Genomic DNA, 57,671 nt, shown 5'->3' on the forward strand with positions numbered 1-57,671 from the left:
CGTGTGGGAGACCCCCGGGGTGTTGTCCACGAAATTCGTGATCAACCAGTTCAGATTGCGCGCCGCCTGGCTCATCGGACTCAACTAACGCTCCTGCCGGTACGTGGGGCCGGAGCCCCGGTTGGTGCTGTCCGAGGCTCCACCGGCCTGACGGCCCTGCTGGATGCCACGACGGAGGTTGGTCAGCCGGCCGCGCACGTCGTCGGGCGAGCGGGAGACCTGCGGCCCGGACCGGGCGTCGCCCTGCTGCTGCGCGGTGCCCTCGACCAGGTTGGCCCGAGGCACCCGGCGGGGCAGGCCGGAGGTGGTGATGCCACCGGCGGAGGGCTCGCGCAGCTGCTCCGCGCGCCGCCACCGTTCGTCGTTGGGCGAGGACTGCCAGGCGGCCTCGGGGGGCGCCCCGGCGGCGGTGTGCCCGTTGACGTGACCCTGCGGCCCGGGGGCCGTCCGCGCGGGACGCGGTCCGCCGCCGACGGCGGGTGCGGGCTGCGGCTCCGACCGCTCCTCACGACCCGGGGCCCGGGAGGAGAACCAGTTGGTCTCCATCTCCTCGAAGATCGGCGTCCGGATGTCGGCGGACGCCGTCGGGGCGACGGGCAGGTCCAACTCGGTGGTGTCGTCACGCCGCTCGGGCGGGGCGACGCCGGACCGGTCGGCGGGGGCGGGGGGCAGGGGGTGGCCGCCGGTGGCCTCGGGATCGTCGTGGCCGCGCGGCACGTCCTGGCCGTCAGGCACGCCGGGTATGCGATCGGCGTCCTCCCGGGCCCAGCTCGGACGCTGGCCGCCCGGCCGGTCCGTGGGCGCCGAGGGGGCGGGACGGCCGTCTCGCGGCGGCAGTTCCGCGACGGGACGGGGCGCCGGGGGGCCGGCGGGGGTGCCGGGGGCGCCGTGCGGGGCGGCGGGACGGTGGTCGGCGCCCCGCCCGGCGGGGCCGCGGCCGGCCGGACCGGGGGGGCCGCCGGGGCGCTGGCCGGAGGCCGGTCCGCCGGCCGGACGCGGGCCCGGAACACCGGGAGCGGGCCGACCGCCGGAGGGGCCCGGTCCGGGACGGCCGCCGGGGCCGCCGGCCGGGAAGCCGCCCGTGCCCGGGCCGCCCTGACCGGGGTGGCCGCTGTGGCCGGGTTGCCCGGGGCCACCCCTGCCGCCCTGGCCGGCGCCGGGTCCGGCCGCGTTCGCGTTGGCCGGGAGCGCGGGACGGGGGCCGCCGGAGACCTGGCCCCGGGTGTGGAGGGCGCCGAGCTTGCTGCCCGGGACGGAGGGACCGGAGGGACCGGAGCCGCCGGAGGGCTCGCGCTGGAGGGTCGCGGCGGCCATGCCGCCACCGGCCCCGGGACCGCCGGGGCCGCCCGGACCGCCGGGTGCGGGCGTCTTGGGCTTGGCGCCGTGGCTGACCTCGACGGGCAGCATGACGAGCGCGGTCGTGCCGCCGGAGTCGGAGGGGCGGAGCTGGATGCGGATGCCGTGCCGCAGCGACAGGCGGCCGACCACGAACAGGCCCATGCGGCGGGAGACGGAGACGTCCACCGTCGGCGGGTTGGCCAGCCGGTCGTTGATCGCCGCCAGGTCCTCCGGGGACAGCCCGATGCCGGTGTCGTGGATCTCCACCAGCACCCGGCCGTCCGGCAGGGCGTGGCCGGTGACCTTGACCTTGGTCTGCGGCGAGGAGAACGACGTCGCGTTCTCCAGCAGCTCGGCGAGCAGGTGGACGAGGTCGTTGACGACGCGTCCGGCCACCTGGGTGCTCGGCACGGAGCTCAGCTCGATGCGCTCGTACTGCTCCACCTCGGAGGCGGCGGCGCGCAGGACGTCGACCAGCGGCACCGGTCGCGTCCACCGGCGGCCGGGCTCCTCACCGGCGAGGACGAGGAGGTTCTCACCGTTACGGCGCATGCGGGTGGCGAGGTGGTCGAGCTTGAACAGCGAGGAGAGCTGGTCCGGGTCGGCCTCGCGGGACTCCAGTTCGGAGATGAGCGAGAGCTGGCGCTGGATCAGGCCCTGGCTGCGGCGCGAGAGGTTGGTGAACATCGCGTTGACGTTGCCCCGCAGCATGGCCTGGTCACCGGCGAGTCGGACGGCCTCGCGGTGGACGTCGTCGAACGCCGCGGCGACCTGGCCGATCTCGTCCCGGCTGTGCACGCCGACGGACTCGACGGTCGTGTCGACGTCCTGCGGGTCGGCCTCGGAGAGCTGCTTGACGAGCTCGGGCAGCCGCTGGCGGGCCACCTCCTGCGCGGTGTCCTGGAGGCGGCGCAGCGAGCGCACCATGGAGCGGGCGACGACGAACGCGCCGGCGAGCGAGATGCCGAGCACGAGCAGGATGACGGCACCGTTGATGAGGGCGTCCTGCTGCGCCTCGGAACGCAGCTCGCGGGCCTGGTCGTCCATCTCGTCGAGCAGGGTCTGCTCGATGCGCTTCATCGCGTCGATCTTGGTGCGGTCCTGGTCGTACCAGTCCATGTAGGAGCGGGCCTCGGCCTTGATGCCGTGGGGCCGCTTGAAGACGCGGTCGGCGTACTCGTTGGCCGAGGTGATGTTGACGTCGCCGCCGCTGAGGGGCTCGGTCAGCTCGGCGGACTTCTCGGTGCCGTAGATGACGCTGAAACGGTTGAGGTACGCGGTCTCGTTCTCGTTGGCCGTGCGACCGTAACGGCGGTCGTTGTCCGAGAGCTGCGGCCCCTTGGGGTGGGCGAGGCCGGCGCTGATGACGGCCCGCTGGATGGAGGCGTACTCCTTGGCCGTGGAGAAGGCCGCCAGCGCGCGGGTGCTCTGGATCATCTCCGGGTTGCTGGTGGCCTGGGCCATGTCCTGCGAGAGGGCGAGCAGCGACTCGATCAGGGAGTTGTACTCGCTGACGGTGTCGGCGACGGCCTTGGGGTCGTCGTAGGCGCGTTCCCGGATGTTCTTGATCGTGTTCAGCTGACGGCCGATGTCGATGATCGTCGCCTGGACACCGGTGAGCTGGTGGTCGCCCTCGACGGTCAGGGCGTTGCTGGCCTCGTTGAACGCCTTGCGGGCCCGGTCGGTCGTCTCGCGCGGCCCGACGACGGTGTCGTCCTTGGCGTTGCCGTGCGCGGTGAGCGGGCCGGCGGAGCGGTCGCGCTCCTCCTGCAGGGCGATGGCGAGCTGGGTGGCCTGCTCGGTCATCTCGGTCAGCAGCCGCATGTTCTCCAACTGCTCGACCTCGCTGGTGGCGTCCGCGATGCGGATGCCACCGAGCACCGTGGCCGCGGCGACGGGCAGCGCCAGCAGCGAGACCAGGCGGGTGCTGATGCGCCAGTTGCGCAGGGCGAGCCGCGAGCCGGTGCTGCTCGGCTCACGGGTGCCGTCGGCCGCCGCGCCCTCGCCGTCCGTGCCGACCGGTTCGGCCGGCGACACCGACGACACCGAGGACCCCGACGACGACGTCATCGGCCCGCGGCCGTCCTTGCCGTCCGGGGCGCCGACGTCGGGTCCGCCGTCCTGCGCGCGCTGAGGGGCGGAGCCGCGGTCGCCTGTTCCGCGCAACTCCGGCTTCCCGGCAGCGCTGCCATCCCTCTTGAAACGTCCCTGCACTAGCGTCGCAACCTCTGGACCAGGCGTCCCCCCGAGACGGGGAGACGGTATTGAGTCGGCGGGCCGGGGCCCGACCGACGGTCGTGAGTGACCGGCGCGGGCCGTCAACCCGCCGCGCGGCGCTGCTGTGCGCCCCTTGCGCGCCGGCTGAAGTCCTGCGGCGGTCCGTGAGATTCCAGCACAGTGCCCGATCTCCCAACAAGGGCCACGATCCAGCCTGTGACCGACGTGACGCTACGCGCGCGAAAGATCACGTGTGGCGAGAAGCGGAAGCCCAGAGTTCGGACATTTGCCCACCAGACGGCCAGACGCACCCACTGCCCTGCTCGTAATACACCGGAGTGGAACGTCCAGGTAAGCGGCATTCGCGCCGTTTTCGCTCCACGGCACACGCGGAGCTTTGTCGCTTATGTCCAGTACCGGGTGAGCAAACTCACAAGGTTTGAAGTGACTGTAACGACCATGTGATGGGCAGATCGTTTTACTCTCGTGATTTGCTTCCGTCCATACACATGTCACACACGTCCGTCACAGACAAGAGGCCCAGTCACCGTGAAGACGACACTGAGCACGCGTAGCGTCGCCAACCCCCAGCGCACCACGTTGGCCCACCTCACGGACGCGGACGAGCTGCTGCCAGAGGGCCACGACCACGGCACCGAGCTCCCCGTCGAGACGGCCAACCCGCGCCGCACCACGTTGATCGACGTACCGCAGCACTGAGGGCACCACCGCGAGGGGCCCGCACCGATCCGATGATCGGTGCGGGCCCCTCGCGGTGTGCGGCGGGACGTGCCACGACCGGGGTGTCGACCCCCGGCCGGGGGCGTCAGAGCTGCCAGCTGTGCGGGGCGCGGAAGCCCGGCGTGCGCTCCAGCCGACGCCAGCGGGCCGGCGTGCGGGACGCCCGGTGCGCGTCACCGGGGTGCGAGGCGCCGTGACCGGCCGCGCGGGCCAGCAGGAGGGCGGTGACGGCGGCCAGCTCCTCATCGCTGGCGCGGCCCTTCTCGACGCGGACCAGGCTGTGGGCTTCGGTCGTGCTCACGGAGGGGTTCCCTTCGTCCGTCTCACTGGGGCGGGGTCGGTGCGGCGGGGTCACTGCGGGGGGTTGCCGTGCTTGCGCGACGGCAGGTCGGCGTGCTTGGTGCGGAGCATGGCCAGCGAGCGGATCAGTACCTCGCGGGTCTCGGCCGGGTCGATGACGTCGTCCACCAGGCCGCGCTCGGCGGCGTAGTAGGGGTGCATCAGCTCGGTCTTGTACTCCTTGACCATGTGGGCGCGCATGGCCTCGGGGTCGTCGGCCTCGGCGATCTGGCGACGGAAGATCACCCCGGCCGCTCCCTCCGCGCCCATCACCGCGATCTCGTTGGTCGGCCAGGCATAGGTCAGGTCGGCACCGATGGACTGGCTGTCCATGACGATGTACGCGCCGCCGTACGCCTTGCGCAGCACGACCGAGACCCGCGGCACCGTGGCGTTGCAGTACGCGTACAGCAGCTTCGCCCCGTGCCGGATGATGCCGCCGTGCTCCTGGTCCACACCGGGCAGGAAGCCCGGCACGTCGAGCAGGGTCACGATCGGAATGTTGAAAGCATCGCACATCTGGACAAAGCGGGCGGCCTTCTCCGAGGAGTGGATGTCCAGCACACCCGCCAGCGACTGCGGCTGGTTGGCCACGATGCCGACGACCTGGCCGTCCATGCGGGTGAGGGCGCAGATGATGTTCTCCGCCCAGCGCTCGTGGACCTCCAGGAACTCGCCGTCGTCGACGAGCTCCTCGATCACCTTGCGCATGTCGTAGGGCCGGTTGCCGTCCGCGGGGACGAGGTCGAGCAGCGAGTCGCCGCGCCGGTCCGCCGGGTCCTCCGTGACGACGGTGGGCGGGTTCTCCCGGTTGTTCTGCGGCAGCAGCGAGAGCAGGTAGCGGACCTCCTCCAGGCACGTCTCCTCGTCGTCGTAGGCGAAGTGGGATACGCCGGAGGTCCCCGCGTGCACGTCCGCGCCGCCGAGGCCGTTCTGGGTGATGTCCTCACCGGTGACGGCCTTCACGACGTCCGGTCCGGTGATGAACATCTGCGAGGTGTCGCGGACCATGAACACGAAGTCCGTCAGCGCCGGGGAGTAGGCGGCACCGCCGGCGCAGGGGCCGAGCATAACGGAGATCTGCGGGATGACGCCCGAGGCCCGCGTGTTGCGCTGGAAGATGCCGCCGTACCCGGCCAGCGCCGAGACCCCCTCCTGGATGCGGGCCCCCGCCCCGTCGTTGAGGGACACCAGTGGCGCGCCCGCCGCGATGGCCATGTCCATGATCTTGTGGATCTTGGTGGCGTGCGCCTCGCCGAGGGCCCCGCCGAAGATGCGGAAGTCGTGGGCGTAGACGAAGACCGTCCGGCCGTGGACGGTCCCCCAGCCGGTGACCACGCCGTCGGTGTGGGGCCGCTTGGCCTCCAGGCCGAAACCCGTCGCCCGGTGCCGGCGCAACGGCTCGACCTCGCGGAACGTGCCTTCGTCCAGCAGCAGGGCGATCCGCTCCCGGGCGGTCAGCTTGCCCTTGGCGTGCTGTGCCTCGGTGGCCCGCTCGCTCGGGCCCCGCCGGGCCTGCTCGCGGATGGCGTGCAGTTCGGCCGTACGGCCGCGTGCGTCCGTCGCGGCCACGGGGGCGGCCTCCGGGGCCGGGGAGAGATCGGTCATGTATAGACCCTACGAAACGAGACGCGCGAACCCCGTCGTTGGATTCGCACAGTCTCCGCCCGATATTCATGGCTGCGCTGGACAGAACCACCCTGCGACGAGCACCCACCGATCGCGATGCCACAGGAACGCGTGGCGGGGTGCTGTAGAGGTTCTACAGCACCCCGCCACGCGGCGTTGACCTGCGGTTCGCCCGGCCGTTCCGTCGGTACGGGCCGTGCGGAGCGGGCCGGTCGACGGCGCGGCGCCGCTCGCCCCCGTGCGCGGACCCCCCCGACCCCTGAGCGGTGCGTGCGGGAACACTGTTAGAGCGTTACTCTAAACGAGGCGGCGCGACCAAGGCGCTTCCGCAGGTCTACCGCCTCGCAGCTTGTTGAGCATGGTCGATCACATTGGAGTAGCGCTCTATATGGTGGAGCCCATCCGCGTCCGACGGCGACGAGAGGACCGCGTCATGCCCACGCGTCAGGAGGTGCCGGGTGCGACTGACCCCGACGGAACGTGACCGGCTGCTGCTGTTCGGCGCGGCCGAACTGGCCCGGGCCCGACGGGCCAGGGGCCTGCGGCTCAACGTCCCCGAAGCGACGGCCCTCGTCGCCGACGCCGTGTGCGAGGCCGCGCGCGACGGCCGACGCCTGGCCGAGGCCATCGCCGCCGCACAGGCCGTGCTCGGTCCCGAGGACGTGCTGCCCGGCGTGCCGGAGGTGCTCACCGAGGTCCACGTCGAGGCGGTGTTCGAGGACGGTTCACGGCTCGCCGTGGTGCCCGAGCCGGTCGGCGCAGCGATCGCGGACGGACCGGGAGCGGTCCTGCCGGGGCCCGCGCACGCGGAGCCCCGGCCGCAGCTGACGCTGGCGGTGCGCAACACCGCGTCCGTACCCGTCAGCGTCACCTCGCACTTCCACTTCTTCGAGGCCAACCCCCGGCTGGAGTTCGACCGGGCCGCCGCCTACGGGATGCGGCTCGCCGTGCCGGCCGGCTCCTCACTGCGTTTCGGCCCCGGCGAGAGCGTCGACGCGCCGCTGGTGGCCATCGGCGGCGACCGGATCGCCATCGGCTTCGCCGGCCTGGTGGACGGACCGCTGGACGCGCCCGGCGCCAGGGCGGAGGCGCTGCGCCGCGCGGCCGCCTGCGGCTACCTCGGCGCCGCGCCGGTGTCCGCGCCCCCTTCCGCGTCGGCGTCCGAGGAGCCTCCGCGACCCGGCGATGTCCATGACACACCCTCCGAGGGGAGCGCGGGATGACCGTCGACCCACGCGAGTACGCCTCCGTGCACGGCCCCCGGGCCGGCGACCGGGTCCGCCTCGGCGACTCCGGCCTCGTCGTGCGCGTCGAGTCCGACGCGCAGAAACCCGGCGAGGAGTTCCTCGCCGGGTTCGGCAAGACGGCGCGGGACGGGCTCCACCTCAAGGCCGCCGCCGTCCGCGAGACCTGCGACGTCGTCATCAGCAACGTGCTGGTCGTCGACGCCGTGCAGGGCGTCCGCAAGGTGTCGGTCGGCATCCGCGAGGGCCGCATCCACGCCATCGGCCGCGCGGGCAACCCCGACACCCTGGAGGGCGTGGACGTCGTCGTCGGCACCGGCACGACCATCGTCTCCGGCGAGGGGATGATCGCCACCGCAGGCGCCGTGGACACCCATGTGCACCTGCTCGCGCCGCGCGTGATGGAGGCGTCCCTGGCCTCCGGCGTCACCACGATCATCGGCCAGGAGTTCGGCCCCGTCTGGGGCGTGGGCGTCAACTCCCCGTGGGCGCTCGGGCACGCCTTCAGCGCCTTCGACGCCTGGCCGGTCAACATCGGATTCCTCGGCCGCGGCTCCTCGTCCCACCCGGCGCCCCTCGTGGAGGCCCTCGCGCAGGGCGGTGCCTGCGGGTTCAAGGTGCACGAGGACATGGGCGCCCACCGGCGGGCCCTGGACACCGCGCTGCGGGTCGCCGAGGAGCACGACGTGCAGGTCGCGCTGCACAGCGACGGACTCAACGAGTGCCTGGCCGTCGAGGACACCCTGGCCGTGCTCGACGGGCGCACCGTCCACGCCTTCCACATCGAGGGCTGCGGCGGCGGACACGTCCCCAACGTCCTGAAGATGGCGGGCGTGCGGAACGTCATCGGCTCGTCCACCAACCCCACACTGCCCTTCGGCCGGGACGCCGTGGCCGAGCACTACGGCATGATCGTCTCCGTCCACGACCTGAAGACGGACCTCCCCGGGGACGCCGCGATGGCGCGCGACCGCATCCGCGCGGGCACCATGGGCGCGGAGGACGTCCTGCACGACCTCGGTGCCATCGGCATCACCTCCTCCGACGCGCTCGGCATGGGCCGGGCCGGCGAGACGATCCGCCGCACCTTCCAGCTGGCCGCCAAGCTCAAGCACGAGACGGGGCCGATGGAGGGCGACGGCGAGGCCGACGACAACGCCCGCGTCCTGCGCTACATCGCCAAACTCACCCTCAACCCCGCGATCGCCCACGGCCTCTCCCACGAGATCGGCTCCATCGAGGTGGGGAAGATGGCCGACATCGTGCTGTGGCACCCCGCCTACTTCGGCGCGAAGCCCCAGCTCGTGCTCAAGTCCGGGTTCCCCGCCTACGGCGTCACCGGCGATCCGAACGCCGCCACCGACACCTGTGAGCCCCTCGTGCTGGGGCCGCAGTTCGGTGCCCACGGCGCCGCCCCGGCGGAGATCTCCGTGGCCTTCGTGGCCCGGGCCGCTCTGGAGGAGGGCCACGACACCCTGCCGACCCGTCGCCGTCGCGTCGCGGTGCGCGGCACCCGGGGCATCGGCCCGGCCGACCTCGTCCACAACGCCCGCATCGGACACGTGGACGTCGACGACCGCACGGGCCTGGTCACCCTGGACGGCGATCCGCTGCACTCGGAGCCCGCCCGGAGCGTGCCGCTCAACCGCCTCTACTTCCTCTGACGCCTCCCGCCCGCCTGACTCCCGCACCACGGGACGACAGGACCACAGCACCACAGCGAAGGACAGCGCCCATGCCGACTCCCGCCGCGCACGGCTTCCGCATGCCGCCCGAGTGGGCACCGCACGACCGCACCTGGATGGCCTGGCCGGGACCGAACCCGACCTTCGACTCCGAGGAGTCGCTCGACGCCGCCCGAACGGCCTGGGCCGACGTCGCCCGCGCCGTCAGCCGCTTCGAGCCCGTCACCGTCGTCGCCTCCCCGGACCAGGCCGCCGCGGCACGGCGCCGACTCGGGCCGGCCGTCACCGTCGTCGAGCAGCGACTGGACGACGCCTGGATGCGCGACATCGGCCCGACGTTCGTCACCGACGGCCGACGGCTCACCGCCGTCGACTGGGTCTTCAACGGCTGGGGCGCGCAGCCCTGGGCGCGCTGGGAGCACGACGCCCGGGCCGCCGCCTTCGTCGCGGACCGGGCGGGGGCGCGGCGCTCCGCGTCCCCGCTGGTCAACGAGGGCGGCGGGCTGCACGTCGACGGCGAGGGCACGGTGCTGCTGACCGAGACCGTGCAGCTCGATCCGGGCCGCAACCCCGGCTGGACCCCCGAGCGCGTCGAGCGCGAGATCCACCAGCGGCTGGGCACCACCCGGGCCATCTGGCTGCCGCGCGGCCTGACCGCCGACTACGGACCGTTCGGCACCCGCGGCCACGTCGACCTGGTGGCCGCGTTCGTCGCGCCCGGCATCGTCGTCGCCCACGTCCAGCGCGACCGTTTTCACCCCGACCACGCGCTGTGCCAGGAGACGGTGAAGCTGCTGCGCGCCGCCACGGACGCCCGGGGTCGCCCGCTGGAGGTCGTCGAGCTGCCCGCGCCCACCGTCACCGAGGTGGACGGCGAGCCGGTCGACTACTCCTACGTCAACCACTACCTGTGCAACGGCGGCGTCGTGCTCTGCGGGTTCGACGACCCGATGGACGAGCACAACGCGCGGATCTTCCGCCGTCTCTTCCCCGACCGTACGGTGACGCTCGTCGACGCACGTACGATCTTCGCGGCGGGCGGCGGCATCCACTGCATCACCCAGCAGCAGCCGCGCGTCACGTCACCGGCGTAGACGGCCGCCGCCCCGGGCGGCGCACGGTCCCAGGGGAGTTCAGCGTGGCAGGTCGGGCGGCAGCCGGAACAGCAGCGGCGCGGGCGAGCCGTACCCGGCGCCCGGCCCAGCCGCGCGAACGGCTCCTGGCGACGGCCATGGAGATCATCGCCGAGCGCGGTCTGGAACGCCTCACCATGGCCGGGCTCGGCTGCCGGGTCGGTATGAGCAGCGGCCACCTCCTGTACTACTTCAAGACCAAGGACGAGCTGCTGCTCCAGACCCTGCAATGGAGCGAGGAGCGGCTCGGCGCCGAGCGCCGCGCCGCCCTCGCCCGTCAGGTCCCCGCGCGTGAACGCCTGGACCGGCTGGTCGACCTCTACCTCCCCGACGGGCCGCGCGATCCCGCGTGGGCACTGTGGCTGGAGGTGTGGAACCGGTCCCAGAACGCCGACGACGAGGTCCGCACCCGGCAGCTCGAACTGGAGCTGGCGTGGCACCGCGACCTCGTGGCGCTCCTGGTGGAAGGCATCGACCGGGGCGAGTTCCGTCCCGTGGACGCCGACCGCTTCGCCACCCGGACCCGCGCCCTGCTCGACGGGCTGGCCGTCCACCTCGTGGTGGGCCTGCCGGGGACGGACCGGGAGACGGTGCTCGGCCACGTCCGCGACCACGTCGACCAGTCGCTCGCGGCCACCCCACCGTCCCCCGTCACGTGACCGCCGGGCGGGAGGGCGCTACTCGGTCGGCGACACGCCGGCCCGCAGCAGCCCGTAGGTGTACGCGTCGTCCAGGGCCTGCCAGGACGCCGCGATGACGTTGTCCGCAACGCCGACGGTGGACCACTCCCCCGCGCCGTCCGACGTCGAGATCAGGACCCGGGTCGTGGACTCGGTGCCGTGGGTGCCGGCCAGGATGCGCACCTTGTAGTCCACCAGCTCCAGCCGTGCCAGCTCCGGATAGATGCGCTCCAGCGCCACCCGCAGCGCCCGGTCCAGGGCGTTGACCGGGCCGTTGCCCTCGCCCGTCGCCACCGCCCGCTCGCCCTTCGCCCACAGCCGGACGGTGGCCTCGTTCGCGTGCGTGCCGTCCGGCCGGTCCTCGACGATGGCCCGCCACGACTCCACCCGGAAGAACCGGGGCGCGCCCCCCTCACCCCCCTCGCCGCTCGCCGCGCGGTGGACCTCGTCGCGCAGCAGCAGCTCGAAGCTCGCGTCGGCCGCCTCGTAGGTGTAGCCGCGCAGCTCCTGCTCCTTGACGCGCTCCACCACGCGACCGACCAGCTCGCGGTCGCCGGCCAGGTCGTACCCCAGCTCCTTGCCCTTGAGCTCGACCGAGGCGCGTCCGGCCATGTCGGAGACCAGCATGCGCATCGAGTTGCCGACGGCGTCCGGATCGATGTGCTGGTACAGGTCCGGGTCGACCTTGATCGCGGACGCGTGGAGCCCGGCCTTGTGCGCGAACGCCGAGACGCCGACGTAGGGCTCGTGGGTCGAGGGCGTCAGGTTGACCACCTCGGCGATGGCGTGCGAGATGCGGGTCATCTCCGGCAGCGCGGCCGGCGGCACGACCGTGCGCCCGTACTTCAGCTGCAGGGCCGCCACCACCGGGAACAGGTTCGCGTTGCCGACCCGTTCCCCGTAGCCGTTGGCGGTGCACTGCACGTGCGTGGCGCCGCCGTCGACCGCCGCGAGGGTGTTGGCGACGGCGCACCCGGTGTCGTCCTGCGCGTGGATGCCCAGACGGGCCCCCGTGTCGGCGGCGACCGTCCGCACCACGGCCTGCACCTGCGCGGGCAGCATCCCGCCGTTGGTGTCGCACAGCACGACGACGGCCGCCCCGGCCTCGTGCGCCCGCCGCGCGACGCGCTTCGCGTACTCCGCGTTCGCCTGGTAGCCGTCGAAGAAGTGCTCGCAGTCCACGAACACCCGGCAGCCGCGTTCCCGCAGGTAGGCCACGGTGTCCGCGACCATCTCCAGGTTCTCCTCCAGCGTCGTGCGCAGGGCCAGCTCCACGTGGCGGTCGTGCGACTTGGCCACGACGGTCACCACCGGCGCGCCCGAGTCGGCCAGCGCCCGCACCTGCGGGTCGTCGGCCGCCCGCACCCCCGCCCGGCGCGTCGCACCGAACGCGACGAGCTGCGCGTGCCGCAGGTCCAGCTCGGTACGGGCCCGCTCGAAGAACTCGGTGTCGCGCGGGTTCGCTCCCGGCCAGCCGCCCTCGATGAAACCCACGCCGAAGTCGTCCAGGTGGCGCGCGATGGTCAGCTTGTCGGCGACGCTGAGGTTGATGCCCTCACGCTGAGCGCCGTCGCGCAGCGTCGTGTCGAAGACGTGGAACGAATCGTCGGGGGCTGCCGTGGTCATGCTGTCTCGACTCCTACGTGAAATGTGCGGGACCGGTAGTTCTGCTCACACAGCTCCACTTGTCCCCATCATCCCGCGCACCTCCGACCTCCGGAGCGGGTGGACCGGAAGGGGCCGGATAACGAAAAAACCCCTCGCGGGTGCGAGAGGTCGGCGCGCGGGTCTGGGACACGGTGTCCACTGCCGCCATCGGTCAAGCGGGTTCAGTGGTCACTGCGGACCGGCGCGCTGTCACCAATAATCATGGCGAACGAGAGCACGGGGGAAGTCAACCACACCCCGACCCGTCACCCGCACATGTCTCACCATCCGGAAACCCCCGTCCCCACCACCCCGGCCCACCCCTGCCTGAGTACGCGTACTCAGGCAGCGAACGCTCAGCGTGTGCACAATGCTTCGAAAAGTGACGCACCCGCCGAGGGTGATGACCGCGGCCGCCGCGCGGCCGCGGCAGGAGGGGACGACACGTGGTGGACGCGCGGGTTTCGGGCATCCGAGCCCTGATCGACGAGAACGCGGGCGGGAACACGGACGCGGCGACGGCGACCCCGGCGGCATCGCCGTGGGACGAGGGCGGCAGGAGCGACCTCAACTCCGACACGAGACTGTGGAACACCGCGTCCTCGGGGGTGGACTCCCTGAGAGACACACTGAAGCCCGCCGTCACGAAGCTCGACGACGGTCGGCGCGGCCTCGGCCCCGGTGACACGGCGGTGACGGGCCTCCTGACGGGAGCCGCCCAGACCGACGTCCACGACACCTGGGCACGGTACCTGGACCTCCTCGCGCGCGAGTCCGCCGAGCTCTCCGACAAGCTGACCAAGGCCGGAAGCGACCACTACGCGAACGAGGAAGCCGTCGCCGCCGCCTTCCGGCAGCAGCTGACGAAACCCGAGGAGCCCACCTCGGTGCTGGGCCTGCCCCCGTTCGGCGTCCACGCCTTCCCGAGCTGGTGACGGCGCGGTGGTGACCCTGAGCACGCTCCGCGCCGTCAACCCGGACGACTTCGAGCAGGCGGCCGACGGCTACCACGCGGTGAGCAGCGCCGCCGGCGCCGCCAAGGACCGCCTGGCGAACGAGATCATCGCCAGGTCCATGCCCGTCCACGGCCGGGACGACGCCGTCGCGGGCCTCGTCGGGCAGGCGGCGGACGCCGCCCGCAAGCGCCTGCAACGACTGGCGGACAACTACCACTACACGCAGGTCGAGTGCGGCCTCGTGCGCGCCGTCCTCAACGGCTTCGCCGCCGACCTGCACGCGGCGAAGCAGAAGCTCGACGCGGCGCTCGACGACGCCACCGCCTCCGGGTTCACCGTGACGTCCGACGGTTCCGTCACCTTCCCGTCCGCGGGTGAAAGGGTCGACGGAAGGACCCCGGAGGGCGGTACGGCCGTCTCCTACGGCGACCCGGCGGCGAACGGACTGGCCGACCAGGCCGCCCACCTCGACCCCAACCCGCACCACGCCCGGGCCAAGGACTGCGCGGACCGCATCGCCGAGGCGCTGCGGGAGGCCGAGGAGGCCGACGAGACCTGGGCACCGAAGCTGAGGGCACTCAAAGCCCAGAACGACCTGACCGTCAGCCACGCCGACTGGGCCGACGTCCACAGCGACCAGGAGGCCGTCCAGCAGGGCGCCGACCGCTACCTCGCCCAGGGCGACATTCCCGATGGCAGGCCCCCGCGAGAGAACGCGGCATGGTGGAACGACCTCACCGATGAGCAACGCGCCGACTACACGGCTCTCTACCCCTCCTCCATCGGCGCACTGGACGGCATCCCCTCCGACGTCCGCGACGAGGCGAACCGCGCCGTGCTGGCCCAGACACGCGGCCACTACGAGACCCAACTCGCGGCCCTGCCTGCCAAGCCCGCCTTCGACCCGTACAACCAGCCTGGGCTCTCCGAGGACGTCACCTGGCGCGACCGTCAGGCGCGCGTCCTCGACTGGGAGGAGAAGTACGGCGCGGAGCATGACCGCCTCACCAAAGCCCTCACCGGCATGGAGGCCATCGACCGCCGCATCGACAACACCGGAAGGAACGGCCTGCCGGAGGCGTACGTGCTGGGCTTCGACGCTGAAGGCAACGGCCGCGCGATCATCGCCAACGGCAACCCCGACACAGCCGACCACACCGCCGTCTTCGTACCCGGCACCGGTTCGAATCTGGCCAAGGCGGAGAACGACATCGAACGCATGGGTCTTCTGTGGCGGGCCTCATCCGCAAACCCTGGCGCCGGAGACGTAGCCACGATCACATGGATTGGCTATGACGCACCCCAGGAGATTCCGCTGGCCGCCTCGGCAAGCTATGCAGACAAGGGCGCAGAATCCCTCAGCTCCTTCATGGAAGGGCTCGAAGCCTCTCAACCGAGAGAAGGTGGAAGCCATTACACCACCATCGGGCATTCCTACGGGAGCACGCTCATCGGGTACTCAGACGCACGGGGCGACCTGCGGACAGACGATGTCATCGTGGCCGGTAGCCCGGGACTCGGGCCGTGGGCAACTCATGCCTCGGACATGCACGTTCCTGATGGCCACGTGTGGAGCGCAGAAGCAGACGAAGACTACGTACCGGATGGCGGCCGCTTTTTCCACGGGGCCGCAGATCAACCAACGCTCGACCGAGAAAGGATCGTGCCGAGCGACAAAGAATTTGGCGCCCACCGCATTTCCACCGGCGACCCAGGTGCCCCCGGCTACGTGACAGGACACAGCGATTACTGGAGGGAGGAATCCGTCAGCCTGAGAAATCAGGCAAAAATCGTGACGGGCGACTATGACCAAGTCACCACTGTCGATGACTAGAAAGGCGACCACCTGGCCATGCACATTGGCACTGCTGACACTCGCAGGTTGCACAATGATGCCTGACGGCAAAGCACAGCACGAGGAGACTGTCGAGACGAGCAGCGTCGCGCGTGTAGATGCACAGACCAAGGAGGTGTCGAGTCAACTCCTCGACATTATTGACGTATCTGGAAGAGTATCCGAGCCGGGACCCGGCGTCACTCAGTGCGACCAGAGTAGGAGCCGCGAGCGGTACTTCAGAATGAATCACTCCTGGAGTGTATCGAGTCAGGACACGGACCAACTGGGCAAAGCCATGCGACGCCTGCTCGACAAACTCCCGAAGCAGGGATGGGAAGTAGTCAGCTATGGCCCGAACAACAGCACCTCCAAGACTCTGACCCTCATCGCCGACCATCCAGCTAAGCGATTCGGCACGAACATCGAGTTCTGGGAAAGGCGCCCAGAGGGAAAGACACCCGGTCTCTTGGTAACAGTTGTCTCAGGGTGTTATGCAGTCCCGGAGGGGGAGCACGTAGAGCACTACTGAAATTCATCACACGGACATCGGGCGAAGAAACTCGCCACCGAGTAATACGGACGAAAACGACCTGTACTGCCGCGTTTCCGCGTTGACGGATGGCGGATTTTCGGCCCGGGAGGGGCTGTGCGGGGCTCGGCACGGAGGGTGCGAGCCCCGCAGCGCAGCGGCGGGTCAGGCGAGGCGGTGCATCCAGCCGTGGGGGTCGGGGGCCTGGCCGGTCTGGACGGCGAGGAGGCTCTCGCGGAGCTTCATCGTCAGCTCACCGGGCTCCCCGTCACCGACCGTCCAGTTGCCGCGGGCGGACTTCACCGAGCCGACCGGGGTGATGACGGCGGCGGTGCCGCAGGCGAAGACCTCGGTGATCGTGCCGTCCGCGTTGCCCTCACGCCACTCGTCGGTGGAGATGCGGCGCTCCTCCGTGCCGTAGCCCATGTCGGCGGCGATGGAGAGGAGGGAGTCGCGGGTGATGCCGGGCAGGAGCGTGCCGGTGAGTTCGGGGGTCACGACCTTGGCGTCGGCGCCGCTGCCCATCACGAAGTAGAGGTTCATGCCGCCCATCTCCTCGATGTAGCGGCGCTCGGTGGCGTCCAGCCAGACGACCTGGTCGCAGCCGTGGCCGGCGGCCTCGGCTTGGGCGACGAGGGAGGCGGCGTAGTTGCCGCCGGTCTTGGCCTCGCCCATGCCGCCGGGGGCGGCGCGCACGTACTCCTCGGAGAGCCACACCGAGACGGGCTTGACGCCGCGCGGGAAGTACGGTCCGGCGGGGGAGGCGATCACGACGAACAGGTACTCGTCGGCGGGCCGGACGCCGAGGCCGACCTCGGTGGCGAACATGAAGGGACGCAGGTAGAGGGATTCCTCACCGGCCCCGGGGACCCAGGCGACGTCCTGCTGGACGAGGAGGTCGCACGCCTCGATGAACGTCTCGATGGGCAGTTCGGGCATCGCGAGGCGGCGGGCCGAGCGCTGGAAGCGCAGCGCGTTGGCCTCGGGGCGGAACGTGGCGACCGAGCCGTCGGCCTGACGGTACGCCTTCAGCCCCTCGAAGATCGTCTGCGCGTAGTGCAGCGTCATGTTGGCCGGGTCGATCTGGAACGGCGCGTAGGGCTCCAGCTGGGCGTCGTGCCAGCCCCGCCCCTCCGTCCAGCGGATCGTGACCATGTGGTCGGTGAAGCGCCGACCGAAGCCGGGGGCCGCCAGCACCGCTTCGCGCTCCTTCTCGGGCAGCGGCTGGGTGGAGGGCTTGAGGCCGAATTCGATGCGGGGCGTCGTCATGAGCGCGTCCTTCACTGTGGTGGTGTGGCGGACCGCGCGCGGTACGTGGACGTCCTAGCTTCTCCTCACACGGCGGCCCCACGTCCGATTATCGCGCGTGGGGCACCGGGTCAAGGACTCGGGTGCGGCGGCCCAGGGAACAGATGGTCGCACCCCGGCCGCCGCGGGGCACAGCGGCCGGGCGCGGAGCCCGGCGCTGTGGGAGGCGGCGGACTCAGCCGGCTACTCGTGCGGCGATCGCGTCACCGATGGCGTCGGTGGAGCGCGGGGCCGCGCCGTCACGGGCGGAGAGGTCCGCGGTGACGGCTTCCTCGACGCGGGTGGCCTCGGCGTCGAGGCCGAGGTGGCGCAGGAGCAGGGCGACGGAGAGGATCGTCGCCGTGGGGTCGGCCTTTCCGCTGCCCGCGATGTCCGGGGCGGAACCGTGCACCGGCTCGAACATCGAGGGGAAGGCGCCCGTCGGGTTGACGTTGCCCGACGCGGCCAGGCCGATGCCGCCGGTGACGGCGGCGGCCAGGTCGGTGATGATGTCGCCGAAGAGGTTGTCGGTCACGATGACGTCGAACCGCGCGGGGTCGTTGACCAGGAAGATCGTGGCGGCGTCGACGTGCAGGTAGTCCGTGGTGACGTCCGGGTACTCCTGGCCGACGCGCTCGAAGACGCGGGTCCACAGGGAGCCGGCGTGCACCAGGACGTTGTTCTTGTGCACCAGGGTGAGCTTCTTGCGCGGTCGCGCCTGGGCCCGCTCGTACGCGTCCCGGACGACGCGCTCGACGCCGTAGGCGGTGTTGACGCTGACCTCGGTGGCGACCTCGGCGGGCGTCCCCGTGCGCAGGCTGCCGCCGTTGCCGGTGTAGGGGCCTTCGGTGCCCTCGCGGACGACGACGAAGTCGATGTCCGGCCGGCCGGCGAGCGGCGTGGCGGTGTTCGGGAACAGCTTGGAGGGCCGCAGGTTCACGAAGTGGTCGAAGGCGAAGCGCAGCTTGAGCAGCAGCCCCCGCTCCAGGACGCCGGAGGGAACGCTCGGGTCGCCGACGGCACCGAGCAGGATCGCGTCGTGCTGCCGCAACTGCTCCAGTTCCTCGTCGGGGAGCGTCTCGCCGGTGGCGTGCCAGCGGCCCGCACCGAAGTCGTACTCCTTGCTCTCCAGCTTGACGTCCTGCGGGAGCACGGCGGTGAGGACCTTCAGGCCCTGCGAGACGACCTCCGGGCCGATGCCGTCGCCGGGGATCACTGCGAGATCAATGCTTCGCGCCATGCGTCGGACCCTACTCCTGTCCCATTTCTCGACCGGGATTCGTCCACCATGCGGACGTGGTGGACGAACCCCGGCCCCGGTCTGCCGCGTTCGGTCGAGGTGGTCGCGTTGGTCGCGTTCGCGGCGTCAGTGTCCGGTGGCGCCGCCGTTGTCCCGGCGGTCCAGGGCCCGCTGGAGGGCGGCGGCGGCGTTCTTGCGGGCCGCGTCGGCGGTGTGGTCGGCGCGGCGGGTACGGCGGCGGGCGGTGACGTCCATGGTCAAGCTCCTTCAGGCAGGGGGACCCCGAGAAGAGACAACAGAAGCGCCGGTGAGGGGCGGGGGCGTTCCGCGCGGCAGGGGTGGCCTGCATCGGGCACGGGGCCTCATCCGCCGTTCGCTGATGGAGCGAGACGTTCGGCTGCTACCACGGTACGAGCAGACGGCTGTGATGTCTCGCCAAATAGTTGGCCTTCCTACTATCTGAGACGAAGACCACCCCGCAGCGGGAGCACAGCACGTCAGTGGGGCTGCCGGGGCTCGTGCGAAAGCAGCGTGCGCAGTGCCTGCTGTAGTTCGTGGAGGCCCTTGATGCACAGGACCCCTTCCGGGGCGTCCTGCCCGCGCCGGTCCAGCCAGACGCCGGCGAGTCCGGCGGCCACGGCGCCCTGTGCGTCCGTCGTCAACTGGTCACCGACGTAGACCACTTCATGGGGCGGGAGGTCCATCGCCGCGCATGCGGCGAGGAACGCCTCGGGGGCCGGTTTGGCGCAGCCGAGCTCGTCGGCGCACAGGAGGACCTCGAATCGGTCCCGGATGCCGAGCCTGCGCAGCTTGCGTTCCTGGTTGTGGGCGGAGGAGTTCGACAGGACACCGTGCCGGTAGCCGTCACGCAGCGCGTCCAGCGCGGGCAGGACGTCGGGGAACAGGCACCAGGCGGCCTCGTAGTGGGCGATGTACCGGTTGAACCAGGCATCGGCCTCGGCGTCGCTCATCTCGATGCCGAGGAATCCGCGTGCCCGGCCCCGGCGGTGGTCGTGAAAGCCGAGCTCACCGGCGAGGAACAGCGCGAACTGCTCCTCCATGACGGCCTGCCACCGCTCCAGGACCGGGGCGGGTGACGCGTCGCCGTCCAGCAGGCCCTCCTCGGCGAGATGCCGGAGCACACCGGTGCGGTCGGCCCCCGTGTAGTCGAACAGCGTGTCGTCGACGTCCCACAGAATCGCCCGAATCGCCATGCGGCCACCCTAAGCGCCGGGCGGCGGGTTACGCCGTCTGCACGCGCGCCGACGTGCGGCGCGGGGGGCCGCCTGTCTACGTTGGGTGGCGCAGTGGTGACGCCGGGCGACCGGCCGTGCGGACGGTGGACACGCCGCCGCCCGGCCCGCCGGGCGCACCACCGATCACCGTGCACCAGAGGGGTGAGACGTGTCGACCGACGAACCGAGCGGTACCGCCACCGCGCCACCGGACCACGCGGCAGCGCCGCATCCCGGGGAGGGCCGGCTCAAGCGCGTCGTGTTCCTCGGGTCGTCCCTGCTGATCCTCGCCGTCTCGATCTGGGCGATGATCACCCCGGAGGGGGCCGAGGACACCATCGGGGTGATGGTGGAGTGGATCTCCGACGGCTTCGGCTGGTACTACTTCCTCGCCGCCACGCTCTACCTGCTGTTCGTGGTCTACGTCGCCGTCTCCCGGTACGGCAACATCAAGCTCGGCCCCAAGCACTCACGGCCCGACTACGGCCTGTTCGCCTGGGCGGCCATGCTCTTCGCCGCCGGCATCGGCATCGACCTGATGTTCTTCTCCGTCAGCGGCCCGGTCAGCCACTACCTCGCGCCGCCGGAGGGGGACGCGCAGACGGTCGAGGCCGCGCGCCAGGCCGTGGTGTGGACCCTGTTCCACTACGGCATCACCGGCTGGGCCATGTACGCGCTCATGGGCATGGCCCTCGGCTACTTCGCGTTCCGCTACCGCCTGCCGCTGGCCATCCGCTCGGCGCTGTACCCGATCATCGGCCGCCGCATCTACGGACGGATCGGTGACACCGTCGACCTCGCGGCGATCATCGGGACGGTCTTCGGCATCTCCGTGTCGCTCGGTATCGGCGTCGTCCAGCTGAACTACGGGCTGAACTACCTGTTCGACGTGCCGGAGGGGACGGCCGCCCAGGTCGCTCTGATCGCCGTCGCCGTACTCATGGCGACGGTCTCCGCCGTGGCGGGTGTCGACCGCGGCATCCGCCGCCTCTCCCAGCTCAACGTGCTGCTGGCCATCCTGCTGATGGGTTACATCCTGTTCGCCAGCAGCCCGATCCGGCTGCTGAACAGCCTCATCCTCAACATCGGCGACTACGTCAGCCGCTTCCCGTCGATGACGCTGAACACCTTCGCCTACGACCAGCCCACCGAGTGGCTCAACAGCTGGACCCTGTTCTTCTGGGCCTGGTGGGTGGCCTGGGCGCCGTTCGTCGGCATGTTCCTGGCCCGGATCTCCAAGGGCCGCACGATCCGGCAGTTCGTGGCGGCCACACTGATCATCCCGTTCCTGTTCACGCTGACCTTCCTGTCGGTGTTCGGCAACAGTGCGCTGTTCCTCGTCCGGGACGGTGACGAGGCGTTCGGCGAGACCGCGATGAACCTGCCCGAGCAGGGCTTCTACGGGCTGCTCGACCAGTATCCGGGGGCGCTGTTCAGCGCTGGGCTGGCCACGATCGTCGGTCTGCTGCTCTACGTCACCTCGGCCGACTCCGGCGCGCTGGTGATCGGCAACCTCAGTTCGCACCTGCGCACGCCCCTCACGGACGCCGTGCCGTGGCTGCGCATCTTCTGGGCGGCGGCCACCGGCCTGCTCACCCTGGCGATGCTCCTCGTCGGCGGGGTCGACGCGCTCACCAACGCGACGATCATCATGGGGCTACCGTTCTCGTTCGTGATGTTCCTCATCATCGCCGGGCTCTACAAGGCCCTCCGGCTGGAACGCATGCGCGAGGAGGCTCTCCTGACGAGTCTGCCCTCCTCCCTCTCCGGCCGGATGACGCACCGCACCGCCCCCGAGTGGACGTGGCGGCAGCGACTCGCCCGGACCATGTCGTACCCCGGCAAGCACAGCGCCGCGCGCTTCGTGGACGAGGTGTGCAGGCCGGCGTTCCAGGAGGTCGCCGGGGAGTTGCGCCGCAGGGACGTCGAGGCGACGGTCACCGAGGAGATGGACGAGGAGCTGAACCTCCCCCACGTCGGCCTTCAGGTGCCCATCGGTGAGCGGGAGGAGTTCGTCTACCGTGTGTGGCCCATCGAGACGGCCACCCCCGCGTTCGCCACCCGCTCGGTCACGGCCCACGACACCTACGTGCGCTTCGAGGTGCAGCTCGCCGAGGGCAGCCAGGGCTACGACGTGATGGGGTACAGCAAGGAACAGCTCATCGCCAACATCCTCGACCAGTACGAGCGGCACCTGGAGTTCCTGCGCATGCACCGCGAGGCCGCCGCCCGCTCGGCCCTGCCCGACCACCGCCCCGACATCGCCGAGGTCCACCTGCCCGAGGACGAGCGCTGAGCCGTCCGCTCTTGCGTCCGCGCCGCCCCGCCTGCCCGACGCGTCCGGCAGGCGGGGCGCGTCTTCCGGATTCCGAGGTGCGCCGGACGCGGAATCGTGGTCGGATGCCGGGTTGTGGAATCCATCGACTACGGGCTCACCGACCGGCGGGGGCGCGCCGTCGCCCTGCATGAGGTGGGCGACGACAACTGGCGGGCGGTCGCCGACATCGCCCCGAAGGACGAGCAGCGGGCGTTCGTCGCGGCGCTCGGCGCCCGCTACCTGCTGCTGTCCCAGCGCGAGGACGAGTGGCACTCGCTCGCCGTCTGCGCGGACGGCGTCGTCGTCGGGCACGTGATGTGGGGCTTCGACCCGGCGGACGGCGCGCACTGGATCGGCGGTGTCCTCGTGGACGCCGACCACCAGGGCCAGGGCATCGGCCGCGCCGCCGTCCGCACGCTGACGCGGTGGCTCGGGGAGCAGCCGGAGTGCCGGGAGCTGCGGCTCTCCTACCACCCCGCCAACCAGGCCTCCGCCCGCCTCTTCGAGTCCCTGGGCTTCACTCCCACGGGTGACCAGGAGGACGAGGAGATCGTCGCCGCGCTGCCGGTCCGCCCCTGAGTGACGGGCCGAGCGGGTCTCGGCTGGCGCGTGTCCGGTGACGATGCCGCTCCCTTCGGGGAGCGGTGTGCTTCCGGACCGGCGCTCGTGCGGGCCGCAGCGCCCCTACGCCGCGCGCACCGGAACCCGGCAGCGCACCTGCTTGCCGATCGCCGAGTTGCGCACGTGCCAGCCCGGAGCGAGCAGGTCCAGAAGGCCGAGACCCCGTCCCCCTTCGGCGACCGCGCTGTCCAGCGGCGTCGCCGCGCGCTCGGGCAGCAGACCGGGGTCCGGGTCGTGCACGTTCACCGCGAGGCCGAAGGAGGTGGCGTACACCTCGACGACGAGCGGCACCCGGTCCCCACAGGCCCGGACCGCGTTCCCGACCAGTTCCGACACCACGAGCTGCGCGCTCTCCACGGCCTCCGCACCGACGTCGCGGCCGGCCAGGGCGTCGCGGGTGAGGCGACGCAGGCTGCGCAACGTCTCGGGGGACGCGCAGAAGTGCGCCACGAACCCGTCGACCCGCCGCCGCACATAACAGCCGGGAGCGTGGAGGGCCCCGGCGTCGGGGGGCGGGAGGGGAATGCCGCTTCGATCGGAAAGCATCGCGTCTCCTCATGAGGGGGCGGGCGCTGGCCGGGTCCGGTCGGCGCGAGCCGGTCAGCTGAGCTGTCGGCGGTGAGAGCATCACTCACAGGCAGATGTTTTCTCCATCGGGTAGAAAGTTTTCTACCCGATGGAGTGAACGGACCTCCGCGTAGCCATCGGGGCTGCTTCTGGCTGACACACTCCCCGCATGCCCAACTCACCCGTCGTTCCGACCATCAGGCGCAGGCGCCTCGGCGCCACCCTCCGACGGCTGCGCCACGAAGCCGGTCTGACGCTCGAAGCGGCCGCCGCCGCGATGGGATGGAAGGCACCGAAGCTTTCGAAGATCGAGAGCGCCCATCAGTCCATCCGGGCGAACGACGTGACAGCTCTCCTGGCCGTGTACGGCGTTGCCGACGCGGCTGTTGAGGCCGCCCTGGAGAACCTGGCCCGGGATGCCGGAAAGAAGGGGTGGTGGCAGACCTACAGCGGCCTCGCCTCGCCCGCCTACGCCGACCACATCGCGCTGGAGACCGACGCGGAGGCCATCCACGCCTGGTCACCGCTGCTTGTGCCCGGTCTGTTGCAGACGGCCGCCTACGCACGGGAAACCATCACCGGGGCGACCACCACGCGCAGTACCGAGGAGGTGACGGGCCTGGTCGAGGTCAGGATGGCGCGTCAGGCCGTGCTGTCACGGCCCGGACGAGTACCCGAGTTCTGGGCAGTAATCCACGAAGCGGCACTTCACCAGCGCTTCGCCGTCCGCCCCACCACGATGCGCGACCAACTGCGGCGTCTGCGGGAAGTCTGCGAGATGCCCAACGTCACGGTGCAGTTGATGGCGCTGGACTCCACGCCCCACCCGGGACTCGTCGGCGGATACACCCTCACGCACTTTCCCCACCCCATGCCGCCCATCGCCCTCTTGGAAAACCTGAGCGGTGCCACTTACGTTGAGGGAGACGACGCGGCACCCTTCACCAAGGCTTTGGAGCGCATCCGGGCTGCGGCCCTGCCGGTGGAGGACTCGCTCGCACGGATCATGGAGATGGAAGAGAGCCACAGGACGTGACGGACGTGAAGGCGCGGCTGTACACGCACGATCTCACCGGCGCGATATGGCGAAAGGCTTCTGCCAGCGGCCCGGAACACGACTGCGTGGAGGTGGCGGAGCTGCCGGAGGGGGCGCGGGCGGTGCGGGACTCCAAGAACCCCGAGCGGGAGCCGCTGCGGTTCACCGCCTCCGAGTGGGCCGCGTTCCGGCAGGGAGTCATAGCCGGAGAACTGTGACCCGCTACGACCAGGCCGGACGGGAGGCTAACCACCGGTCGACGGCGGCGTCCATGGCCTCTTGGCCGAAGTCCGCCGCCGCGCTCGAGAAGTCCTGCTCGAAGCCCTGCGGCAGGCGAGGCCCGGCGCCGCCGTGGGGCGCGGGGCCGGGCCTCGTCGGTGCCGGGGGCCGGGGTCAGCCCATGTGCGGGTAGCGGTAGTCGGTCGGGGCGACCTGCGTCTCCTTGATGGCGCGCGGCGACATCCAGCGGAGCAGGTTGAACTTCGAACCGGCCTTGTCGTTCGTGCCGGACGCCCGGGCGCCGCCGAACGGCTGCTGGCCCACGATGGAGCCGGTCGGCCGGTCGTTGAGGTAGAAGTTGCCCGCCGCGAAGCGGAGCTTCTCCGACGCCTTGGCCAGCACGGCCCGGTCCTTGGCGAGCACGGCGCCGGTCAGCGCGTAGGCGGAGGCGGACTCCATCTGGTCCAGCATCGCGTCCCACCGCTCGTCCTCGTAGACGTGGACGGCGATGATCGGCCCGAAGTACTCGGTCTTGAAGACGTCGTTCTCCGGGTCGGAGCAGACGATGACCGTCGGGCGGACGAAGTAGCCCACGGAGTCGTCGTAGGTGCCACCGGCGACGATCTCGCAGGTCGGGTCCGCCTTGGCGGCGTCGATGGCGCCCTTGTTCTTGGCGAAGGCCCGGTCGTCGATGACGGCGCCGATGAAGTTGGTCAGGTCGGTGACGTCGCCCATGGCCAGGCCCTCGGTCTCCGCGACCAGGTCCTCACGCAGGCCGCCCTCCCACAGGGAGCGCGGGATGTAGGCGCGGGAGGCCGCCGAGCACTTCTGGCCCTGGTACTCGAAGGCGCCCCGGGTGATGGCGGTCTTGAGGATCGCCGGGTCGGCGGTGGGGTGGGCGACGATGAAGTCCTTGCCGCCCGTCTCGCCGACGATGCGCGGGTAGGAGCGGTAGCCGGAGATGTTGGTGCCGACCTCGCGCCACAGGTGCTGGAAGGTGGCGGTGGAGCCGGTGAAGTGGATTCCGGCCAGCTCCGGGTGGGGCAGGGCGACCTCGGAGACGTCCTTGCCGTCGCCCGTGACGAGGTTGATGACGCCCGGCGGCATGCCGGCCTCCTCCAGCAGCTCCATGAGCAGCACGGCGGAGTGGGTCTGGGTGGGCGACGGCTTCCAGACGACGACGTTGCCCATCAGCGCCGGGGCGGTCGGCAGGTTCCCGGCGATGGCGGTGAAGTTGAACGGCGTGATCGCGTAGACGAAGCCCTCCAGCGGGCGGTGGTCCAGACGGTTCCACACGCCCTTGGGCTGGATGGGCGGCTGCTCGGTCAGCAGCTCGCGGGCGAAGTGCACGTTGAAGCGCCAGAAGTCGACGAGCTCGCAGGGCGCGTCGATCTCGGCCTGCTGGGCCGTCTTGGACTGGCCGAGCATGGTGGAGGCCGCGATCGTCTCGCGCCACGGGCCGGCGAGCAGCTCGGCGGCCTTCAGGATGATGGCGGCGCGGTCGTCGAAGGACAGGGCGCGCCAGGCCGGGGCGGCGGCGAGGGCGGCGTCGACGGCGTCCTGCGCGTCCTGGCGCGTCGCGTTGGCGTAGGTGCCGAGCCGCTTGGCGTGGTGGTGCGGCTGGACGACGTCGAAGCGCTCGCCGCCGCCCATGCGCTTCTCCCCGTTGATCGTCATGGGGAGGTCGATCGGGTTCTCGGCCAGCTCCTTCAGCTTGCGCTCCAGCCGGGCCCGCTCGGGGCTGCCGGGGGCGTAGCCGTGCACCGGCTCGTTGTACGGGGCGGGGACCTGGGTCACAGCGTCCATGGCTGGCATGTCTCCTTCGTGGGGTCGGGGAGGAGGGTCGCGGCGGGGGTGACGGGCTGCCGGGCCACCGGGAGGCGGCCCGCCCGCGCTCAGCCTCGGGTGGCGAGCGAGCGCAGGAAGAACGCGAGGTTGGCCGGGCGCTCGGCGAGGCGGCGCATGAAGTAGCCGTACCAGTCGGTGCCGTACGGCACGTACACGCGCATCCGGTTTCCGGTGGCGACCAGGCGCTCCTGCTCGGCCTCGCGGATGCCGTAGAGCATCTGGAACTCGTACTCGTCCGGCTTGCGGCCGAAGCGGTGGGCGAGCTCCTGGGTGATCGCCACCATCCGCGGGTCGTGCGAGCCGATCATGGGATATCCCTGACCGGCCATGAGGATCTTCAAGCAGCGTACATACGCCCGGTCGACCTCGCGCTTGTCCTGATGGGCGACCTCGGCGGGCTCCTTGTACGCGCCCTTCACCAGGCGCACCCGGGAGCCTTCCCCGGCCAGCGCCCGGCAGTCCTCCTCGGTGCGGAAGAGGTAGGACTGCACCACCGCGCCGGTCTGCGGGAAGTCCCCGCGCAGCTCGGCGAGGATCGCGAGGGTGGAGTCCACCGTGGTGTGGTCCTCCATGTCCAGGGTCACGGTCGTCCCGGCGGCGGCGGCCGCCTCCACGACGGGCCGGACGTTCGCGAGGGCGATGTCGTGGCCGCCGGGCAGGGCCTGGCCGAACGCGGACAGTTTGACCGACATCTCGGCACGCTCGCCGAAGCCCCCCTGGCTGAGGACCTCGGCGAGCGCGAGGTAGGCGTCACGGGTGCGCAACGCCTCGCTCGGGTCGGTGACGTCCTCGCCCAGGTGGTCGAGGGTCACCTCCAGGCCGCGACCGGTCAGGTCGCGTACCGTACGGGCCGCCTGGTCGAGGTGCTCCCCGGCCACGAAGCGGTCCACCACGGGACGGGTGACCGGGGCCGCCGACACGAGCCGGCGGATGCCGTCACTGCGGGCGGCGGCGAGAAGCACAGGACCCAGCAACGGGCACCTCCAACAAGACATCTTTCTTACGGCAGGGTGAGCCACCGCAAAATCTAAGGATCACCCCGGTGACGTGCTATCGACAGCTGTCACGCTTGCGTGGCACGAATCTCAGACAGCTGTATGAGAATGGAGGGGCGGTGCCGCAGAAGGACGCCGGACGGCGAGGGGAAGGTGGACGGCGGGGATGCGCGAGGACTACCAGACGCTGATCGACGAGGTGTCGGCGCTGCTCGGCGCCCCCGCCACGCTGGAGGACCGCGACTTCGGCCTCATCGCCTTCGGTGCGCACGGCGGCGACGGCGACGACGGCGACCTCGTGATGGACCCCGTGCGGACCCGCTCGATCATGCAGCGACGGTCCTCGGCCGCCGTGCGGGCCTGGTTCGAGCGCTTCGGCATCACCCGGGCGCAGGCGCCCGTCCGCATCCCGCCCGACCCGGCGGCCGGGGTCGTCAAGGGCCGGATCTGCCTGCCGGTCCGGCACGGCGGCATCGTCCACGGGTACGTGTGGCTGCTGGACGACGGGACGCTCGACCTGGCCGACCCCCGCCTCGCCGAGGCACTCGCCACCGCGCGGCGCATCGGGGCGCTCCTGGCGGCGGAGGCCCGCGCCGGGGCGCGGCTCGGGGAGTTGCTGCACACCGCGCTGGCCGGCCCGGTGGCCGACCGCGCCGGGGCGACGGACGAGCTGCGGGAGACGCTCGGCCCGGCCGCCGCCGGACCGCTCGCCGTGGTGGCCGTCACGCCGTGGCACACGTACGGGGCGGGGCCGGGCGACACCGGCGAGCCCGCCACCCGGCTCCCCCAGGTGCCGGTCAGCTGCCCGGTGCCGGCCGGCGACGCGGGCAGCCCGGCGGGCGGGGCGCTGGCAGCGCTCGTGCGGCTCCGTGTGCCGGACGCCCTCGCCCCCGCCCGGGGCGCCGGTGAACGCCTTCTGCGCTCGCCCCGGACCGGCCTCCCCCCGGACGGCCGAGGCGCCGGGGCGGGGGCGGGCTCCCGTCCCGGCTCCTCCTCCGCGCCCGGCGAGCCCGGCTCCACGGCGGGCGTGAGCGCCGGGCTCCCCGGGCTCACCGGCCTGGCGTCCGCCTGGCGGCAGGCGCTCGCCGCAGCCCGCGCCGCCCGGGCCGAGCCCGGCATGGGGCCCGTCGCCGTGTGGCCCTCGCTCGGCCCCTACCGCCTGCTCACCGCACTGCCGGAGGCCGCGCAGGTCGACCCGGCGGTGCGGCGCCTGCTGGAACCGGCGCACCGCGAGATGGCCCGCACCGCCGAGGTCTACCTGGACTGCGCGGGGCAGGCGGGGCGGACGGCGGCGGCCCTCGGCATCCACCGTCAGACGCTCTACTACCGGCTCTCCCGCGTGGAGCAGCTGACCGGCCTCGACCTCGGCGACGGCGCCTCCCGCCTCCTGCTCCACATGGCCCTCAAGACCGCCCGGCTGTGAGGCGCGGCCTCACAGCTCAGCGCAGAGGCGGCGGGCCTCGTCGAGGTGGTCCATGGCCTCGCCGCTCAGCTCGAACTCTCGGTGGAAGGCATCCCGCGCCTTCAGCAGTCGCTCGGCCAGCGGCCGGTACCGCGCGTCCGCCTCTGCGGCACCCTGCGCGAGCGTCATGGCGCTCGACCAACGGTAGTTGTGCGTGAGGCCGTCCGGGCCCTCGTCGAGGAGGAGGTCCGGGTCGAAGCGGTCGAGCGCGCCGCAGGCGGCCTCGGCGTCGGCGCGGGCGTCGGACGGCGTGTCGTTCGCGACGACCGCCCAGACGGTACCCACCGCGCCCGCGCCGAGCACGAGCCCGGCGGCGAGGGCGGCCAGGACGAGGCCGGTCCGCTTGCGCGGTGGCGCGGGCGGGTACGGCACCGGGGCTATGGGCGGGTGCTGGGGCTGCTGAGGGTACATGTGCGGCAGGCTATCGCCGCGTCCCGCTCCCCGGCCCGCCGCAGCCGTCCACAACGCTTCGGGTGACGGCCTGTTGACGTGGCCTGGGCCCGGTCCGGACGCGCCGACGGCGGGCCACGCGAGGACACCCCGCGTGGCCCGCCGTCGGGCGGTGGTCCGGCTGGATCAGGCGTCGGTGAGGTTCACCGCGCGGGCGGAGGTGGCGCCGATCTCCTCGGCGATCTCCGCGAGGACGGCCGGCGGGATCGTGTCGTCCACCGTCAGCGCGACGAGGGCCTCGCCGCCCTCCTCGGCGCGCGAGACCTGCATCCCGGCGATGTTGATGCCGGCCTCGCCCAGGATGCGGCCCACCGTGCCGACGACGCCCGGACGGTCGCCGTAGCGCAGGAAGGCCATGTGCTCGGCGAGCGACAGCTCGATCTCGTGGTCCCCGACGCCGACGATCTTCTGCACGTGCTTGGGGCCGGCCAGCGTGCCGGAGACGGCGATCTCCTCGCCGTCGCCCAGCGTGCCGCGCACCGTCACGAGGTTGCGGTGGTCGGGGGAGTCGCTGGAGGTGGTGAGGCGGACCTCGACACCGCGCTCCTGGGCGAACAGCGGGGCGTTGACGTACGACACGGTGTCGTCGACGACGTCCTCGAAGACGCCCTTGAGCGCGGAGAGCTCCAGCACCTTGACGTCGTGCTGGGTGATCTCGCCGTAGACCTCGACGTCGAGCCGGACCGCGACCTCGCCCGCGAGGGCGGTGAAGATCCGGCCGAGGCGCTCGGCCAGCGGCAGGCCGGGCCGGACGTCCTCGGCGATGACGCCGCCCTGCACGTTGACGGCGTCCGGGACGAGCTCGCCCGCGAGCGCCAGCCGCACCGAGCGGGCGACGGCCACGCCCGCCTTCTCCTGGGCCTCGCCGGTGGAGGCGCCGAGGTGGGGGGTGCACACGACCTGGTCGAAGGCGAACAGCGGGGAGTCGGTGCACGGCTCGGACGCGTACACGTCCAGGCCGGCCCCGGCGACGCGGCCCTCCTTGAGCGCCGCGTACAGGGCGTCCTCGTCGACGATGCCGCCGCGCGCGGCGTTGACGATCCGCACGCTCGGCTTGACCTTGTGGAGCGCCTCGTCACCGATCAGACCCAGCGTCTCGGGCGTCTTCGGCAGGTGGACGGTGATGAAGTCGGAGACCTCCAGCAGCTCGTCGAGGGTGAGCAGCTTGACGCCCATCTGGGCGGCGCGGGCGGGCTGCACGTAGGGGTCGTAGGCGACGACCTTCATGCCGAAGGCGGACATCCGCTGGGCGACGAGCACGCCGATGCGGCCGAGGCCGACGACGCCGAGCGTCTTCTCCGACAGCTCGACGCCCGTGTACTTGCTGCGCTTCCACTCCCCCTGCTTGAGCGCCGTGTTCGCCTGCGGGATGTTGCGGGCGGTGGCGACGAGCAGGCCGCAGGCCAGTTCGGCGGCGGTGACGATGTTGGACGTCGGCGCGTTGACGACCATGACGCCGGCCTTCGTCGCGGCGGAGACGTCCACGTTGTCCAGGCCCACACCCGCGCGGGCGACGACCTTGAGCCGGCGGGCGGCGGCGATCGCCTCGGCGTCGACCTTGGTGGCGCTGCGGACCAGGACGGCGTCGACGTCCGCGATCGCCGGGAGCAGCTCGCCCCGGTCGGCCCCGTTGCAGTGCCGGATCTCGAAGTCCGGGCCGAGCGCGTCGATGGTGGCCGGGGAGAGTTCCTCGGCGATGAGTACTACGGGCTTGCTCACTTCGTCTCAGTCCTCACTAGTCCTGGGAGTACCACCCGCGGCCCGCCGGGCCGGGGGGAGGACGGCCGCGTCCCGACGGCCGAAGGCGGTGGAGATGGGCAGCCGCGTGGAGACGCACGACGCTGTGAGCCTGTGACGCGTTTCTGCTGGGCAGTCTAATCGCGATGGCGGGCTCGTTCGGCGCGTTCGCCGATCATCCCCCGATCGGGGGCCGCGCCCCGCCCGCCGGCCCGCGCGCAGGGGTGAGGCGCGGGCGCCGCGGCGGACGGGTCCGCCGCGGCGCCCGTGGGCTCACGCCTCGTCGTCGACCCAGCTCATGAGCTTGCGCAGCTCCTTGCCGGTGGTCTCCAGCGTGTGGTCGGCGTCGGCCTTCTTGTACTCGTTGTACTTCGGCAGCCCGGCCTTGTACTCGGCCATCCAGTTCTTGGCGAACGTGCCGTCCTGGATCTCGCCGAGGACCTTCTTCATCTCCGCCTTGGTCTGGTCGGTGATGACGCGCGGCCCGGTGACGTAGTCGCCCCACTCGGCGGTCTCGGAGACCGACCAGCGCATCTTGCTCAGGCCGCCCTCGTACATCAGGTCGACGATGAGCTTCAGCTCGTGCAGGCACTCGAAGTAGGCGATCTCCGGCTGGTAGCCCGCCTCCACCAGGGTCTCGAAACCGGCCTTCACCAGCGCCGAGGCGCCGCCGCACAGGACGGCCTGCTCGCCGAAGAGGTCGGTCTCGGTCTCCTCGGTGAAGGTCGTCTTGATGACGCCGGCGCGGGTGCCGCCGATGCCCTTGGCGTAGGAGAGGGCCAGCTCGAAGGCCTTGCCCGTGGCGTCCTGCTCGACGGCCGCGATGCAGGGGACGCCGCGTCCCTCCTCGAACTGGCGGCGCACGAGGTGGCCGGGGCCCTTCGGCGCGACCATGCAGACGTCGACGTTGGCCGGCGGCTGGATGAAGCCGAAGCGGATGTTGAAGCCGTGCCCGAAGAACAGGGCGTCGCCGTCCTTCAGGTTGTCCTTGACGGACTGCTCGTACACCTCCGCCTGGATCGGGTCCGGCACCAGGATCATGATGACGTCGGCCTCGGCCGCCGCCTCGGCGGGGGTGACGACCCGCAGGCCCTGCTCCTCGGCCTTCGCCTTGGAGGAGGAGCCCTCGTGCAGACCGACGCGCACGTCGACGCCCGAGTCGCGCAGGGAGAGCGCGTGGGCGTGGCCCTGGCTGCCGTAGCCGAGCACGGCCACCTTGCGGCCCTGGATGATGGACAGGTCGGCGTCGTCGTCGTAGAACAGCTCGGCCACTTCGGACATCTCCTTGTTGTGTTGCTGTGCGGGCCCGGCACGGGAGTCCCGCGTCGGGTCCAACGTTATGGGGATCCGGGGGTGCGCACCGCCGGGTCTCGCGATGCGGTCCGCGGCGGCGCCCGGTCACCGCCGGTGCGGACGGGCGGCGTTACGCGCTGCGCTCCAGCGCGCGCAGCGAGCGGTCGGTGATGGAGCGTGCGCCCCGGCCGACGGCGATCGTGCCGGACTGCACGAGCTCCTTGATGCCGTACTGCTCCAGCATCTTCAGCATCGCCTCCAGCTTGTCGCTGCTGCCGGTGGCCTCGATGGTCACGGCCTCCGGGGAGACGTCGACGGTCTTGGCGCGGAACAGCTGGACGATCTCCACGATCTGGGAACGGGTCTCGCCGTCGGCGCGCACCTTCACCAGAACGAGTTCACGCTGCACGGCGGCGCCCGGTTCCAGCTCGACGATCTTCAGCACGTTGACGAGCTTGTTGAGCTGCTTCGTCACCTGCTCCAGCGGCAGGTCCTCGACGTTCACCACGATGGTGATGCGGGAGATGTCCGGGTGCTCGGTGGTGCCGACCGCCAGGGAGTCGATGTTGAAGCCGCGCCGGGAGAACAGTGCGGTGATCCGGGCCAGGACGCCCGGCTTGTTCTCCACCAGGACGGAGAGGGTGTGCTTGGACATGGGTTCGGGTCTCTCTCGCTACTCGCGCCGGTGGTCTCAGTCGTCGCTGTCGCCGAAGTCCGGCCGGACGCCGCGCGCCGCCATGACCTCGTCGTTGGAGGTGCCGGCCGCGACCATCGGCCAGACCATGGCGTCCTCGTGGACGATGAAGTCCACGACCACGGGCCGGTCGTTGATGGCGTTGGCCTTCTCGATCACGGCGTCCAGGTCGGCCGGGTCCTCGCAGCGCAGGCCGACACAGCCCATGGCCTCGGCGAGCTTGACGAAGTCCGGGCAGCGGGTGCCCAGGTTGGGCTGTTTGACCTCGCCCTGCGCGCCGTCGGCGCCCTCGGCGGCCTGAGCGCCCTGCGAGCCGGGGCCGGAGTGCAGGACGGTGTTGGAGTAGCGCTGGTTGTAGAACAGCGTCTGCCACTGGCGCACCATGCCCAGGGCGCCGTTGTTGATGACGGCGACCTTGATCGGGATGTTGTTGAGCGCGGCGGTGACCAGCTCCTGGTTGGTCATCTGGAAGCAGCCGTCGCCGTCGATCGCCCACACCGGACGGTCGGGGGCACCGGCCTTGGCCCCCAGCGCGGCCGGGACGGCGTAGCCCATCGTGCCGAGGCCGCCGGAGTTGAGCCAGGTGGCGGGGCGCTCGTAGTCGATGAAGTGGGCGGCCCACATCTGGTGCTGCCCGACGCCGGCCGCGTAGATGGTGTCGGCGGGCGCGAGGCGGCCGATGCGCTCGATGACCTGCTGCGGCGAGAGCGAACCGTCGTCCGGCAGGTCGTAGCCCAGCGGGTAGGTGTCCCGCCAGCGGTCGAGCATCTGCCACCAGCCGCTGTAGTCGGCCTTCGTGCCGCTCTCCTGCTCGGTCTGGACGGCGACCACCAGGTCGGCGATGACCTCGCGGGCGTCCCCGACGATCGGCACGTCGGCGGTGCGGTTCTTGCCGATCTCCGCCGGGTCGATGTCGGCGTGCACGACCTTGGCGTACGGGGCGAAGGAGTCGAGCTTCCCGGTGACGCGGTCGTCGAAGCGGGCGCCCAGCGCCACGATGAGGTCGGCCTTCTGCAGGGCGGTGACCGCCGCGACCGAACCGTGCATCCCGGGCATGCCGAGGTGCTGCGGGTGGCTGTCGGGGAAGGCGCCGAGGGCCATCAGGGTCGTGACGACCGGAGCGCCGGTCAGCTCCGCCAGCACCTTCAGCTCGGCGGTGGCGCCGGCCTTCAGGACACCGCCGCCGACGTAGAGCACCGGGCGCCGGGACTCGCCGACGAGCTTGGCGGCCTCGCGGATCTGCTTGGCGTGCGGCTTGGTGACCGGGCGGTAGCCGGGCAGGTCGTGCGTGGGGGGCCACGAGAAGACCGTCTGGGCCTGGAGCGCGTCCTTGGCGATGTCCACCAGCACCGGTCCGGGGCGGCCGGTGCTCGCGATGTGGAACGCCTCGGCGATGGTGCGCGGGATGTCGGCCGGGTCGGTGACCAGGAAGTTGTGCTTGGTGATCGGCATGGTGATGCCGCAGATGTCGGCTTCCTGGAAGGCGTCGGTGCCGATGGCCTTGGACGCGACCTGGCCGGTGATCGCCACGAGCGGGACGGAGTCCATGTGCGCGTCGGCGATCGGCGTCACGAGGTTGGTGGCGCCCGGCCCCGAAGTGGCCATGCAGACGCCGACCTTGCCGGTGGCCTGCGCGTACCCGGTGGCCGCGTGCCCGGCCCCCTGCTCGTGACGGACGAGGATGTGGCGCACCCGGCCGGAGTCCATCATCGGGTCGTAGGCGGGCAGGATCGCACCGCCGGGAATGCCGAAGACGGTGTCGGCGCCCACCTCCTCCAGCGCACGGACGAGGGACTGCGCGCCCGTGACGTGCTCGACGGTGGCGGGCTGCTGTGCACCGCCGGTACGGGCCCGCGGCTGCGGTCGGGGGGCTCCGGAGGCCTGCTCGGTCATCGGCTTTCTCTTCTCGGCGAGGTGAGGGTGGTGCCGCCCGTGGAGCGTGGTGCTGGAGGGGTGGGCGGTTCTGGTGGTGGCGCTGGGGTGTGACGTCCGGTGTCGGATGTCACGTTTGGGCGGGAGTTGTCAGGGGTGCTGGTGCAACAAAAAACCCCTCGTGCCGAGGTGGCAAGCGAGGGGAGCGCGTCGCTGGGGATCGCGGGGTGGTGAGGGCCCCGGGTCAGCCGACGCGCTGTCCAAGTACGAGAATTCGGGTGCGCATGACGTTGACCTTCCTCCGGTGGCACACACAGTGTCAAGTAGGTGGGACGGACGTCTCACTATGTGAGCGCAATGGCGGATGCGTGACGGGATCGGGCCCGGCGGCTCCTCCCCTGCGCACCGGAAGGGCCCGACCCGCCCTGCTCGCCGGACGCCCGGCGGCCGCCCGCGCGGGCGGCACCGTGGCCGGGTGCTCGGGGACGGGGAAGCGACGGCGGCGCAGGGCTCGGCGCAGCCGGTGCTCGTCCAGCGGGCCGCAGAACGCCGCACCCTGCCCGTGGGTGCAGCCGAGCCGGCGCAGGACGGTGACCTGCTCCACCGTGTCGACGCTCTCCGCGAGCGAGCCCAGGCCGAGGTCGCCCGCGATGCGCAGCAGCCCGGCGGTGATGGTGTGCAGCCGCGGGGACGCCACGACGTCCCCCACCAGGGGGCCACCGAGCCGCAGCAGATCGGCGGGGAGCCCGTGCAGGGCCGTCAGACTGCCGGAACCGCCGCTGAAGCCGTCCACCACCACCGTCACACCGAGGCCGCGCAGGACCGCGAGCCGCTCGGCCAGCGCGTCCATGGTGCGGGCGTCGACCGGGCGGCCCGGGACGGCGGCGGGCTCCAGCACCAGGCCGTCGGGGGGCAGGCCGAAGCGCTCCAGGAGCGCTTCGACGCCGCCGTCCCGCCCGGCCTGCGCGCACAGCTCCGTCGCGCCGATGCGCACCGCGACGGGCGTGGTGAGGCCCGCGCGGTGCCGCGCGGCGGCCTGCTGGACGGCCTCGCGCAGGAGCAGCGGCCCGTGCGGGCCGTCGGCGTCCACCAGGCCCTGGGCGGCGCCGCGGCGCGCGAGCGCCGCGACGGCGGCGATCTCGCCGGTGGCCAGCTCGACGACGGGCTGGTGCAGCAGGAGCAGCGGCCCGTCCGGACGGGAGCCGGCCGCGGAGAGGTCGTCGGCGCCGCCCCGGCGGCGGGCGGCCCCGGCCCCGCGCCCCGCCGGGGGCCGCCGGGACGCCGGCGCGCCCTCCCGGGACACGGGCAGCAGCGGCGGTGGGGGCTGGGACTGGGCGAGCAGTTCGGGAACGTACAGCTCGACGCGGCCCTTCCCCAGCCGTTTGGCCCGGTACATCGCGAGGTCGGCGTTGCGCATGAGCGCGGCGGGGGCGATGCCCGGTTCGGCGAAGGCGACGCCGATGGAGGCGGCGACCCGGACCTCACCGCCCGTCGTCGGCCCGTCGAGCGGATAGGGCTCCGAGAGCCGTTCGCGCAGCCGGTCGGCGATCTCCAGGACGCGGACCTCGCGTTCGGCCCGGCCGCCGGAGCCGTCGCCCAGGATGAGGGCGGCGAACTCGTCGCCGCCGAGCCGGGCGGCGGTGTCCCCCGCGCGGACGGAGTCCAGCAGGCGGCGCCCGGCGTGCACGAGGAGTTCGTCCCCGGCCTGATGGCCGAGGCCGTCGTTGACCGCCTTGAACCCGTCGAGGTCGATGAAGAGGACGGCCGCGTCCCGGTCCGGGTCGTCGCCCTCCCGGCGCCCGCCGAGTGCCTGGCGCACCCGGTCGGTGAACAGAGCGCGGTTGGGCAGGTCGGTGAGCGGGTCGTGGGAGGCGTTGTGCTGCAACTGCGCCTGCAGACGGACCCGTTCGGTCACGTCCCGGCTGTTGAAGATCAGCCCGCCCTGGTAGCGGTTGACCGTGGACTCGACGTTGAGCCAGTCACCGCACGCGTGCCGGAACCGGCACTCGACGCGCGTCGCCGGCTCGTCCTCGGCCGGAGCGGCGAGGTAGCGGCGCAGCTCGCGGTGGAGTCGGCCGAGGTCGTCGGGGTGCACCAGGCGGTCCAGGTCGGTACCGACGAGGGCGTCCGCCTCCCGGCCGAAGACGCCGGCCGCCGCCGGGCTGGCGTACCGCAGCACACCGGCGGGGGAGGTGATCATGATGACGTCGCTGGAGCCCTGGACCAGGGACCGGAAGTGGTTCTCCTTGTGGGCCAGTTCGCGGGTGAGCCGGATGTTGTCCAGCAGCATGATCCCCTGCCGCACCACGAGGGCCAGGACGACGGCGCACGCCGTGCAGAGCACGACGCGGTCGACGGCGCTGCCGTCGCGGACGTCGTAGAGCACCCCCAGCATGCAGACGGCGCCGGCCAGGTACGGGGTGAGGGCGGCCAGCGAGCCGGTGACGGGGCGCCCGGCGCCCGGCACCGGCGCCTCGTCCCGCTGCGGGTGGGCGCCGTTGGCCCAGGGCGCGTAGGCGAGCAGGAGGGAACCGGCGAACCACCCGGCGTCCAGGAGCTGCCCGGAGTGGTAGTGGGCCTGGAGCAGGGGTGAGGTGAACAGGGCGTCGCACAGGACGGTGAGGGCCAGGGCCCCCACAGCCGTGTTGATCGCCGAGCGTTGGGCGGAACCGCGCCGCAGGTGCAGCACGAGCACCATGCTCACCAGCACGATGTCCAGGAGGGGATAGGCGAGTTGCATCGCGGCCTGGGCGACCGTGCCGTGGTCCCAGCCCTCGGTGTGGGTGAGGGCCAGGCTCCAGGACAGGGTGAGCAGCGAGCCGCCGATCAGCCACGCGTCCAGCCCGAGGCAGATCCAACCGGCCCGCGTGACGGGCCGCTTGGCCAGGACGAGGAGCCCGACGACGGCGGGCGGGGCGAAGAGGAGGAAGGCGAAGTCGGCCAGGGAGACGGCGGGCACCGGACGGCCGAGGACGACCTCGTACCACCCCCACACCGCGTTGCCAAGACCGGCCATGGCGGACGAGAGGGCGAACAGGTACCAGGCGGGGCGGAAGGTGCCGGGGTGGGTGCGGGCGTACCAGTAGCAGGAACCGGCCGCCAGGAACGCCGCCGCGCTGAGCCCGAAGTCCCCCATGAAGAGGGCGACTCCACGCGAGCCCCAGCCGAGCGCGGCACCCGCCGCGTAGCTCAGGCAGGCGGCCACCAGGACGAGCTGCGGGACCACGGAGGGGCGCGGGGGGCCGGGTGGCCCGCCCCCGGCCGGCCGGGCCGGGCCGTCGGGCAGGCCGGTGGGCGGGCGGGACGGCGGCCTCGCAGCGGCCGGCCCGGACGCCGCCGCGGCCCGGCGCGGACCGATGTCCGTCATGGTCGTTCCGTCAGCGGTCATGGCGCCACCTCTCACCCGGCGCGCATCCCGGCCGACGGGGCCGGGTGAGCGTGCCGACGCTCCGGTAGCCGTCCACGATCAGGCAGTTCGTCCTTTGGCCATGCATTCGCCCGTCGCCCCCCTGGGTGTCCTGGTATCTCCCCGTCCGGACGATACACCAGTTCCGTCACACACGGGTATAGGGTCTCTACAGACGGTGACGACCTAGGGGTTTGTCAACACGGAGAGCGATCGCGTGCCTGCGATGCGTGGCGCAGGGGGCTGCCGGGGCGTCGGGTTCCGCTCGCCGGACCGGCCGCGCGGGCCTCCCGGACGGCCCCGGGGCGGCTTCGGGGCGGCTTTTCGGGGCGGCCTCGCGCGCCCACGCGCCCTCAGCCGGCGCGGTGCACGACGTGCTCCAGGGGCCCGCCCTCGGCCAGTCGCCCGAGTTGGGCCCCCACGAGCCGCCGGGCACGCGGCCAGAACGCGGACGTCGGGCCGCCCACGTGCGGGGTGATGAGGGCCCCGGGCGCCCGCCACAACGGGTGCCCCGCGGGCAGGGGTTCGGGGTCCGTCACGTCCAGGGCCGCCCGCAGCCGCCCGGACTTCAGTTCCGCCAGCAGCGCGTCGGTGTCCACGACGCCGCCGCGTGCGACGTTGACCAGCAGGGCACCGTCGCGCATCGCGGCGAGGAAACGGGCGTCCGCCAGGCGCCGGGTCTCCTCGGTGAGCGGCACGGCCAGCACGACGACGTCCGCCTCCGGCAGCAGGCGCGGCAGGTCCGCCAGCGCGTGCACCGGGCCGCGCGGACCCTGGCGGGCGGTCCGCGCGACGCGGTCGACGCCGGCCACCTCGAAGGGGATCAGGCGCTCCTCGACGGCCCGCCCGATGCCGCCCTGGCCGACGACGAGCACCCGCCGGTCCGCGAGGGCGGGGCGGAAGCCACCGCTCCAGCGGTCCGCGTCCTGCTGGCGGACGAAGTCGGGCAGCCCGCGCAGCGAGGCGAGGATGAGGGTCAGGGCCAGTTCGGCGGTGCTCGCGTCGTGCACCCCGCCGGCGTTGCACAGGACCGCGCCCGGGGCGAGCGCGCCCAGGCCGGGGGTCATGTGCTCGACCCCGGCCGTGAGCGTCTGCACCAGCCGTACGGACGGCATCCGTTCCAGCGGACGCAGCACGTCGGCGGGCGGCTTGAGGTAGGGGACGACATAGCCGACGCACCGGGCGGGGTCGGCCGGGTAGGGCTCCTCCGCGTTCCAGTAGCGGTAGGTGAAGGTGTCCGGCAGGCCTTCCACGTCGTCGGCCGGCAGGGGAAGCCACACGTCGCTCGCGTTCATGACGCCCCAGGCTAGGGGCCTCGGAGCCGGGCCGGACGCGCGGTGCGCGACCGCGGACCGAACGGGCGGGACCGACCGGTTAGTTTGGGGGTTTCGACGGTGGAAGGGGGAACGGAGCCGGTGGAGGGCAGGACACTCGGCGCCGCGGCACTGCGCGTCGGGGCGATCGGTCTCGGCTGCATGCCGATGAGTTGGGCCTACACGACGTCCGAGCAGGTCGGCGAGGAGGCCGTGCGGGCGCTGCACGCCGCGCTCGACGAGGGGACGACGCTGCTGGACACCGCCGACATGTACGGCCCGTTCACCAACGAACTCCTCGTGGGCCGGGTGCTCAGGCGGCGCCGCGCGGAGGCGTTCGTCTCCACCAAGGCCGGGCTGCTCGTGGGCGACCAGCACATCGTGGCCAACGGCCGGCCCTCCTACATCCGGCGGGCCTGCGACGCCTCGCTGCGCCGGCTCCAGACCGACGTCATCGACCTCTACCAGCTGCACCGCCCCGACCCCGAGGTGCCGGTGGAGGAGACGTGGGGGGCGATGGCGGAGCTCGTGACGGCGGGCAAGGTCCGGGCGCTGGGATGGTGCGCGGTCGACGCGCGGACCCGCAGGCGCCTCCCCGGCACGGACCTGTACGAGGGGACGCTGACGCAGTTGCGGCGCGTGCAGCAGGTCTTCCCGGTGGGCGCGGTGCAGGCGGAGCTGTCGGTGTGGTCCCGGGAGGCGCTGGGCAGGCTGCTGCCCTGGTGCGCGGAGCGCGGCGTGGGGCTGCTGGCGGCGATGCCGCTGGGCCACGGGTTCCTGAGCGGCACGCTCACGCCGGGCAGCGGCTTCGAGCCCGACGACGTCCGGGCCCGGCACCCGCGCTTCACCGCCGAGATGATGGCGGCCAACCAGCCGGTGGTCGCCGGGCTGCGGCGGGTGGCCGCCCGGCACGGGGACGCCACCCCGGCGCAGGTGGCCCTGGCCTGGCTGCTGGCCCAGGGGCCGCACGTCGTGCCGGTCCCCGGCACCAAGAAGGCCCGCTGGGCCGTGGAGAACGCGCGGGCCGGGCGGCTGCGCCTGACGGACGCGGAGGTGGCCGAGATCGGCGCGCTGCCGCCCGCGCTCGGTTCGTGGGACTGAGGGCCGGACACGCGGTCGGTCTCCTGACGGCGCTGAAAGCGCCGACGGCATACCGCGTACCGCCGATCCCTCCGCACGCCGCCGCGCCATGTGGTGTCCTGAAGACAACAGGCCGAAGGAAGGAACCCGCCGTGCGACGCCCCGCCTCAACCGCCGTGCTGGCCACCGCGCTGCTGCTCACCGCCGCCTGTGCGGGGGGTCCGGCGGACGACGGCCGGCCGGAGGAGTCCCCCGCGCCGCGTCCCACCGACGCCCCGACCGCCCCGCCGGCGGCCTCCCCCGACGCGGCCGGTCCCTCCGGCCCGGCCGCGTCCCCGGCTCCGGCCCGGGGTTCGGTCGACGTCGACGGGACGGTGGCGACGGGTCTGGAGTCCCCGTGGGGTCTGGCCCCGCTGCCCGGCGGTGACCTGCTCGTCTCCTCCCGGGACGACGGCACGATCCAGCGGGTGGCGGCGGAGGACGGCGCCGTCACGGAGGTCGGCGCCGTGCCCGGCGTCGATCCGGGGGGCGAGGGGGGCCTGCTGGGCATCACGCTCGGGGCCGGTGACGCCGAGGGCTACCTGTACGCCTACTTCACCAGCGCGTCGGACAACCGCGTGGTGCGGATGGCCTACGACGCGGACGACCCGGAGGCCGGGCTCGGCGCGCCGGACACCGTGGTGCGGGGCGTGCCGAAGGCGTCGATCCACAACGGCGGCCGCATGGCCTTCGGCCCCGACGGCATGCTCTACATCGGCACCGGGGACGCGAACCGGGGCGACGCCGCGCAGGACGAGGACTCGCTGGCGGGGAAGATCCTGCGGGTCCGGCCCGACGGCGGAGCGCCGCAGGAGGGCAATCTGAAGCCGGGCTCGCCGGTGTTCTCCCTGGGCCACCGCAACGTGCAGGGGCTGGCCTTCGACGGGGCGGGCCGGCTGTGGGCCTCGGAGTTCGGCCAGAACACGTGGGACGAGCTCAACCTCGTCGAGGCGGGGAGGAACTACGGCTGGCCGGTGGTCGAGGGGGCCGCCGACGAGGAGGGCTTTGTCGACCCCGTCGCCCAGTGGCGGCCCGAGGAGGCGTCGCCGTCCGGCCTGGCCTGGTCCCAGGGCTCGCTGTGGCTGGCGGGGCTGCGCGGGGAGCGGCTGTGGCGCATCCCGCTTAACGGGCGGGAACTCGCGGCGGAGCCGGAGGCGTTCCTGGAGGGCGAGTACGGACGGCTGCGAACCGTCGTCGCGGACGGCGGCGGCGAGCTGTGGCTGATGAACAGCAACACCGACGGCCGGGGCAGCCCGGACGGCGAGGACGACCGCGTCCTGAAGCTGACGGTCGACTGACCGCGGGCGGCGGAGCGGCCGCCATGAGGCCCGCCCGCGCGGGGTGGGGTTGAGGAGTGCGCCATGTTCGGTCCGGCGGAGGAGCTGTTCACGCCCGGTGTGCAGCACGCCGAGGAGGAACGTCAGCGGCTGGAGCACACCCGGGTCGAGGAGGGCGACCACGGACCCGGCCGCGGCCCGGTCGACCTGGACTCGGGGCACGTGCTGATCGCGCTGCCGTTCGCCGCGGCGGTCCTGCCGCCTCGTCCCCGCCTGGAGGAGGGCGGGGACGAGGAGGGCGAGCCCGAGGGGCTGGCCGTCTGACCGCAGGCCCTGCGGCCGGTTCGCGTCACGCCCGCTGACGACCCGACCCCTAATGCGCATCCCAGATGCGTATTAGCTAGAGTGCTCCTCGTGCGACTGACCAAGTTCACCGACCTGGCCCTGCGCTGCGTGATGCGCCTGGCCGTCTGCTCCGAGGACGACGTGCCCACCACCGGCGACGTGGCCGCCGCGATGGAGGTGCGGCACACGCACGCGGCCAAGGCGATCACGCGCCTGCGCCACCTGGGCGTGGTCGAGACCCGCCGCGGCCGGGGCGGCGGACTGGCCCTGACCGAGCTGGGGCGGCACGCCTCACTGGGCTGGCTGGTGCGCGAACTCGAGGGCGAGGGCGAAGTCGTCACCTGCGACGATCCCCCCTGCCCGCTGCGCGGGGCCTGCCGGCTGCGACGGGCGCTCGGCGGAGCGCAGGAGGCGTTCTACGCCGCCCTCGACCCCCTCACCGTCGCCGACCTGGTCACCTCCCCCACCGGCCCGGTCCTCCTCTCCCTGACCGGCCCCCCGAACCGGTAGTCCGACCCGCCAGCCCGGCGGCGTCCCCGACACCCCGGGCCACCCCAACCACCTCACACCCTTAAACACGCATCTCACATACCTATTCAGGAGGCGAACGTGCTGTCCGCTCAGGCCGTACCCGTCGTCAGGGCCACCCTCCCCGCCGTCAGCGCCGCGATCGAGGAGATCGCCCGGACGTTCTACCGCAGGATGTTCGACGCCCACCCCGAGCTGCTGCGGAACCTGTTCAACCGTGGCAACCAGGCGAACGGGCAACAGCAGCAGGCCCTGGCCGGCTCCGTCGTCGCGTTCGCCGGCCTGCTGCTGGAGCGGCCGGACGCGCGTCCCGACGCCATGCTCGCCCGCATCGCGCACAAGCACGTCTCGCTCGGGGTCACCTCGGACCAGTACAAGATCGTCCACCGGCACCTCCTCGCGGCCGTCGCCGAGGTGCTCGGCGACGCGGTCACCGACGCCGTCGCCGCCGCCTGGGACGAGGTCTACTGGCTCATGGCCAACGCGCTGACGGCGATCGAGGCCGGGCTCTACCGCGACGCCGCCGTCGCGGAGGGCGACGTCTGGCGGCCGATGGAGATCACCGAGCGGCGCCGTGAGACCCCCGACGTGGTCTCCCTCCGCCTCCGCCCCACCGACGGACGCCCGGCCGGAACGTTCCGGCCCGGACAGTACGTGAGTGTCCAGGCCGAGCTTCCCGACGGCGCCCGGCAGATCCGCCAGTACAGCCTGTCCTCCGCACCGGAGGAGGGCGACTGGCGCATCGGCGTCAAGCGTGTCCGCCCCACCCGGGGGCGGGGACCGGAGGGCGAGGTCTCGACCTGGCTGCACGAGCACGCACGCCCCGGCACGGTCCTCGCCGTCTCCGCCCCGTTCGGCGACCTCGTGCTGCCGGACGAGGCCACCGAGCGGGGCGGACCACTGCTGCTCGCCTCCGCCGGCATCGGCATCACGCCGATGCTGGGGATCCTCGCCCACCTCGCCCGGGTCGGTTCCGCGCGGCGGGTCGTCGTCGTCCACGCCGACCGCTCCCCCGCCGACCACGCCCACCGCGCGGAACAGCGCCAGCTGGTCCGTGCGCTGCCCGGCGCCCGGCTCCACCTCTGGTACGAGGCGCCCGGGCCCGGGCCGTCGGAGGCGTCGACCGGCCTGGCCGACGTGCGCGGCCTGGACCTGCCGGACGGCCTGACCGCCTACCTGTGCGGGCCGCCGCCGTTCCTGCGGACCGTCCGCGGCCACCTGCTGGAACGCGGGGTCCGCCCCGAGGACGTCCACTACGAGGTGTTCGGCCCCGACCTCGGGCCGGGCCACCCCGGCCGAGCTAACCCGCGGTGACGGGCAGGGCGGGGACGAGACCCAGGCGGTGGGCCAGGGCGGCGGCCTGACCCCGGTTGCCGACGTCCAGCTTGGCCAGGATGTTGGAGACGTGCACGCTGGCCGTCTTCGGCGAGATGTACAGCTCGTCGGCGATCTGCCGGTTGCTGTGCCCGGCCGCCACCAGCGCCAGCACGTCCCGTTCGCGCGGGGTGAGGCCGAAGGACTCGCCTGGGGGCGTCGGCTCCGCCCGCCGGGCGGGCTCGGCCGCCGCCTCGGCGTGCAGGGCGATGCGCGCCCGGGCGCACAGCAGCTGGACGCCGTCCCGCAGCGGGACGGCGTCCAGCTGCTGTGCCACCGCGTGCGCGGGGCGCAGCAGGCGCTCCGCCTCGACGCGGGACGCCGGGCCGGGTCGCGCCTCCAGCAGCGACTCGGCCAGCCGGTAGCGGGCGAAGGCCAGCAGGTACGGCATGTCGAGCGCGTCGAGCCCGGCGATGGCCTCCTCCCAGCGGACCGGGTCGCTGCGGCCCTCGGCCCGCAGCAGCTCCGCGTCGGCCAGCAGCCCGTACACGGTGGGCGCGGGGTACAGGCGCGGCAGCCGTCGCGCGGTGCGGCGGACGGCGGCCAGGACCTCGGCCCGTCCGGCGTCCGCCGAGGGCAGCCCGCGCGACTCGGACTCGGCGATGGCGGCGGAGAGCAGCAGCGGCCAGGCGTACCGCTCGGTTCCCATCGGGAAGCCCACTTCGACGGCCTTCATCAGCACCTGGCGGGCCTCCGCCAGCCGCCCCCGGGACGCCTCGATGTCCAGTTCCAGGGTGATGAGCGGGATCATGTGCTGGGGCTGCGGGTCGTGCGTGCCGCACAGGCGGCGGGCCTCCGCGAGGGCTTCGGCCGCCTGGCCCGAGCGGCCGCGCAGGACGGCGAGCTGCCCGGTGACCAGCGAGGACGTGATCAGCGACCACGGGGTGTCGGCGTTCTGCCGGGCGTCCTCAAGCGAACGCTCGGCCTCGTCCCACCGACCGAGTGCGAAGAGGCTCTCCGCCCGGTTCCCGTAGAGCCAGCCCTTGCGGCCCGGCTGGCCGAAGCGCTTGAGCAGCGCCAACCCCTCGTCCAGCACCTCCAGCGCCTCGGCGAACCGGCCGAGGCCGTGCAGGACGTCACCGAGGTTGGTGTACGCCCGGCCGACGATGGCGACCATGCCGTGCTCGCCACTGCGCCGCGCCGCCGCGCGCATCTCGGCCACGCCCGCGTCCGCGTCGCCGGACTCGACGAGGAGGTAGCCGAGGGTGGTGCGGGCGTGCAGCTCGATGGCCTCGGCGCCGACGACCCCGGCCAGGTCGACGGCGCGCTGGGCGGTGGTGAGGATGTCCGGGTCGTGCGGGTGCAGAGCGCCGTACGCGGCGACGTTCGCGAGGGCCTCGGCGTGGACGGGCGAGGGCGGCAGGCCGCGCACCAGCTCCTGCGCCTTGGCCAGCTCGTCCCAGCCGTCGCCCTGCCGGTTCAGGCCGCGCAGCTTGCTCTTCTGCGTCCAGAACCACGCGGCGCGCAGCGGGTCGCCGGTGTGCTCGCCCTCGCCGTCCTCCAGGAGCCGCAGCGCCTTCTTGATGGCGGTCAGGGCGCGCTTGCGCTCCCCCGCCAGGAGCGCGGTGGAGACGGTCTCGGCGAGGAGGTCGAGGTAGCGCACGGCGTCGTCGTCGCAGCCGCAGGCCGGGTAGGCGTCGGCGTGGTCGAAGGGCCGCAGCCGGCGTCGCGTCTCGACCGACGCGCTCTCCCACAGCTCCAGCGCCCGGTCCAGCAGGCGCAGCTGCTCGGAGTACGCGTAGCGGCGACGCGCCTGGACGGCCGCGTCGAGAACGGCGGGCAGGGCCTTGGCGACGTCGTGGGCGCGGTACCAGTAGCTCGCCAGCCGGGCGGCGTGGTGCTCCGCCCGCACCAGCGACGGGTCGGCCTCGACGGCCTCGGCGTAGCGGCGGCTCAGGGCCGTGCGCTCACCGGGCAGCAGGTCGTCGCTGACGGCCTCCCGGACGAGGGCGTGCCGGAAGCGGTAGCCGTCGCCGTCCTCCGTCGGGGCCAGCACGTGCGCGCCCACGGCGGCGCGGAGGGCGGCGAGCAGCTCGTCCTGCGGGCCGCCGACCACGGCGGCGAGCAGGCCGAACTCGACGGTCGTCCCGCCCCCGGCGGCGATCTGCACCACGCGCTGGGCGGCGTCCGGCAGGGCCTCGACCCGGACGAGCAGCACGTCGCGCAGCGAGTCGCTGAGGTCGCACGTCGCGCAGTGCGTGGTCAGCTCCTCGACGAAGAAAGGATTTCCCTCGGAGCGCTCGAAGACCTCGTCCACCAGGGCGCGGGCCGGTTCCCGGACGCCCTGGATGCCGGCGATCTGGTCCCGTACCTCGACGCGCCCGAGCCGGGGCAGCTCCACGCGCTGGACGGTGCGCAACCGGTCCAGCTCGGCGAGGAAGGGGCGCAGCGGGTGGCGCCGGTGGATGTCGTCGGAGCGGTAGCTGGCCATCAGCACCACGCGGGCGTGGTGCAGGGAGCGGATGAGGTAGGCCAGCAGCTCGCGGGTGGAGCGGTCGGCCCAGTGCAGGTCCTCCACGGCCAGCACGAGGGTGCGCTCCTGGGAGAGGGACTCCAGCAGGCGGGCCGTGAGCTCGAACAGCCGGGCCCGGCCGACCTCGTCGTCGAACTGCTGCGTGGGCTCCCCCAGCTCGGGCAGCAGCCGGGCCAGCTCACCCTCCTGCCCGGCCACGGCGGCGGACATCTCGCCCTCCAGCTGCCGGTACAGGGACCGCAGCACCGTGGAGACGGGGGCGAAGGGCAGGCCGTCGGCGCCGATCTCTATGCACCCGCCGACGGAGGTCACCACGTCCATGTGCCGGGCGGCGCCCAGGAACTCCTCCAGCAGGCGCGTCTTGCCCACCCCCGCTTCGCCGCCCACCACCACGACCTGCGGCTCGCCCGCCGAGGCGCGGGCGAGCGCGTCGGCCAGCTGGGACAGCTCGGCTCCACGGCCGACGAACACGGGACTGATGCTGGACGCTTGCACGCCGTCGAGCATCGCACAGGGTACGGGCTTCACGGCAGGAGATTTTCCGCCCGCCCTCAGGCGGCCTTCACCCAGCGTGAGATCCGCCGGGCCGCCGGGCGGCGCCGGGGGGTGGAGCGGTGCCGCTTGACGGTGGCCACCAGCCGTTCGTGCTCGGCCTCGGCGCGCAGCCCGGCGATGCGTGCCTCGTGCGCCAGGAAGTCCTGGTACATGTCGGGTCCTCCTCGATGCGGAAAGGAGCCCCACCGTCCGGTGGAGCTCCTTCAGCCTCCGCTCTGAGGAGGCGCCGCCGCATCGGACGACCGCCGCATCCCCGGGGCCCGGCCGCCTTAGGACAGCGGGCCTCGCCGCCCTAGGGAGCGAGCCGCCCGCCTTAGGGCCGCCTTCGCGGAGCCGGGGGCGGAGCGGCGCACGTCCCGGCCGGCTCAGCCCTGGACGCCGAGCCGCTCCAGGATCAGCTCGCGCACGCGGGCGGCGTCTGCCTGGCCACGGGTGGCCTTCATGACGGCGCCGACCAGCGCACCGGCCGCCGCGACCTTGCCGCCCCGGATCTTGTCGGCGATGGCCGCGTTGCCCGCGATCGCCTCGTCCACGGCCGTGCCGAGCGCGCCCTCGTCCGAGACGACCTTCAGGCCGCGCTTCTCGACGACCTCGTCCGGTCCGCCCTCGCCCGCGAGCACGCCCTCGATGGTCTGGCGGGCCAGCTTGTCGTTGAGGGAGCCCTCGGCGACCAGGGCGCAGACCCGGGCGACCTGCTCGGGCGTGATCGTCAGCCCGGTCAGCTCGGTACCGGTCTCGTTCGCCCGCCGGGCCAGCTCGCCCATCCACCACTTGCGGGCCTGGTCCGCGGGGGCCCCGGCGTCGATCGTGGCGATGATGAGGTCGAGCGCCCCGGCGTTGAGCACGGACTGCATCTCGTGCTCCGAGATCCCCCACTCCTCGCGGAGCCGGTTGCGCCGCAGCCGGGGCAGCTCCGGGAGCGTGGCCCGCAGCTCCTCGACCCAGGCGCGGGCCGGGGCGACGGGGACGAGGTCCGGCTCGGGGAAGTAGCGGTAGTCCTCCGCCTCCTCCTTGACCCGTCCGGAGGTGGTGCTGCCGTCGTCCTCGTGGAAGTGGCGCGTCTCCTGGACGATGACGCCGCCGCCGTCGAGGACCCCGGCGTGCCGCTGGACCTCGAAGCGCACGGCGCGCTCCACGCTGCGCAGCGAGTTGACGTTCTTCGTCTCGCTGCGGGTGCCGAACGTCTGCGAGCCCTTCGGCATCAGCGACAGGTTGACGTCGCAGCGCATCTGGCCCATCTCCATGCGGGCCTCGGAGACGCCGAGGGCCCGGATCAGCTCGCGCAGCTCGGCGACGTAGGCGCGGGCGATCTCCGGGGCGCGGTCCCCGGCGCCCGTGATGGGCTTGGTGACGATCTCGATGAGCGGGATGCCGGCCCGGTTGTAGTCCAGGAGCGAGTGCGAGGCCCCGTGGATGCGGCCGGTGGCACCGCCGATGTGCGTCGACTTGCCGGTGTCCTCCTCCATGTGCGCCCGCTCGATGCCGACGCGGAAGACCTCGCCGTCCTCCAGCTGCACGTCGAGGTAGCCGTCGAAGGCGATCGGCTCGTCGTACTGGGAGGTCTGGAAGTTCTTCGGCATGTCCGGATAGAAGTAGTTCTTCCGGGCGAAGCGGCACCAGTCCGCGATGGAGCAGTTCAGCGCGAGGCCGATCTTCACGGCGGACTCGACGGCCGTCGCGTTCACGACGGGCAGCGAGCCGGGCAGGCCGAGGCAGGTCGGGCAGGTCTGCGCGTTGGCCGGGGCACCGGGAACGGTGGCGCAGCCGCAGAACATCTTGGTCTGGGTGCCGAGCTCGACATGGACCTCCAGGCCCATGACGGGGTCGTAGGACGCGAGGGCGTCCTCGTACGACACCAGGTCAATCACGGTCACGGGAGTACAGCCTCTCGATCAGTCACCGGCGAGGACGTCGTCGCCGCTCATGCTCCGCAGCTCCCGCACCAGGATGAGGACGCCGGTGGTGATGGCGGCGGCCGAGATCAGCGCGTCGGCGAGCTGCAGTCGGTCGTGGTCCACGCGGGCCTGCCGGGCCTGCTTGACGACGCTGACGGCACCGAACAGGGAGGTGCCGATGGACAGGTAGGTTCCGGCCTTGGACTTCTTGAAGCGCTTGGCCTTCTTGATGGTGCTCACAGTACGGGTGCCTCCTCGAGCAGCGGATGCCCCCACCGGGTGTGGAAGGCGGCTTCGACGGCAGCGCCTACCCGGTAGAGCCGGTCGTCAGCCATGGCGGGGGCGATGATCTGGAGCCCCACCGGGAGCCCGTCCTCCGGCGCCAGGCCGCAGGGCAGCGACATGGCGGCGTTGCCGGCCAGGTTGGACGGGATGGTGCACAGGTCGGCGAGGTACATCGCCATGGGGTCGTCGGCACGCTCCCCGATGGGGAACGCCGTCGTCGGCGTCGTCGGCGAGACGAGGACGTCCACCGACTCGAAGGCGCGCTGGAAGTCGCGGGTGATGAGGGTGCGGACCTTCTGCGCGGAGCCGTAGTAGGCGTCGTAGTAGCCCGAGCTGAGGGCGTAGGTGCCGAGCATGATGCGGCGCTTGACCTCGGGCCCGAAGCCCGCCTCGCGGGTGAGGGCGGTGACGTCCTCGGCGGAGCGGGTGCCGTCGTCCCCCACGCGCAGGCCGTAGCGCATGGCGTCGAAGCGGGCGAGGTTGGAGGAGCACTCGCTGGGCGCGATCAGGTAGTAGGCGGCGAGCGCCTTGGTGAAGGAGGGGCAGGAGATCTCGACGATCTCGGCGCCCAGCTCGCGCAGCAGCTCCACCGACTCGGTGAACCGCCGCATGACGCCGTCCTGGTAGCCCTCCCCGGAGAACTCCGTGACGACGCCGACGCGCATCCCGCGCACGTCACCGTTGCGGGCGGCCTCGACGACGGCGGGCACGGGGGCGTCGACGGACGTCGAGTCCAGCGGGTCGTGGCCCGCGATGGCCTCGTGCAGCAGGGCCGCGTCCAGCACGGTGCGGGCGCAGGGGCCGCCCTGGTCCAGCGAGGAGGAGAAGGCCACCATGCCGTAGCGGGACACCCCGCCGTAGGTCGGCTTGACGCCCACGGTGCCGGTGACGGCGGCGGGCTGGCGGATGGAGCCGCCGGTGTCCGTGCCGATGGCCAGCGGCGCCTGGAAGGAGGCCAGGGCGGCGGAGGAGCCGCCGCCGGAGCCGCCGGGGATGCGGGTGAGGTCCCAGGGGTTGCCGGTGGGGCCGTAGGCGCTGTTCTCGGTGGAGGACCCCATGGCGAACTCGTCCATGTTGGTCTTGCCGAGGATGACGACGTCCGCGTCCTTCAGGCGGCGCGTCACCGTGGCGTCGTAGGGCGGCACCCAGCCTTCGAGGATCCTGGAACCGACGGTCGTCGGCACGCCCTCGGTGGTGAAGATGTCCTTGAGCGCGAGCGGTACGCCCGCGAGCGGGCCGAGCTTCTCGCCCGCGGCCCGCTTGGCGTCCACCCGGCGGGCGGTCTCCAGGGCGCCCTCGCGGTCAACGTGCAGGAAGGCGTGCACCTTCTCGTCGACGGCCTCGACGCGGGCCAGGTGCGCCTCGGCCACCTCGACGGCGGACGTCTCGCCGCTCGCGATCCGCTCCGCCGTCCGTGCGGCGGTGAGCTTCGTCAGGTCGGTCATACCGGTCACTCCTCACCCAGGATCTGCGGCACCTTGAAACGCTGCTGCTCCTGGGCGGGCGCGCCGGAGAGCGCCTGCTCGGGCGTCAGGCTCGGACGGACCTCGTCCGGGCGCATGACGTTCGTCAGGGGCAGCGGGTGGGAGGTCGGCGGCACGTCCTCGGTGGCGACGTCGGAGACGGCGGCGACCGCTCCGATGATGTCGTCGAGCTGTCCGGCGAAGTGATCGAGCTCTTCGTCCTTCAGCTCCAGGCGTGCCAGCTTCGCGAGGTGAGCGACCTCCTCGCGCGTGATGCCAGGCATGCGGCGGTCCTTAAGGGGTTTCGGGCAGGGCTTACCGGTTTCCGGTGTGCGGCCCAATCCTATGCGCTCCGCCCGCGCCGCCCGACAGCCGACGACGCGTCGGCCCCGCACCGTGCCGGCGCCGCCCCGCGCCCGCGATGCCCCCGCGGGCTCAGTCCGCCGACGGCAGCGAGGGGTGGGCCAGGCCCGGTGGGGCGGCGGAGGTCGCCGAGGGGATGGGTGCGGGCAGGGCGGGTCCGACGCCCCGCGCCCGCAGCCACGCCGTCGTCTCGGCGGGCGGCATCGCCGCCGAGACGAGCCAGCCCTGCACGGCGTCGCAGCCCAGGTCGCGCAGGCGCTCCCAGGTCTCGTCGTCCTCCACGCCCTCGGCCACCACGAGCAGGCCCAGGGAGTGGGCGAGGTCGACGGTGCAGCGCACGATCGCGGCGTCCTGGTCGTCGACGGCGAGCCGCGCCACGAACGAGCGGTCGATCTTCAGCTCGCTGACGGGCAGCTTCCGCAGGTGGACGAGGGAGGAGTAGCCGGTGCCGAAGTCGTCCAGCGACATCTTCACGCCGTGGCCGGTGAGCCCGGCCAGGGTGTCGGCGGCCTGCTGCGGGTCCTCCAGCAGGACGTGCTCGGTGATCTCCAGCTGGAGGGCGCCGGCCGGAACGCCGTGCCGGGCGAGCCGGGCCGCGACGGCGCCCGCGAAGCCGGGCGTGTGCACGTCGCGCGGCGAGACGTTGACGGCGACGGGGACGCGGAGTCCGGCCGCGCGCCACCGGGCGACCTGGCTGAGCGCCGTCTCCAGCACGTACTCGGTGAGCCGGGGCATGAGCCCGGACGTCTCGGCGATGGCGATGAAGACGTCGGGCGGGACCCGTCCGCGCTCGGGGTGGACCCAGCGGACCAGCGCCTCAAGACCGGTGACCTGCCCGTCGAAGCGCACCTTGGGCTGGTAGTGCAGCTGCACCTCCCCGGCGTCCAGGGCCCGGCGCAGGTCGCCCAGGAGGCCGAGGCGGTCGGGGGTGTTGCCGTCCCGGGCCGCGTCGTAGACCTCGACGCCGCTGCGGTCGCGTTTGGCCTCGTACATCGCCACGTCCGCCCGGCGCAGCAGCCCCTCGGCCTCCAGCGCGTGGTCGGGGAAGACGGCGACCCCGGCGCTGGCCTCCAGCACCAGGCTGAGGCCGTCGAGGTGCAGGGGGCAGCTGAGGGCGGAGACGAGGGTGCGGGCGACGCGCTGGGCGCTGGTGGCGGAGGCCGCGAGCGGCAGGAGGACGGCGAACTCGTCGCCGCCCAGACGGGCGGCCTCCGCCCCGCGCGGGAGGGCGATGCGCAGCCGGTCGGCGATCTGGAGGAGGAGCCGGTCGCCCGCGAGGTGACCGAGGGTGTCGTTCACGGAGCGGAAGCGGTCGAGGTCGATGAGGACGAGGGCGGAGCGGGCCTGCTGCCGGTCGGCGTCGTCCAGCGCCGTCCAGGTGCGCTCCATGAGCCACATGCGGTTGGGGAGGCCGGTGAGCGGATCGCGCAGCTGTTCCTCGGCCCGCACCCTGGCGATCCACAGGGTGGAGTCGAGCGCGATTAACGGGACCGCGAAGAGCGGCAGCACCAGCGGCCGGGCCTCGGCGACGACCACGATCAGCGGCGATATCCCGACCAGGGCGACGCACAGGAGCCCCTGGCGTATCAGGGCGGTACGGGCCGCCGTGGGCACCCCCGCGGCGGGCAGCGAGCCGCGGCGGGCGCGGCAGTACCACTCCAGGACGCGGGTGACGAGCAGGTAGACGCAGGCGACGACGACCATTTCGGGCACGGCGGCCCAGCTCCAGCCGACCGGCCCCCACGGCTGTTCGACGGAGGGGCGGGTGCCGAACGCCATCAGGGTGAGCGCGGCGCTGCCGATACCGAGGAGGTCGACCGCGCCGTGCACGACGGACTGGCGCCAGCTGCGGTGCCGGGCGGCGCCGACGAACACGACGACGGCGATGCTGACGAGGCTGGCCGGAGCGCTGCCGTAGAGGAAGAGGATGGCCAGGGTGAGGGCGGAGCCGGAGCCGGTGCCGCCCCACCAGCGGTCCCGCCCGAGCGCGACGAGGTGGATGACGACGACGCCGGTGAGGGCGGCGAAGGCCCAGCCCGCCGTGCCGCCGGGGAAGAGGGCACGGCCGTTGCTGATGTTGACGTACATCCCCGCGAGGAGGGTGACGGCCGCGGTCCCCACGACGAGCGGACGCAGCCACGGCGCGGAGGCGCACGCGGCGCGGCGCAGGACTCCGGCGGGCGGACGGGCGGGCTCGCCCGCAGAGCCGGTGGAGCGCTCCTCGGGTGTCAGCTGCATGCGCGTCCCTCTCACGGCCGTCGGTGCACCGCGCCACGGCAGGCGCACGATTCCCACAGTAGGTGCCGGACGAGTGGCAGGGGCACCGATCGGGCCGTGGTTATCCGCGCGGGTCGGCTAATTGTCCGTCATCTCGTAGGGAAATCAAGGGCGTTGCCGACAGGACGGTCGCGACGCGAGCGGCATGACGGCAGGTCAGGGCTGTTCCTCCGCCGTGGTCAGGGCGGCTTCGCGGGCGGCGTCGGGTCCCTGTTCGAGCAGGGCGGTGAACCCCGAAGCGTCAAGAATCGGCAACTTCAGTTGCACCGCCTTGTCGTACTTGGATCCTGGGTTGTCGCCCACGACCACGAAGGACGTCTTCTTCGAGACGGAGCCGGTCACCTTGGCGCCCCGGCTCTGCAGCGCCTCCTTCGCGGCGTCCCGCGTCCAGGACTCCAACGTGCCCGTGACGACGACGGTGAGGCCGTCGAGCGGCCGGGGGCCGCTGTCCGCGCCGCCCTCCTCGGCCATCCGCACCCCGGCCGCCCGCCACCGCTCGACGATGCCCCGGTGCCACTCCACCGCGAACCAGTCCTTCAGGGAGGCGGCGATGGTCGGGCCGACGCCCTCGGTGGCGGCCAGCTCCTCCTCGCTCGCCTCCGCGATGCGGTCGACGGAGCGGAACTCCCGGGCCAGTGCCTCGGCCGCGACGGGCCCGACGTGCCGGATGGAGAGCCCCGTGATGACGCGCGCCAGCGGACGTCCGCGCGCCGCCGCGATGTTCTCCAGCATGGCGAGGGTGTTCTTGCGCGGCTCCCCCTTCTGGTTGGCGAAGAGGGTGACGACCTTCTTCTCGCCCGTCTTCGGGTCGCGCTTGGGCAGGCCGCTGTCCGGGTCGAGGACGTACGTCCGGATGGGCAGCAGCTCCTCGACCGTGAGGTCGAACAGCCCGCCCTCGTCCCTGAGTACCGGCTCGGAGGGCTCCAGCGGCTGGGTGAGCGCGGTGGCGACGACGTATCCGAAGTGCTCGATGTCCAGGCACTTGCGGCCGGCGAGGTAGAACAGCCGCTCGCGGAGCTGGGCCGGGCAGGACCGGGCGTTGGGGCAGCGCAGGTCGACGTCGCCCTCCTTCATCGGCTGGAGCGCCGTCCCGCACTCGGGGCAGGCGGCGGGCATGACGAACTCCCGCTCGCCGCCGTCCCGCAGGTCCGCCACGGGGCCGAGGATCTCCGGGATGACGTCGCCCGCCTTGCGCAGCACGACGGTGTCCCCGATGAGGACGCCCTTGGCCTTGACGACGTCCTGGTTGTGCAGGGTGGCGAACTCGACCTCGCTGCCCGCCACCGTCACCGGCTCGACGACGGCGTACGGCGTCACACGGCCGGTGCGGCCGACGCCCACCCGGATGTCGAGCAGCTTGGTGTTGACCTCCTCCGGGGCGAACTTCCAGGCGATCGCCCAGCGCGGGGCGCGGGAGGTGGAGCCGAGCCGCCCCTGGAGCGGGATCTCGTCCAGCTTGATGACGGCGCCGTCGATCTCGTGGCCGAGGGCGTGGCGGCGGTCGCCGGAGTCCGCGATGTACGCGCGCACGCCGTCCAGGGAGTCGACCACGCGGTGGTGCTCGGGTGTGGGCAGGCCCCACCGGCGCAGGAGCGCGTAGGCGTCCGACAGGGAGGCGGGGGTGAGCGCGGGGGCGAGTCCCTCCAACGCGCCGATGCCGTGCACGAGCATGTGCAGCGGGCGGCCCGCCGTCACCCGCGGGTCCTTCTGCCGCAGCGAACCGGCGGCGGCGTTGCGCGGGTTGGCGAAGGGGGCCTTGCCCTCCTCGACGAGCCGGGCGTTGAGCTCCTCGAAGCGGTCCATGGGGAAGAAGACCTCGCCGCGGATCTCGACGAGCTCCGGGACGTCCCCCTCCCCCGCCAGCCGTTCGGGGACGTCGGCGATGGTGCGGACGTTCGGCGTGATGTCCTCGCCCGTGCGCCCGTCGCCCCGGGTGGCGGCGCGGACGAGCCTGCCGCGCTCGTAGGTGAGGTTGACCGCCAGCCCGTCGATCTTCAGCTCGCACAGGAAGTGGTGGGGCAGGCCCTCCAGTTCGCGGGCGACGCGGTCGGCCCAGGCGGCCAGTTCCTCGTCGTCGAAGGCGTTGTCCAGGGAGAGCATGCGCTGCCGGTGCGGGACGGCGGTGAACTCCGTCTCGTACCGGCCCGCGACCTGCTGGGTGGGCGAGTCGGGCGTCCGCAGCTCGCTGTAGCGCTCCTCCAGCTCCTCCAGTGCCCGCAGCATCCGGTCGAACTCGCCGTCCGAGATGACCGGCGCGTCCTTCACGTAGTAGCGGAAGCGGTGTGCGTCCACCTCCTGGGCCAGGCGCAGGTGCTCCTCCCGCGCCTCGGCGGGCACTGTTGAGCGCTCTTCGGCAGCCACCGTCTCGTCCTCCCGTTACTCAGGCCGTCACTCTGGGTCGTTGGCCAGTGATCGCGCCGCCCGGACGCAGTGCTCCAGGGCGGCGCGGGCGTAGCCCGGCGCGGCACCGGCGAGACCGCAGGCGGGAGTGATCACCACGGACTCCGCGAGGAGCCCGGGCGACAGCCCCAGCCTGCGCCACAGCGACCTGACACCCATGACGCTACCGGCCGGGTCCGACAATGCCCCGGCCGTCGTCCCCGCGCCCGGCACGACACCCGCGAAGAGCGCCGTGCCCGCCTCGGCCGCCTCCCCGATCGCCTCGTCGTCACGTTCGGTGAGCAGTGCGGCGTCGAAGGAGACGCCGGCGACGCCCGCGCGCCGCAGCAGCGCGAAGGGCACGTCCGGGGCGCAGGAGTGCACGACGACGGGGACGCCGTCCGCCGCCCGCACCAGGTCGGCCAGCGCGTCCCGCACGACGGCGCGGTCCACGGCCCGGTGGGTGCGGTAGCCGCTGGCCGTGGGGACCCGGCCGGTGAGCACGGAGGTCAGGGCCGGCTCGTCGAGTTGGAGGACGGGGGCCGCGCCGGGCACCCGGCGGCGGACGTCCGCCAGGTGCGCGCGCACGCCCTCGGCGAGGGAGGCCGTCAGGTCGCGGCAGGCGCCCGCGTCGCCGAGCATCGCCTCGCCGGAGCGGCGTTCCAGGGACGCGGCCAGCGTCCAGGGGCCGGTCACGGCGAGCTTGAGCCCACCCGGGTAGCCCTGGGTGAACTCCTCCAGGGCGTCGAGGTCCTGGCCCAGCCACGCACGGGCCCGCCGGGTGTCGCGCCCCGGTCGGTCACTGATCCGCCAGCCGCTCGGCTCGACGTGCGCGTACAGCTCGACCAGCAGGCCGATCGTGCGCCCGATCATGTCCGCCCCGGGCCCCCGGGCGGGCAGCTCGGGCAGGTACGGCAGGTGGGTCGGCCCCTCCAGGGCCCCGACGACGGTCCGCGCGGCCTCCCGCGCGTCCTCCCCCGGCATCGACCCGACCCCGCTCGCCGCGCCCGACCCCCAGCGAAGCGGGCGGGTGCCGGTGGTGCCCGCCGACGGTGACGGTGCCGCCGCTGACCTTGACGTTGACGTATCGCTCTCACTCACAGCGGCAGCCTACGAGCGTCCCGGCCCGGGGCCGGCATCCGGTGCGGCGGACGGCCTCAGCCCGTGGCCTCAGCCGGTGGGACGGACGCTGAGGTCGGTGACCTCCGTGCCGCGCGGCAGGTCCAGGGCGGCCAGGACGGTGCGGGCGACGGACTCCGGCGTCATCCAGTCCTCGGCCCGGTACGCCTTCCCCTCCTGCCGGTGCACCTTCTCCTGCATGGGCGTCGCCGTCCGGCCCGGGTAGACGCTGCTCACCCGGACGCCGTGGGCGGCCTCCTCGCCGCGCAGCGCGTCGGCCAGCGCCTTCAGGCCGTGCTTGCTGGCGGCGTACGCGCTCCACTGCGGGTTGGCCCGCAGCCCGGCGCCGGAGTTGACGAACACGACGTGGCCGCGGGCCAGGCGGAGCTGCGGGAGCAGCAGGCGCGTCAGCTCGGCCGGCGCGACGAGGTTGGTGGCGAGCGTCGCCTGCCACACGCCGGGCGTCAGCTCGCCGACCTCGCCCAGGTCGCAGACGCCGGCGCTGTGGATCAGCGAGTCGAGCTCCCCGGGCAGCTCCTGGTGGCCGAACGCCCAGGACAGCCGCTCCGGTTCGGCCAGGTCCCCGACGAGGGTGCGGACGGTGCCGCCCTTGCCGCCGAACCGTTCGGCCAGCCGGCGCGCCCGGCCGGCG

The 57,671-nt window shown here is 72.7% G+C and carries 46 protein-coding genes and 1 pseudogene (1 of these 47 running past the window's edge); 18 read left to right on the forward strand and 29 right to left on the reverse strand.

From position 1 onward, the window contains the following. Positions 1-75 (reverse strand): annotated as a pseudogene (locus IF129_RS22645) (roadblock/LC7 domain-containing protein); the annotation flags it as partial. 9 nt (positions 76-84) lie between these two features. After that, positions 85-3,552 (reverse strand): sensor histidine kinase, encoded by a 3,468-nt coding sequence (locus IF129_RS22650; RefSeq protein WP_191211650.1) that lies wholly within the window; start codon positions 3,550-3,552, stop codon positions 85-87. 552 nt (positions 3,553-4,104) lie between these two features. Here IF129_RS22650 and IF129_RS22655 point away from each other — a divergent pair. Continuing rightward, positions 4,105-4,275 (forward strand): hypothetical protein, encoded by a 171-nt coding sequence (locus IF129_RS22655; protein WP_191211651.1) that lies wholly within the window; start codon positions 4,105-4,107, stop codon positions 4,273-4,275. 106 nt (positions 4,276-4,381) lie between these two features. Here the strand turns inward: IF129_RS22655 and IF129_RS22660 are convergent, their stop codons facing one another. Together IF129_RS22660 and IF129_RS22665 are read right to left on the reverse strand one after the other, a co-directional pair. Then, positions 4,382-4,597, reverse strand: coding sequence for an acyl-CoA carboxylase epsilon subunit (locus IF129_RS22660; RefSeq protein ID WP_191211652.1), 216 nt, complete (start codon positions 4,595-4,597; stop codon positions 4,382-4,384). A 50-nt stretch (positions 4,598-4,647) separates the two neighbouring features. Next, positions 4,648-6,243, reverse strand: a complete 1,596-nt coding sequence (locus IF129_RS22665; RefSeq protein WP_191211653.1) for an acyl-CoA carboxylase subunit beta — start codon at positions 6,241-6,243, stop codon at positions 4,648-4,650. A gap of 479 nt (positions 6,244-6,722) precedes the next feature. Between IF129_RS22665 and ureA the strand changes: the two genes are divergently transcribed. The 4 genes from ureA to IF129_RS22685 all read left to right on the forward strand — a co-directional run bounded on the left by ureA (position 6,723) and on the right by IF129_RS22685 (position 10,985). Continuing rightward, a complete protein-coding gene (gene ureA / locus IF129_RS22670) occupies positions 6,723-7,487 on the forward strand; it encodes an urease subunit gamma (RefSeq protein ID WP_191211654.1) in 765 nt (254 codons plus the stop codon). Further along, positions 7,484-9,172, forward strand: coding sequence for an urease subunit alpha (locus IF129_RS22675; protein ID WP_191211655.1), 1,689 nt, complete (start codon positions 7,484-7,486; stop codon positions 9,170-9,172). Before ureA ends, IF129_RS22675 begins: the two co-directional genes overlap by 4 nt. A 71-nt stretch (positions 9,173-9,243) precedes the next feature. Then, complete coding sequence (locus IF129_RS22680) at positions 9,244-10,287, forward strand: agmatine deiminase family protein (protein WP_191211656.1); 1,044 nt, start codon at positions 9,244-9,246, stop codon at positions 10,285-10,287. A gap of 44 nt (positions 10,288-10,331) precedes the next feature. Beyond that, positions 10,332-10,985, forward strand: coding sequence for a TetR/AcrR family transcriptional regulator (locus IF129_RS22685; RefSeq protein WP_318153894.1), 654 nt, complete (start codon positions 10,332-10,334; stop codon positions 10,983-10,985). An 18-nt stretch (positions 10,986-11,003) separates the two neighbouring features. Here IF129_RS22685 and cimA read toward each other — a convergent pair whose 3' ends face one another. Then, positions 11,004-12,632 carry a citramalate synthase gene (cimA, locus tag IF129_RS22690; protein ID WP_191211657.1) on the reverse strand — a complete coding sequence of 543 codons (1,629 nt, stop codon included), beginning with the start codon at positions 12,630-12,632 and terminating at the stop codon, positions 11,004-11,006. Between the two features lie 470 nt (positions 12,633-13,102). Between cimA and IF129_RS22695 the strand changes: the two genes are divergently transcribed. The 3 genes from IF129_RS22695 to IF129_RS22705 are packed head-to-tail and all read left to right on the forward strand — an operon-like array spanning position 13,103 to position 15,975. Beyond that, positions 13,103-13,588 carry a hypothetical protein gene (locus IF129_RS22695; RefSeq protein WP_191211658.1) on the forward strand — a complete coding sequence of 162 codons (486 nt, stop codon included), beginning with the start codon at positions 13,103-13,105 and terminating at the stop codon, positions 13,586-13,588. A gap of 10 nt (positions 13,589-13,598) precedes the next feature. Beyond that, entirely contained in the window at positions 13,599-15,443 is a 1,845-nt protein-coding gene (locus IF129_RS22700; protein WP_191211659.1) for an alpha/beta hydrolase, read from the forward strand. 58 nt (positions 15,444-15,501) lie between these two features. Continuing rightward, complete coding sequence (locus IF129_RS22705) at positions 15,502-15,975, forward strand: hypothetical protein (RefSeq protein ID WP_191211660.1); 474 nt, start codon at positions 15,502-15,504, stop codon at positions 15,973-15,975. A gap of 165 nt (positions 15,976-16,140) precedes the next feature. Here the strand turns inward: IF129_RS22705 and IF129_RS22710 are convergent, their stop codons facing one another. The 4 genes from IF129_RS22710 to IF129_RS22720 all read right to left on the reverse strand — a co-directional run bounded on the left by IF129_RS22710 (position 16,141) and on the right by IF129_RS22720 (position 19,716). Then, positions 16,141-17,244, reverse strand: coding sequence for a branched-chain amino acid aminotransferase (locus IF129_RS22710; protein WP_191211661.1), 1,104 nt, complete (start codon positions 17,242-17,244; stop codon positions 16,141-16,143). Positions 17,245-17,458: 214 nt separating this feature from the next. Beyond that, positions 17,459-18,502, reverse strand: coding sequence for a 3-isopropylmalate dehydrogenase (locus IF129_RS22715; RefSeq protein WP_191211662.1), 1,044 nt, complete (start codon positions 18,500-18,502; stop codon positions 17,459-17,461). A gap of 126 nt (positions 18,503-18,628) precedes the next feature. Beyond that, a complete protein-coding gene (locus IF129_RS26820; RefSeq protein WP_263576266.1) occupies positions 18,629-18,757 on the reverse strand; it encodes a hypothetical protein in 129 nt (42 codons plus the stop codon). Between the two features lie 242 nt (positions 18,758-18,999). Beyond that, positions 19,000-19,716 (reverse strand): HAD family hydrolase, encoded by a 717-nt coding sequence (locus IF129_RS22720; protein WP_191211663.1) that lies wholly within the window; start codon positions 19,714-19,716, stop codon positions 19,000-19,002. Between the two features lie 190 nt (positions 19,717-19,906). On the opposite strand from IF129_RS22720, the gene betT reads away from it, so the two are divergent. Further along, entirely contained in the window at positions 19,907-22,033 is a 2,127-nt protein-coding gene (betT, locus tag IF129_RS22725; protein ID WP_191211664.1) for a choline BCCT transporter BetT, read from the forward strand. 114 nt (positions 22,034-22,147) lie between these two features. Beyond that, a complete protein-coding gene (locus IF129_RS22730; protein WP_381480445.1) occupies positions 22,148-22,633 on the forward strand; it encodes a GNAT family N-acetyltransferase in 486 nt (161 codons plus the stop codon). A gap of 105 nt (positions 22,634-22,738) precedes the next feature. Here IF129_RS22730 and IF129_RS22735 read toward each other — a convergent pair whose 3' ends face one another. Continuing rightward, on the reverse strand, positions 22,739-23,221 hold the full coding sequence (locus IF129_RS22735; protein WP_191211665.1) for an ATP-binding protein: 483 nt from the start codon (positions 23,219-23,221) through the stop codon (positions 22,739-22,741). Positions 23,222-23,411: 190 nt separating this feature from the next. Here IF129_RS22735 and IF129_RS22740 point away from each other — a divergent pair, with 190 nt between their 5' ends. Together IF129_RS22740 and IF129_RS22745 are read left to right on the forward strand one after the other, a co-directional pair. Then, positions 23,412-24,278, forward strand: a complete 867-nt coding sequence (locus tag IF129_RS22740) for a helix-turn-helix domain-containing protein (RefSeq protein ID WP_191211666.1) — start codon at positions 23,412-23,414, stop codon at positions 24,276-24,278. Beyond that, entirely contained in the window at positions 24,275-24,496 is a 222-nt protein-coding gene (locus IF129_RS22745; RefSeq protein ID WP_191211667.1) for a DUF397 domain-containing protein, read from the forward strand. The genes IF129_RS22740 and IF129_RS22745 overlap by 4 nt, the downstream gene beginning before the upstream one ends. Before the next feature lie 175 nt (positions 24,497-24,671). On the opposite strand, the gene pruA is transcribed toward IF129_RS22745, so the two are convergent. Continuing rightward, on the reverse strand, positions 24,672-26,303 hold the full coding sequence (gene pruA, locus IF129_RS22750) for an L-glutamate gamma-semialdehyde dehydrogenase (RefSeq protein ID WP_191211668.1): 1,632 nt from the start codon (positions 26,301-26,303) through the stop codon (positions 24,672-24,674). A gap of 89 nt (positions 26,304-26,392) precedes the next feature. Further along, on the reverse strand, positions 26,393-27,319 hold the full coding sequence (locus IF129_RS22755) for a proline dehydrogenase family protein (protein ID WP_191211669.1): 927 nt from the start codon (positions 27,317-27,319) through the stop codon (positions 26,393-26,395). Between the two features lie 187 nt (positions 27,320-27,506). Between IF129_RS22755 and IF129_RS22760 the strand changes: the two genes are divergently transcribed. Then, the gene (locus IF129_RS22760) at positions 27,507-28,763 is read left to right on the forward strand and encodes a PucR family transcriptional regulator (protein WP_191211670.1); all 1,257 of its coding nucleotides are present in this window, start codon (positions 27,507-27,509) and stop codon (positions 28,761-28,763) included. A 9-nt stretch (positions 28,764-28,772) separates the two neighbouring features. On the opposite strand, the gene IF129_RS22765 is transcribed toward IF129_RS22760, so the two are convergent. The 7 genes from IF129_RS22765 to IF129_RS22795 form a co-directional block, all read right to left on the reverse strand. Further along, entirely contained in the window at positions 28,773-29,213 is a 441-nt protein-coding gene (locus IF129_RS22765; RefSeq protein WP_191211671.1) for a hypothetical protein, read from the reverse strand. Between the two features lie 165 nt (positions 29,214-29,378). Continuing rightward, positions 29,379-30,971, reverse strand: a complete 1,593-nt coding sequence (gene serA / locus IF129_RS22770) for a phosphoglycerate dehydrogenase (protein WP_191211672.1) — start codon at positions 30,969-30,971, stop codon at positions 29,379-29,381. A 291-nt stretch (positions 30,972-31,262) separates the two neighbouring features. Next, a complete protein-coding gene (gene ilvC / locus IF129_RS22775) occupies positions 31,263-32,261 on the reverse strand; it encodes a ketol-acid reductoisomerase (RefSeq protein ID WP_191211745.1) in 999 nt (332 codons plus the stop codon). A gap of 151 nt (positions 32,262-32,412) precedes the next feature. Further along, a complete protein-coding gene (ilvN, locus tag IF129_RS22780) occupies positions 32,413-32,937 on the reverse strand; it encodes an acetolactate synthase small subunit (protein ID WP_191211673.1) in 525 nt (174 codons plus the stop codon). Positions 32,938-32,973: 36 nt separating this feature from the next. Further along, positions 32,974-34,869 (reverse strand): acetolactate synthase large subunit, encoded by a 1,896-nt coding sequence (locus IF129_RS22785; protein ID WP_191211674.1) that lies wholly within the window; start codon positions 34,867-34,869, stop codon positions 32,974-32,976. Positions 34,870-35,167: 298 nt separating this feature from the next. Further along, positions 35,168-38,236 carry a putative bifunctional diguanylate cyclase/phosphodiesterase gene (locus IF129_RS22790; RefSeq protein ID WP_224755435.1) on the reverse strand — a complete coding sequence of 1,023 codons (3,069 nt, stop codon included), beginning with the start codon at positions 38,234-38,236 and terminating at the stop codon, positions 35,168-35,170. A gap of 371 nt (positions 38,237-38,607) precedes the next feature. Next, the gene (locus tag IF129_RS22795) at positions 38,608-39,549 is read right to left on the reverse strand and encodes a 2-hydroxyacid dehydrogenase (protein ID WP_191211675.1); all 942 of its coding nucleotides are present in this window, start codon (positions 39,547-39,549) and stop codon (positions 38,608-38,610) included. 120 nt (positions 39,550-39,669) lie between these two features. Between IF129_RS22795 and IF129_RS22800 the strand changes: the two genes are divergently transcribed. The 5 genes from IF129_RS22800 (at position 39,670) to IF129_RS22820 (ending at position 44,150) form a co-directional block, all read left to right on the forward strand. Further along, positions 39,670-40,668 carry an aldo/keto reductase gene (locus IF129_RS22800; RefSeq protein WP_191211747.1) on the forward strand — a complete coding sequence of 333 codons (999 nt, stop codon included), beginning with the start codon at positions 39,670-39,672 and terminating at the stop codon, positions 40,666-40,668. A 131-nt stretch (positions 40,669-40,799) separates the two neighbouring features. Continuing rightward, positions 40,800-41,984, forward strand: coding sequence for a PQQ-dependent sugar dehydrogenase (locus IF129_RS22805; protein ID WP_191211676.1), 1,185 nt, complete (start codon positions 40,800-40,802; stop codon positions 41,982-41,984). 63 nt (positions 41,985-42,047) lie between these two features. Next, positions 42,048-42,287: a DUF6191 domain-containing protein gene (locus IF129_RS22810; protein ID WP_191211677.1), complete on the forward strand. Its 240-nt coding sequence runs from the start codon at positions 42,048-42,050 to the stop codon at positions 42,285-42,287. 90 nt (positions 42,288-42,377) lie between these two features. Beyond that, positions 42,378-42,818, forward strand: a complete 441-nt coding sequence (locus IF129_RS22815; protein WP_191211678.1) for an RrF2 family transcriptional regulator — start codon at positions 42,378-42,380, stop codon at positions 42,816-42,818. A gap of 99 nt (positions 42,819-42,917) precedes the next feature. Further along, positions 42,918-44,150: a globin domain-containing protein gene (locus IF129_RS22820; RefSeq protein ID WP_191211679.1), complete on the forward strand. Its 1,233-nt coding sequence runs from the start codon at positions 42,918-42,920 to the stop codon at positions 44,148-44,150. Here IF129_RS22820 and IF129_RS22825 read toward each other — a convergent pair. The 10 genes from IF129_RS22825 to IF129_RS22870 all read right to left on the reverse strand — a co-directional run. Continuing rightward, positions 44,137-47,190 carry a helix-turn-helix transcriptional regulator gene (locus IF129_RS22825; protein WP_191211748.1) on the reverse strand — a complete coding sequence of 1,018 codons (3,054 nt, stop codon included), beginning with the start codon at positions 47,188-47,190 and terminating at the stop codon, positions 44,137-44,139. The two genes, IF129_RS22820 and IF129_RS22825, sit on opposite strands and share 14 nt — an antisense overlap. A 44-nt stretch (positions 47,191-47,234) precedes the next feature. Next, a complete protein-coding gene (locus tag IF129_RS22830; RefSeq protein ID WP_191211680.1) occupies positions 47,235-47,390 on the reverse strand; it encodes a hypothetical protein in 156 nt (51 codons plus the stop codon). A 213-nt stretch (positions 47,391-47,603) separates the two neighbouring features. After that, positions 47,604-49,112 carry an Asp-tRNA(Asn)/Glu-tRNA(Gln) amidotransferase subunit GatB gene (gene gatB / locus IF129_RS22835; RefSeq protein WP_191211681.1) on the reverse strand — a complete coding sequence of 503 codons (1,509 nt, stop codon included), beginning with the start codon at positions 49,110-49,112 and terminating at the stop codon, positions 47,604-47,606. An 18-nt stretch (positions 49,113-49,130) separates the two neighbouring features. After that, positions 49,131-49,373, reverse strand: coding sequence for a hypothetical protein (locus tag IF129_RS22840; RefSeq protein ID WP_191211682.1), 243 nt, complete (start codon positions 49,371-49,373; stop codon positions 49,131-49,133). After that, on the reverse strand, positions 49,370-50,863 hold the full coding sequence (gene gatA, locus IF129_RS22845) for an Asp-tRNA(Asn)/Glu-tRNA(Gln) amidotransferase subunit GatA (RefSeq protein WP_191211683.1): 1,494 nt from the start codon (positions 50,861-50,863) through the stop codon (positions 49,370-49,372). Before gatA ends, IF129_RS22840 begins: the two co-directional genes overlap by 4 nt. A gap of 5 nt (positions 50,864-50,868) precedes the next feature. Continuing rightward, positions 50,869-51,165, reverse strand: a complete 297-nt coding sequence (gene gatC / locus IF129_RS22850) for an Asp-tRNA(Asn)/Glu-tRNA(Gln) amidotransferase subunit GatC (protein ID WP_191211684.1) — start codon at positions 51,163-51,165, stop codon at positions 50,869-50,871. Between the two features lie 151 nt (positions 51,166-51,316). Beyond that, on the reverse strand, positions 51,317-53,482 hold the full coding sequence (locus IF129_RS22855) for a putative bifunctional diguanylate cyclase/phosphodiesterase (protein WP_191211685.1): 2,166 nt from the start codon (positions 53,480-53,482) through the stop codon (positions 51,317-51,319). A gap of 195 nt (positions 53,483-53,677) precedes the next feature. Next, positions 53,678-55,882, reverse strand: a complete 2,205-nt coding sequence (gene ligA / locus IF129_RS22860; protein WP_191211686.1) for an NAD-dependent DNA ligase LigA — start codon at positions 55,880-55,882, stop codon at positions 53,678-53,680. A gap of 27 nt (positions 55,883-55,909) precedes the next feature. After that, a complete protein-coding gene (locus IF129_RS22865) occupies positions 55,910-56,884 on the reverse strand; it encodes a methionine synthase (RefSeq protein WP_191211687.1) in 975 nt (324 codons plus the stop codon). Between the two features lie 186 nt (positions 56,885-57,070). Beyond that, positions 57,071-57,671, reverse strand: partial view of an SDR family oxidoreductase gene (locus IF129_RS22870; RefSeq protein ID WP_191211688.1) — the 3' portion only. It continues 101 nt past the right edge of the window; 601 of the gene's 702 nt are visible here — the last part of the coding sequence; its start codon lies beyond the right edge, outside the window; the stop codon is at positions 57,071-57,073.

This window comes from Streptomyces chumphonensis (assembly GCF_014779715.1).
GTDB classification, from domain to species: Bacteria; Actinomycetota; Actinomycetes; order Streptomycetales; family Streptomycetaceae; genus Streptomyces; species Streptomyces chumphonensis.

What these genes read in the sequence shown, in the direction of transcription:
- IF129_RS22825 (WP_191211748.1), bottom strand. Translation starts at nt 47,190, where the DNA reads ATGCTCGACGGCGTGCAAGCGTCCAGCATCAGTCCCGTGTTCGTCGGC.
- IF129_RS22785 (WP_191211674.1), bottom strand. Translation starts at nt 34,869, where the DNA reads ATGACCGAGCAGGCCTCCGGAGCCCCCCGACCGCAGCCGCGGGCCCGT.
- gatC (WP_191211684.1), bottom strand. Translation starts at nt 51,165, where the DNA reads ATGCCTGGCATCACGCGCGAGGAGGTCGCTCACCTCGCGAAGCTGGCA.
- IF129_RS22790 (WP_224755435.1), bottom strand. Translation starts at nt 38,236, where the DNA reads ATGACCGCTGACGGAACGACCATGACGGACATCGGTCCGCGCCGGGCC.
- IF129_RS22830 (WP_191211680.1), bottom strand. Translation starts at nt 47,390, where the DNA reads ATGTACCAGGACTTCCTGGCGCACGAGGCACGCATCGCCGGGCTGCGC.
- IF129_RS22715 (WP_191211662.1), bottom strand. Translation starts at nt 18,502, where the DNA reads ATGGCGCGAAGCATTGATCTCGCAGTGATCCCCGGCGACGGCATCGGC.
- IF129_RS22720 (WP_191211663.1), bottom strand. Translation starts at nt 19,716, where the DNA reads ATGGCGATTCGGGCGATTCTGTGGGACGTCGACGACACGCTGTTCGAC.
- ilvN (WP_191211673.1), bottom strand. Translation starts at nt 32,937, where the DNA reads ATGTCCAAGCACACCCTCTCCGTCCTGGTGGAGAACAAGCCGGGCGTC.
- IF129_RS22675 (WP_191211655.1), top strand. Translation starts at nt 7,484, where the DNA reads ATGACCGTCGACCCACGCGAGTACGCCTCCGTGCACGGCCCCCGGGCC.
- IF129_RS22765 (WP_191211671.1), bottom strand. Translation starts at nt 29,213, where the DNA reads ATGTACCCTCAGCAGCCCCAGCACCCGCCCATAGCCCCGGTGCCGTAC.
- pruA (WP_191211668.1), bottom strand. Translation starts at nt 26,303, where the DNA reads ATGGACGCTGTGACCCAGGTCCCCGCCCCGTACAACGAGCCGGTGCAC.
- IF129_RS26820 (WP_263576266.1), bottom strand. Translation starts at nt 18,757, where the DNA reads ATGGACGTCACCGCCCGCCGCCGTACCCGCCGCGCCGACCACACCGCC.
- IF129_RS22855 (WP_191211685.1), bottom strand. Translation starts at nt 53,482, where the DNA reads ATGCAGCTGACACCCGAGGAGCGCTCCACCGGCTCTGCGGGCGAGCCC.
- IF129_RS22760 (WP_191211670.1), top strand. Translation starts at nt 27,507, where the DNA reads ATGCGCGAGGACTACCAGACGCTGATCGACGAGGTGTCGGCGCTGCTC.
- gatA (WP_191211683.1), bottom strand. Translation starts at nt 50,863, where the DNA reads ATGACCGACCTGACGAAGCTCACCGCCGCACGGACGGCGGAGCGGATC.
- IF129_RS22740 (WP_191211666.1), top strand. Translation starts at nt 23,412, where the DNA reads ATGCCCAACTCACCCGTCGTTCCGACCATCAGGCGCAGGCGCCTCGGC.
- IF129_RS22710 (WP_191211661.1), bottom strand. Translation starts at nt 17,244, where the DNA reads ATGACGACGCCCCGCATCGAATTCGGCCTCAAGCCCTCCACCCAGCCG.
- IF129_RS22810 (WP_191211677.1), top strand. Translation starts at nt 42,048, where the DNA reads ATGTTCGGTCCGGCGGAGGAGCTGTTCACGCCCGGTGTGCAGCACGCC.
- IF129_RS22665 (WP_191211653.1), bottom strand. Translation starts at nt 6,243, where the DNA reads ATGACCGATCTCTCCCCGGCCCCGGAGGCCGCCCCCGTGGCCGCGACG.
- IF129_RS22795 (WP_191211675.1), bottom strand. Translation starts at nt 39,549, where the DNA reads ATGAACGCGAGCGACGTGTGGCTTCCCCTGCCGGCCGACGACGTGGAA.
- cimA (WP_191211657.1), bottom strand. Translation starts at nt 12,632, where the DNA reads ATGACCACGGCAGCCCCCGACGATTCGTTCCACGTCTTCGACACGACG.
- IF129_RS22735 (WP_191211665.1), bottom strand. Translation starts at nt 23,221, where the DNA reads ATGCTTTCCGATCGAAGCGGCATTCCCCTCCCGCCCCCCGACGCCGGG.
- IF129_RS22865 (WP_191211687.1), bottom strand. Translation starts at nt 56,884, where the DNA reads ATGCCGGGGGAGGACGCGCGGGAGGCCGCGCGGACCGTCGTCGGGGCC.
- IF129_RS22705 (WP_191211660.1), top strand. Translation starts at nt 15,502, where the DNA reads ATGCCTGACGGCAAAGCACAGCACGAGGAGACTGTCGAGACGAGCAGC.
- IF129_RS22680 (WP_191211656.1), top strand. Translation starts at nt 9,244, where the DNA reads ATGCCGACTCCCGCCGCGCACGGCTTCCGCATGCCGCCCGAGTGGGCA.